Origin of the sequence: Xanthocytophaga flava (assembly GCF_030068545.1) — a bacterium.
GTDB classification, from domain to species: Bacteria; Bacteroidota; Bacteroidia; order Cytophagales; family 172606-1; genus Xanthocytophaga; species Xanthocytophaga flava.
This window is the reverse complement of sequence record NZ_JASJOR010000019.1, coordinates 1-57,671: the sequence shown is the minus strand read 5'-3', so window position 1 is coordinate 57,671 and position 57,671 is coordinate 1. Positions and strand designations below refer to the sequence as shown.

Genomic DNA, 57,671 nt, shown 5'->3' with positions numbered 1-57,671 from the left:
TATCGACACCTTGGTGAACTCTATGCAGTTCGTTCAGGACAAGTCATTGTCTCTTGTTGAAAAACTAGTCACAATAGGCCAAGAGGAGAAACATAATCTCTGTGACCCCATTCCCTGGAAACAGTTGCACTATCTGAAGAAACTTGAAAATCTGGATTTATCTGAGAGTCAAGTAGGTTTTTTACCACCTGAGATCGGGAAGTTGATTACCCTGAAAAAACTGTCTTTAGGTAAAAGTCAACTCAGTAGCCTTCCTGCTGAAATAGAAAATTTAACCAATCTGGAAGAACTGTGGTTGGTTAAAAATAAGCTTGCATCATTGCCTCCTGAACTTGGTAATCTTATCAATCTGAAAAAACTGGTTTTATCTAAAAATTACCTCAGTAGTATTCCATCAGAAATACAAAATCTACTCAATCTGGAAATCCTGTGGCTCTCTGAAAATCTCCTTAAGAGTATACCTGTTGAAATAGGCAATCTGACCAAGCTGAAAGAGTTGTCTTTATCTTCGAATCAACTCAGGAGTCTCCATCCTGAAATTGGTGAGTTGCTTAATCTGTTGTATTTGGATATATCTAAAAATCACCTCAGTAGTATTCCATCAGAAATACAAAATCTACTCAATCTGAAATATTTATATTTATCCGATAATCATCTCAGTAGTATACCGAATGAAATAAAAATGCTAACTAAGTTAACAGAGTTGAGTTTAGGTGAAAATCTACTGAAGAGTATTCCTTCTGAGATAGTGAATCTGACTACTCTGAACAAACTGTTTCTATATTCGAATCAACTCAGTAGTATTCCCGCTGAGATTGGAAAGTTGGCACAATTAATACAGTTAGATTTACATGAAAATCAACTTACTTCACTGCCTGTTGAGATGAGAGAGTTAACAAAGTTAGAATATTTGTTTCTACATAATAATCAACTGAATTGCTTGCCTCCTGAAATCGGTAATATGACAGAGTTGAAAACTTTGAATTTATCCAATAATTGGTTGAGTAAAATGCCGGAAGAGATCAAAAACTTATCAAAGCTTGTAGAATTAAATCTTGAAAATAATCCTCTTCCTGACTCCGAAAAAGAACGAATCAAATCATTGCTGCCCAATCGTAAAATAACTTTTTAATCTATAAATGGAAACTCAACCCACAGAAAAAGAAAACATCATCCGCCTGTTATTATCCGGTCAGGAGAATAATATCACACTTGGATTACAATTAGCAGAGTCACAGAAAATAGATTTAACTGATTTTACAGAAGATATCGACACCTTGGTGAACTCTATGCAGTTCGTTCAGGACAAGTCATTGTCTCTTGTTGAAAAACTAGTCACAATAGGCCAAGAGGAGAAACATAATCTCTGTGACCCCATTCCCTGGAAACAGTTGCATTACTTAACCAATACAGAAGGCTTAGATTTAAATTCCAGGCAACTGATTAGCCTTCCAACTGAAATTTGAGAGTTGATTAATCTGAAATGGCTGGATATATATGGTAATTTAAATAGCTTGTCAGTTGAAATCGGAAATTTAATTCAGTTAGAAAGGCTTTCCATAAGACAAAACCAACTTACTTCCCTTCCAGTTGAGATTGGTAATTTGACTAATCTGGAAACAATGGATTTAAGCAATAATCAAATCAGTAGTTTGCCTGCTGAAATTTGGAAACTAACCAATCTACAAAACGTAGATTTATCCTGTAATGAACTCAGTAGTATTCCTGAAGGAATTGGTAATTTGACACAATTAACGATATTGAATTTAGCTGAAAATCAACTCCATAGCCTTCCATCCGAGATTGGAAAGTTAACTAATTTATTCACTCTGAATTTATCCTCTAACAGACTCAGTAACTTACCGCCTGAAACTGGAAAGCTGAAAGATTTAAGACGTTTGTATTTATCTAAGAATCATCTCACTATTATTCCATCCGAAATAAAAAATCTATATTCTTTAGAAGAATTAGATTTATCTCATAATCAATTGAGCCTTTTGCCTGCTAAAATGGGGAATATGAATTGGCTATGGCATCTGAATCTATCCAACAATCAACTGAAGCGTTTGTTTCCTGAGATCGGCAATATGGAACAGCTCAGCACGCTAGCTCTATCAAATAATCAGTTGAGCAGGTTGCCAACTAAAATAGAAAATTTAACTAACCTTGAAGGACTGAATCTATCCAATAATCCACTTTCTGATTCAGAAAAGGAGAGAATTATAGATTTATTACCTGACTGTGATATAACCTTTTGATTTTTTATGTCTTCTCAATCCTCTGAAAAAGAAAATATCATTCGCTTGCTTTTATCCGGTCAGGAAGTAAATATTCGATTGGGTTTACAATTGATGGAATCCTTACAGATTGATTTTTCTGACTTCAAAGAAGATATAGATGTATTGGCTAAGGCATTGAAGTGCTCCTCTTTGTCTTTTTCAAGGAAAATAATCAAAATACTCCGATTGAAAAAATGTGGTTTCAAAGATGCTGTGCCCTGGAAACAGTTACACTATCTGACAAATATAGAAACCCTAAGTATGAATGGCAATTTTCAACAAAGTAGTTTGTCGGCTGAAATAGGTAGCTTGACTAATCTGAAAAAAATGTCTTTATCTTACAGTAATGTGAACAGCTTACCCAAAGAAATCGGAAACCTGATACAGTTAGAAACACTGAATATGCATGGAAATCAACTTACTGCACTACCTGTTGAAATTGGAAATTTAACTAAATTGAAAGAACTTAATTTACATTACAATTACCTGAGTAGTCTTCCTGCTGAGATTGGAAAACTGACTAATCTAACCGAACTGGACTTGCACTACAATAACTTGAGTAGTTTACCTGTCGAAATTGGGAACCTGACTCAATTAAAAACATTGAATTTAGTAGATAATCAGATTACTGCATTACCTGCTGAAATCAGTAATCTCACAAATCTATATAGATTGGAGTTAGACAATAATCAACTTACCAGCTTTCCCTCCGAAATTTGTGATCTGATTAATCTAAGAACTCTTTCCCTGGACAATACCAACTTGAAACGCCTGCCATCCAAAATCAGTTTATTGAAGAATCTCACTAGCCTACGCCTTCAGCACAATCCTTTTTCTACCTCCGAAAGAGTACGAATCAAATCCCTGTTACCTGACTGTATAATAGAATTTTATTGATGCACTCTACTGAGAAAGAAAACATCATGCGCCTGTTATTATCCGGGCAGGAGGAAAGTATTGTACTTGGCTTGCAATTAGCCGAGTCTCAGAATATAAGTATGACTGAATTCAAGAAAGCGATTGAACATTTGTACACATGGATGTACAAATACGAATCTGATCCGGAGGATTCTGATTGGGTAATCAGATTTCTGTTGAAAATCCATACAATTACAGAGATAAAACGCATAAAGGTTTCACTTCAAGAAATTCCAGACTGTATCTTCCTTTGTCGGAATCTGCAATATCTTACCCTGCCAGAGAATAAAATTAGTGGGATTCCAGCTACGATAGGCTGTTTAAGAGAATTAAGAAAAGTGAATCTTTTTAAAAATCAAATTACCCGTTTACCTGTAGAAATCGGTAAGCTAACAAATTTGGAATCTCTGACCTTGACCTTAAATCAGTTAAAGGAACTACCTGCTGAAATCTCAAACCTTGACAAATTGCAGCATCTATATCTTGCAGGAAATCAACTGACCACTCTTCCCAACAAAATAGGTTGTTTGGTACAATTGAGAGTGCTGGGCTTGAAAGGGAATCAACTAACAAGGTTGCCTTCTGAAGTTGGCTCCTTGTCTGAGTTAAAAGAGCTTACTCTATCTGATAATCAATTGACTCAACTTCCAGATGAGATCCGCAATCTGAATAAACTTCAAACAATAGAACTTAAAAACAATCCTATTCCTGATTCAGAGCAGGAGAGGATTAAATCCTTATTACCAAACTGTACAATAGCATTTTAATTTTCAGATGCATACCAATAAAGAAAACATACTTCGCCTGTTGTTATCGGGACGGCAGGAAACTATTATTCTTGGGTTGCAGTTGACGCAGTCACTTACTATTGATATCTCTGACTTTTTAGACGATGTAGATATTCTCTGTGAATGGTGGTTGGGAAATTGTCAACGATATGGAGTATATGACAAGTTAGTGAAAATTAGTCTGGTTAAAGAAATCATCAGGCCCAACGCACAGATTTCATGTATTCCATCTCAGATCAAGTACATGAGTAATCTCAAAGAGTTGGTTCTCTATAAAAACCAACTTCACACATTGCCTTGTGAAATAGGAGACCTACAAAACCTATCCTGGCTGGATATAAGTGAAAATCAATTGAGTCATATCCCTGAAACAATAGGAAAATTAAGAAATCTGGAAGAACTGAATTTATCAACTAATAGGCTCCAAACTTTACCAGATATAATGATAAATCTAAACAACCTTCAAAGTCTGGATCTAAAAAGCAATCCTCTTCCTGACTCAGAAAAAAAACGAATTCAGACCTTATTACCCAACTGTAAAATAAGCTTTTAACTGATGCAATCGACTGAAAAAGAAAACATCATTCGTCTGTTGCTATCCGGACAAGAGAAGAATATTGTACTTGGTTTACAATTAGCAGAATCACAAAGGATAGATATCGCAGACTTCTTACAGGATATAGACATTCTCTGTGAATGGCTTTTGGGAAAAGATAAAATAAATGAGATTACAGACAAATTAGTGCAGATAGTTGGGGTAGAAGAAATTGCCAAAGGAAATGCGGGATTTGATCGTATACCACCACAAATTAAATACATGATAAATTTGAAAGAACTCAGTTTACCCTACAATGAAATCCGAGCTTTACCTAACGAAATTGGCACTCTGAGAAAGTTGGTACGTTTGTCATTAGGTCATTCTAAATTGAGTTCTCTCCCTTCAGAAATTGGTTGTCTGGCTCAACTGAGAGAATTAAATCTGACATATAGTCAACTCCATTTCATTCCGCCAGAAATCGGGCACCTTAAAAAATTACTAAAACTATTCCTATATGAGAATCATCTCACTACATTGCCCTGTGAAATAGGGCAATGTAGTGAACTAAAAGAACTTCTGTTATCCTATAATAAGCTCAACACCTTACCACCAGAGATTGGCAATTTGTTTCAGTTAGAGAGTCTTGATTTATCTCACAATCAACTTCAGTCTCTTCCCGTAACAATTGGCAACCTCTCACAACTTCAAAGACTTGATTTGTCCAACAATCAACTGTATTCCTTGCCAGCAGAAATCAGTAATCTAAGAAAGTTAAAACGACTCTCTTTACGCCAAAATCAATTTGTATCTCTTTTGAGAGAAATCGGGCAGTTGGAAAGTATAGAAGAATTAATCTTGGGTGATAATCAACTGTGTTCACTTCCTCAGGAAATTAGCAAACTTAATCAACTAACTCAGTTAATCATATACTATAATCAGCTTCGAACACTCCCAGATGAAATTGGAAATTTAACTCAACTGAGACGGTTACATTTAAAGAATAACCAAATAGAGGTATTGCCAGAAGAAATAAGTCGATTAATCAATCTTGCGTATCTCGATCTTGGCAAAAATCCCATTTCCGATTCAGAGAAGGTGAAGATTAAATCCTTATTACCCAATTGTGAAATATATTTTTAACTTTTATATGAATGCGCAATCGACTGAAAAAGAAAACATTATTCGTCTGTTGTTATCCGGGCAAGAAGAGAACATTACCTTAGGGTTGCAGATAGCCGAAGCACTACAGATTGATATTTCTGATCTAAAACAGGATATTGAATATGTATACAACTGGTGGCAAGGCGAAGATGGCTCCCTGTTTACAGATAAGCTTTTGAAAGTAACTACCCTCAAACGACTTTATGTATCCAGGCGTACGTTAGTTAGTCTTCCTCCTCAAATCAAGTATTTTATCAGCCTTCAGGATATAGACCTGCCTTACAATGAGTTAAAGACCTTACCCTCTGAAATAGGAGAACTGACTCAACTAAATCGCCTGATACTAAGTTATAACCAACTGACTTCACTGCCAGTAGAAATTACCAAACTGACAAGGCTGGAAGCATTATTTGTAGCAGAGAATCAACTGGATTCTTTTCCCGTACTGATTAAGCAGATTACTTCACTCCGTTTTCTGCATCTGGGAAGTAATTCGTTGCAAAGTATCGGTTCTGAAATAGGCAACCTCACTAACTTAGAGGAACTGTACCTAAATTATAATACCCTAACTTCATTGCCGGTGGCAATCGGCAACCTTCATAACTTACGGAAACTGAATATAGATCATAATGCGCTAACCTCACTACCAACGGAAATCGGCAAACTCAAAAAGTTAGAAACAGTAGAGTTAATAGACAATCAATTAACGGAACTCCCCTCAGAAATAAGTAATCTCAACCAATTACAAAAACTTCTTTTAAAAAAGAATCCATTCTTAAACGAAGAGAAAAGAAGAATACGGAAGCTATTGCCTCATTGCAAACAAATCAGTTTTTCCCAAAAAACTATGAAGATACAAAAACATCATTAAAATACGATCAATCTAAAAACTGCCGACTGTAAAGTCAGCAGTTTTTAGGGGGTAACAGCCTAGTTAGTGTTGAACCAGCAATTGTTTGGTAATTATTTCATTTTCTTTCTTGATTCTAACTAAATAAAGCGCTGTACCAGGGTAAGTAAAATCTACATTAAGTTGATGCGCACCTGCTTCAAATTTTTTCGAGGCTACTTTTTTCAGAATACGTCCGTTGGTTGTCACTAAATCAATGCTTATATATTGCTCTTTTTCATTGTAAAACTCAATAGTAACATTACCATTGCTAACCGGGTTAGGATATATGTTTAACAAATTGCTCTCAGTAGGAGTGTCAGCAAATTTCTCTTGTACAGAAGAAGTGCGAGCTGCCGTATTGGCAAACTCTATGTAGCCATTACAGTGCATCATTTGGCTACTCCCTCCCCCACCACATCTTCCATTTGAGTAAAGAGCTGTATTGACAGCTTGATTTTCAGCTTGTAGGATGGTGCCATTAATTTGAAGATAATCGACTTCTACATCCCAGGTACCATTATCCGTTGTTACTTCCAACCGAACAGTTCCAGTTGCTGTAGAAGAGGCCGTATAGTTAGCAAATGCCGTAGTTAGGTTGAATGTAGAAATAACATTGCCATTGATACGTAATTGTAATTGAGCTCCAGCAGCCGTGCCACGAGCTCTGACAACAAAACTGCGATTTGTACCAGGACAACTGGCAAAAGGGGCTGGCGCTGGACAACAAGCCAATGTAGGTTGTCCGGAGAAATAGGATTTCAACCAGGTCATAGCGGGTCTATCGTTTCCATTGGCATAAATTATACCAGAGTCAGTACCTCCCGCACCTGCTTGTCCATTTCCATTGATCCAGGTAGAGCCTTGAATATATCCCCACAAGGTAATACCAGCTACATGAGGATGTTCCCAGGCCACAGGAATCAATCTGGAATATACATCTCTCTGTTTTGTTTCATTCGGATTCGCCGTTTGATCAAACTCTGTTATGTGAATGCTAACTCCAGTACTATTCCAGATTTCATCAATACATGCCTTAAAGTTAGCCGCAGTTAAATTGTCTACACCATGTGATTGCAAACCTACTCCATCAATCAGGTTTTTACGGCCATCTGTTAAGTTAGGTGCATTCTTCACAGCATTCACCATGGCAATATAAGGAGCACGGCAATTATTCCAATTCATTTCTACATTGTACTCATTTATCAATAATGTAGAATTTGGAAAATATTTTCTGGCTAACTGGAAACACCAAATCACCCAGCCATATTGATTATTCAAATCACCAGCATTGGCAGGTTCAGCTTTGTATCCAGCAGTAAGGGCTGCTTTTAAGTTACCCGGCATAGGAGTATTTACTGGCTCATTCAGAACATCAATCATTTTAATTCCTCCCAGTGGATTATAGTGATCAGCGCAAGCTTTAATATATGCTTGTACAGAAGCTGTCAGTGTAGCCGTACTCGCACTTGCTACCCAACCTGGCGTTTGACCTCCCCAAACCAGGGTGTGATATTTAAACAACCCGCCATTATTTTTTGCCCAGTTATAAGCCAAGTCAGAAGAAGTCCAATTGTATACACCTTTTGTCCCCTCTACTGAACCCCACTTTGAACCATTTTCACTTGTGGCTTGATTCCAGAATGTATTGTAATTAGACGGAACACTATATTGTAAAATATTACCAAAATATTTGCCTTTACACTTTGCGAGTTGGGCTTTAGCCGAATGGCCAGAAAGAACGGAAAAGAAGGCTATCAGTAAAATATAGCAAACAGGTAAAGTTAAATTTGTTTTCATAAATAGATTTTTTTAGTCGTTAGTGAAAAAAGTTTGAAAACATCTAAGTACTTATTCAGGATAAGGAAGGACAGTTGGTTAAAGCGATAAAATGAAAACCAATGGTATCAAATGCTCACACATTTTGTTTCATCCCACAAGTCATATACTACTAGCAAAACTTTGCAGCCTGATACCAGTTGCATTGGAAAGAGAACATAAAGAGTTGCGCATCAATGTATGACCCTCCCGCTGCAATCATACGATAGATGCAGTTGGAAGAGATGGTAACTTATGGTCAGATTCTTTGTATCAGAAACTAGTCTTCAGTGGTAAAAAATGAATGAACCACATTACTTTGGATGATCTTAAGCAGATTAGTGCTTCGTTTGGTCACAAGCCATAACAATACGATACATTTTTTCATCGTATCTCTACTCAAAACAGTTTTTGTAAGGACGTTTTTTGAATAAGATCGCCCAAACTAACTTTCCTTTTGAGCGTTTTTTATTTTAGAGAATTTTTCTGTAGTAAAGTTGAAAAAATACGGATTATGGTTAAAAATTTTGCATTAAACCTAGATCATAAGGAATTCGTATGTACGAACTATAATTACCGTTTACTACCCCTTGCATGAAAATTTCGCAACGGTCGATATTATTTATTTCCATTAACTGGTTACTCCCCGAACGTAAAATTTCCCCGTGTGAAACTTGATCTGTCCAATGTCCATTTCTTTCAGTTAGATTGGACTTTGCAGCCCAGGTTTCTGATACCTTCGTCCAGGTTCCATTTAAGTTACTTGCAGTCCATAGTTCAAAATACCTCCCTATATCTTCTACCATCATATAATATTTTCCATCTGCTTTGTTTTTGTATACATGAGGCGCTTCAAAGGTATCAGTAGCTACTACAGTAGGCGATTCCCAACCATTCGGAAAGTTAGCTATGGTAGTTCTTCTTCTTTTAATGGTCTTCGAGCCATCTTGTGCAGAATAAAAACAGTAAACATAGCTATTATCAGCGATACACCAGAAATCAATACCATCATTAAAGCCCATTCCTTTTCCAGCTGCCCAACCACCGTAATTAGAAACACTTGTGTTGGTAGAATAAGTAGCTCCTAAACCAGATTGGTAGATCAGAAACCACTTGCCTTTTGCTGGAAAATTAAAAACTTGTGGAGCACAAAAATACCCTCCACCATTTAAAGAATTCATAAACCTGCGAGGTTCAGACTTCATATCAAACAAAGAAGGTGAATTGACATAGCCCATTTTCCATTGATTTCCGTCTGTGCCGGTATAGAAAACATGCCACCGCCCCCCATCATAGACCAATGAGGGATCTTTTACGGCTACAGACTCGAACGAACCTGCCGCTCCTTGTTCAAATAGTTTACCTGTTACACTCCACCGGGGATTGGCTATAGCACTCGTGGTTACGGATGGAGAAGAGTCTAAGTCTGTTGACTTATCAGATAGCTTTATTTCTTGTTTGGTACAACTAGTAAGCATACTCAAAAGTGTCAGTACACCTATACCTGAGGGCAATAAAATGTTTCTTTTCATACATTTTTTGTCTAAGATTAAAAAAATACTAAAAATGATGTATGTAACTATTGCTCATATTTCATAACTATACCTATTATAAGTATAATTATTTAATGCTAAAATCAAATTTAAGTTAAATTTTCGATAATGTGTCAATATGACATAATATTTTTTATTTATTTTTTTTCTAGTCAACCTCAGATTTTACATGTTGAATCTGTGGTTTTTGTACAGAGGGGCTGCCTCTTCATATTTAGTTTTACTCAAATAGAAAAACCAATCGAGTAATAAAAGAGATTGCCTACATTAGGTTGTAAGTCGCAGATGTAAATGAAGTAATTTTGTACCTGTATATACTTTGTAACACCTCTGTGTAATGCAATAAAAAGGCGGGCATGTATCTTTGACTTATCTAAAATCAGGCTTAATGCAGTTTTCTTTAAAGAATAATTTTCACAAATGCGAACCCCTCATTGTGTGAAAAGAGACACAATGCAATCTATAATTACTGGAATAGTTTATTACCATGCTTTTATCTAGTCCCGACAAAGAAAACATTATTCGATTATTGCTATCAGGTCAGGAGGAAAATATCACACTTGGCTTGCAATTAGCCGAGTCTCGGAAAATAGATCTAACTGATTTTACAGAAGATATCAATATATTGACGAAAGCAGTCAGATGTAGTTCATTTTCATTCTCACAAAAGCTATTAAAAATAGTTCAGTTGGAAGATTGTAACTTGTCTAATCCTATTCCTCTTTCTCTGCTCCCTTATCTTGTCAGTATGAAAAAACTTGGCTTGGTATTTAACCAACTGAAAACTATTCCCACAGAGATACTAAACCTGATTCAACTCACTCATTTAAATTTAGAGAAGAATCAACTTAGTAAGTTGCCAGTTGAAATTGGAAAGTTGAGTAATTTGAAAGAATTAAATCTGAGGGAAAACCCATTGACTTCATTACCAGAAGAATTTGGGAATCTAACTCAGTTAAAAACATTAAATCTGGGAAAAAATCAATTAAGTGAATTGCCTCCATATATCTGGAAACTGAGGCAGCTAAAGACACTGGAGTTATTTCAAAACCAATTACTTGAAGTACCTGACGAGATCGGAAGCCTGGCACAATTAGATACACTTCGTTTAGAATCAAACAAGCTAACTTCTTTGCCACCAGCAGTCTGGACTTTAACCCAGTTGACTTTTCTGGGATTAACAGGGAACAAACTCAAGGCATTACCACCAGAAATTGGAAATCTAAAAAAGTTAAGAACATTGTATGTCGATAGTATTCAATTGACTAGTCTGCCAACAGAGCTATGGAATCTTACTCAGCTACAAATTTTAAGTCTTGGCAGAAATAAACTGGACAACCTGCCTGCTGAGATTGCCAAGCTCACCCGACTGGTTGATCTAGACTTACAACGAAATAAAATCAGCACACTTCCTGAAGAAATAAGCCAATTACCTATTCTTTCCAAAGTCAATCTTTGTAATAATCCTATTTCTGAATCAGAAAAAGAGCGAATTAAAATGTTGCTACCACACTGTAAACTATATTTTTAATCTTTTTATGCTGGCTGATACTACTGAAAAAGAAAACGTCATTCGCTTACTACTTTCCGGAGTGGAAGACAACATTACTCTAGGCTTGCAGATAGCTAAATCGGTGAAGATAGATCTTTCAGACTTAGAGAATGATCTTACTATTTTATTTGACTGGATAGGTAAGTATAAAGCTTATTCCTTTGGACGGAAGTTGCGACAACTTCACCAGATCACTACACTTTATAGTACCGAAAAAAGAGCAACCGATATTCCTTCACAGATTCAGTATCTGGTTAATTTGTCCATACTGGACTTGCCTTCCCCATTGAGTTCTTTGCCCGCAGAAATCGGTAACTTATCAAAGTTAGATCAACTCTATTGTTCATTTAACCAACTGAGCTCTCTTCCTCCTGAGATTGGAAAACTCACCCAATTGTCGGTTCTTCATTTACAGGCAAATGGGTTAACATCTATTCCTGCAACTATTGGCAATCTGTGTAATGTGGAGAAACTACGACTGGAAGGAAATAAGTTGACTTATCTACCTACAGAAATGGGTAAACTGGCACAACTAAAAGAATTGACACTACAGCGCAATCAATTAACCACCTTACCCATCGAAATCGGCAATCTGAACAGGCTAGAAGACCTGGAACTATGGCAAAATAAAATTACAGATTTACCAAATGAAATAGGCAATCTGACTAGTTTACGAATCCTTCAATTGTCTCAAAATTTACTAACAAGAGTACCAGCACAGCTAGGTAACTTGTTGAATTTGGGCGATCTTAGTCTGAAAGATAACCGGTTAACCTCCCTGCCAGCAGAAATAGGGGGCCTCACCCGATTGAAGAGCCTCAATTTAGGAAAGAATCAGTTGAGTGCTCTTCCTCCAAAAATAAGTAAACTTGCAAAACTATCGCATCTAAGTTTGGAATACAATCAGTTAACTTCTCTGCCCAGGGAAATAGGTAAGATGACACAATTGGAATTTTTGTGTTTATCGGTGAACCAACTGACCCACCTTCCGGACGAAATAGGGAATCTGAGCAATCTCCAAACGTTGGTTTTGGTAAACAATCCCTTACCTGATTCGGAAAAAGAAAGAATCACATCTATGTTGCCACATTGCCAGATACATTACTAAGTGATGGACAAAGAGAAAATGTCAACTAATTTTTTCCTGAACACCCAATTAACAGCGTTGATTGAGAAAGGCTTTTCCTGTATAGAATCTCATCCCTGTCACCATCTGGAATCAGGAATCCGTGAAGCTATCTATCTTGCATTAGGGGCACATCATGATCCCATTGCACATAAACGACGGAGGTTATTGGCAGAGCAGGCAATAAACAAGGTAGTTCCACTATGGTATAAAACCTGGCCTCAGGATACATTGCTTATGCCTCTGTTGGATCGTTTTATCCGATACAAAGAAAGAAGAGTAGTTGAAAAAAATGAGTTCTTACACACTCAGCTTGATGAAGATTGGGAACGTATGTCTGCCTTTGCTGATGAAACCTGGATTCAGGACCCTTTACATCGCAAGCATCGTTTTGCAGAGTCAATGGTGGGCCTGGCAGTAGTTCTTACTACCGAGCTAGTCTTGTTTGATTCTTTTGTGACTAGTGAAGAGTCAGTTCTACCCCAGAAAGATGAAGAGATTGACCTGATGGAGAATGAACTGCACTTCTATGCTGCTTTTGCATATGCCGGAGGACCTCCTTTTCCAATGCACTATTTTGATACAGGATCTCCTGAGAAATACAAGGATTACTGGACATGGTGGCTCCAGGAAGCATTGCCTTATGCCTGGAAAGAAGGAATGAATAAATAAGACTTTCTATATTTAGACAACTAAAACTAATAACCTCTTTCTCTGAATATTCTTATAACAATCATTCTCCAATGAGACGAAAACGCTCGCATAGCTGGTGGGATAGCTTAAGCAAGGAGTGGAAACACCATCTTCTTGACAATTGTGGGTATTCTGAGAAATCTGTAACTGAAGAAAACTTGTCATCAGTTATTAATCAGGTTCTTTGTATCACTCACCTACATATCGGTGGCAACTATACAAGTGCTTATATTGATACCCTGGAGCCATTACGTAGGTTAACATATCTGGAAGACTTGGATTGTTCGTTTCAGGAGTTTTCTTCTTTTGAGCCATTATCGCAGTTACAATACCTGAAAACTATTGAGGCTAGTGATATTCACGCAAATGATTACAAGTATTTATCCAGGCTAAATAATCTGAAAACCTTTTCTGTGGCTTGTTATAGACCGGCTTCTATAGCACCTCTGGCTCAGCTTCCTCAACTACAGCAGTTGACCTGCGAATTGAATACTCTTTTGCATGAACCTGGAAAAGGAATGGAAGAACTGGCACTATTTACCCAACTACAGAAACTTTCTTGCGGATACAACAAAGTTGTAACCTCACTACATTTTCTAAGGGAATATACCCAATTACAACAACTGAGTATACGATTGTCATTGATAGAAAAGCTCTCAGGAATTGAAGTATTGAACGGGACACTAGAACATTTGGATGCTGCGAATTCACGCTTACAAACGTTAGAAGGTATTCAAGAGTTGAAAACCTTGAAAAAACTCAATCTGAAACAATCACCTATAACATCCCTTGAACCACTTGTTCACTTGCCCCAACTAACACACCTGGATCTGGATGAAGTCAAACCGATTTCCTTTGCCTTTCTGAAAGAACTGTCCCAATTGCAAGAAGTAACACTTACTCTAATGCAGGATGTAGAACTACCGGATCTGGGGCATTTGTCTTGTCTGAAATCATTGTCTATTGATACCAAAGAGGATATAGAATTATCCTGGCTTAGGAAATTGACCCAACTGGAGTATTTGTCACTACCCGAAGCCTTGGTGGAAAAGTATTTTTCAGTAATTCGGGAGATGAAAACCCTCCGGAAAGTGCGATTAGGATGGGTAATCCCTTCTGGTGAAATCGAGAAGAGACTTCAGGAGGCGTTGCCTCTGTACAGCGTAGTTTAACAACTCACTAAAAGATGTCTTTCACAGTTATGAAAAGTGAATTTACAAGTATGTTGATTGAGTTTGACCTGCTTTATCAGCAGGTTGTTCCACTCAGATATGCTCGATTGTCATCGGGAATAGATCGTGTTATTATTGAATCTACACTTAAATCCTTTGGAATATTAGCTATTCCTGAAGATTTTTTCGCACTATATGGATGGAAAAATGGATTCGAAACAATGCTAGAGTGGTGGAAAGATGAATATGGGGAAGGATACTATGAAATGATTCCGCTTGATGATTGTTATCACTGGATGAATATGGCAAATATAGAGATGACTTTAGAAATATGGCATGAACATATTAAAAATGCCAAAAGAACTAATCAACTCTGTTATTGGAAACATGGTTTTATTCCATTTCTGCAAATGCAGAGTTCTGGTTTGATGGTAATCGATACAATTGGCTACTGGAATGGTATTCCAGGACAAATTGCTGCCTTTGACTATAAATGTTCAGGTGGATACCAAGTTGTACATCAAGATTTAAGCAAATGGCTGGAAACTCAATTGGAATTGCTTAAAAATGGAATTTTCTTTAGTCCGGATACCTTGCTGGAAATGGAAGAGAGTATAGCTATCATTGCCGAAATCAATGATAGCTATACTTCCCGGTTTCCCATAAGTATTCCTTTAGACGCCATTTAGTCAATTTGTTATTGCTATGTTTTTACAATCAGTCACACCTTTACTACCACTTCGTCCTTTTATTGATTCCTTCTGGGTTTTTGAGAGTGACTTTGGCGTTCCCTTTACCAGCAGCAGAGTAATTGTGCCAAATGGCAAACCCAAAATCATTATCCCTTATCTGAATGGATTACTTGCACAGGATAGATCGGGTAGTCAGGAGAGAAAGGAAGGCGAAATTCATTTTGTGGGAAACTGGGATCAATCTGTTGTCATAAGTTCCAATACCCGTAAAACAGGAACCATCATCATTGAACTTACTCCTGCCGGAGCTTATCGATTTGCTAAAATAGCTATGCAGGAGGTATCTAATCAGATCATTGGTTTTTCAGATTTGTATGGCACACTGGGTAAAAACCTTCAGGAACAAATTGGTAATATAGATTACTTGTCAGAAAAGATTCGAAAGATTCAACAGTTCCTCTTGTCACAACTGTTGGTGCTAAATCAGCATCAGGGAATTGTCGACTTTGTGACAAATTCTATTTATAAATCTCAGGGACGCATTGAAATTAAAGAACTGGAACAGAAAACAGGGTACTCCAAACGCTATCTAAGCCTGTTATTTAATGAATACATTGGCATATCACCCAAAACGCTGGCTGCTATTGTTCGCTTTCAGCGATTTTATCACCTATGGGCCAATGCTCCTTCACCCTCTTTCTACAAAGATGATCTGTACCAATTTTATTATGACCAATCACACTTTATCAAAGAGTTCAAACGATTTACGGGATATTCTCCTGTGAGGTATGCAGAAACAGATAATGAGTTTGGTCGGATATTTTACAAAGAATAAATTGGGTTAGTACTCTGAAGATCTACTACCTGTCCATTTCCCTTTTTTACAATACTACACGCTTTATTGTTTTCATCTTTGTAGCAGACTTACTTCTGAATCTGGCTATATCACATTTGGTATTGACGATAACAGAATACAATTGGTCTTCTACCTGACTAAACCGACAAACTTGTTTATTCTTTATCCAACTATCCTTACTCAATGAAATCCAAACTATTACTCCGTATCTCTGCAGGACTAAGCTGTTTCTTTGCCATTGGACATACTATTGGACATTTTACCCGGAAAGATACCACTGATCCAGTTAAAAAATCTATTCTGCAACAAATGGATGAGCACGCCTTCGATTATGGCGGTTCCTTACGAAGTCTGAGTGATAATTACGAAGGAATGAGTTTGTTTCTAATTACCACATTGGTACTTCTGACTATATTATTGTGGCAGATTTCTTCCAAAATTGAAGAAAACAAGTCTCTTTATATTCCTCTGTTAATTCCCATTATGGGATGTTTCTATGTATTTGCTGTTTTAAGTACTATTTATTTTTTTATGGTGCCTGCTATTACATGTTTTCTAACTGCAATTTTGATTAGTTTCATATGTATTCGCTATTATAGACAGCAAAAGATAACTCATCTCTCCATTTTCTAAATAAGTCCGGCCTGTGTATCGATAGGCTGGATTTGTTATAGTGATAATTGATACAGAATATTTTGCTAAGGTCATCATTACATCCAGTTTCTGTCATAGCTGATATTCTGGATTAGTAGCAATAACATACCTGATAGCAAAGAGGTCACTTCATGGTTTTAGATATAATGGCGACTACCCTATCACCTCTGATATCCAAAGAAATTCGGTTTCCCTCCTTCTATACTTAAACCTAAGTATTTCTTATGTGTATATACTTTGTAACGCTCTTTTTTTGATCCTTTTTTATCTAAAAGATACTTTTATTCCCCAACTTCCAGAATATGCATTCAATTTCTATTGGAAGATCATAATTCTGAGTGACAGCAGTCATCTACAGGAAATCAGCGATCAATTAATTTTGACAGAGTAACAAACTATACATATTCTCTACACCAACTTTTACTATGTATAAAACTATCTTATCCTTGTTTTTTTTACTCCTGAGCTTTCAGGGGTGCCGGTCTATTGATGAGCCGGGTACACTGGTTCCGCCCACAACAGATCAGGACCCGGCATTGTCCCAAATCAGTGTAAATGTAGCCGGTCATACCCGAAGTCTGCATTGCTTTACCTATGGAGATCCTCAGAACCCTCCTTTGTTTGTGTTACATGGTAGCTATGATGAAATTCGGAGCTACCGGGTGCTTCAAATACTGTCCGATAAGTATTATGTAGTGATGTGGAGCCAGCGTGGATGTGGTTTGTCTGAACGAATCACTGAATCAGAATTTACATTTGATTCACAGGTGGAGGAAGTGGAACAAGTCAAAGCATTGTTTGCACCCGATAGACCTATCACGCTCTATGCTCATTCCATGGGAGGAGGCACTGCTGCTATGTTTACAGCCCGTCACCCAGACCAGGTGCGTCAGTTAATTCTGGGAGAGCCGCTTGTTTTACAGGGATCGGCAATGGACAAAATCTGGAAAGATCTGGTTGAATTTGATTACACCAACACTGGATGGAACGAAATGGCCCAACTCAATGATGCCCTTCCAGCCAAAACGCATGAGGAGTTGGATTATAGAGCTTTGATGATGCTTAAATCCAATATGACCAAGTATTTCTGTGATCGCAATAATCCTCCAGATTGGCCGGTGTGGCGCATTGGTGGATTTGTGGAGATGGTTCGAAACAAACGTATCGGTAATGCACAAAGTGGATTTTCCTATGACTTTTCCATTGGGTTGAAAGACTATCCCAATCAGGTGCTGATTATGGGAGGCACTTGTAGCGGATTAGGGTTTGCGAACCAGACAACATATAATCAACCCTTATTTGCCAATGCAAAAGTGATAAAAATTGAAAATGCCGGACATCGTTATCTGGCCGAACAGTTTGAACAGACTATTCAGGCAATGAAAGGTTATTTGTATGAATACCAGTAACAGTCATTCATGAGTCTGCTTTTCATTCAGTAAACTTTATCAACTTACCACAGAGGTCTTTCACTATGTTATACAAGATAAACTACTTATACTATTTTCTGATCTTTTCATCCTGCCTGCTTTCTGCAAACGGATATAGCCAGGTATACCAGATGCCCGAATCTGTAAAAAGTCATTGGGCAGGTATTCAGGTGGGCGCGGCACCTGCACTCAAAACAGGTTTCACCGGAGGATGGCAGTTACCTGCCATAGGCAAACATACTCCACTTTTAACGGCAAGTGTTGCTACGCCAGTCTTTCTTCTCAAAAAGCCAGACACTTTTGAAGGAAAGGTAGGACTAGCGGATTATTTGTCTTTCTATCAACAGTGGGGTGTAACCATTGGTATATCTGCTACTGTGGCAACTACTAAAAATACGAATGGAAGAATTACTACTGCCGGTACTGCGCTCACACTTATTCCCGGATATCGCACGCATCACTGGTATGCTGGTGCCTGGATCAACTGGCAGTATAACTATGCAGCACATCTTCGACATTCAGATTATGTACAAGACTCATTTGATGATAGATATGAATCAGGTGAAACAGAATCTGCTCCTTATCAGGGGTGGGTATCAATGAATACCTCTATCCTACAACTGGGAGCGGCAGCAGGGTATTCAGTCAAAGCCTATTCTATTCACCTGAATGCCGGGTATCAGACTGTTCCAGGTCCATTACATATAAACTCCCTGCCAGATGTAGGTATACTTCCTTTTGGTGGAAGTGTGAGTCTGCTGTATCACTGGTAAAATCCGGAATGTTGCAGAAAACGGAGTGACTCAACAATGTCGTTTTGGATGAGGGTGCTTTGTGCATAAAAGTTGTACTCAGTGGAGTTCTCAGGATAATCGCTCATATTGGTTACACTCAACGCCATACGTTCTTCCATGTATTCAATCTGTTTGGCTAGCATTTGTAAGCCTGCTTGTTTGGTTTCGGATGCTGCCGGAAGGTTGGATGGAGGTTTTTCTCCAGTTTTGAGAAAGTGTACATTCCATAGATTGCATATAACAGACTGAAAAATCATCACTCTTAACTGTTCTTCTGAAGAAAGAGGTTGCTGTTTTTCCTTCAGGGAAGTAATAAGTTCTTCCAGAAAGCGAATTTGATTTTTGATAGGTTGGGCATATGTTGTCATTGAGAATAGGAAAGAGAGTAGAATAGAGAAGACCATAAGAAAATTAACGTACATAGTTTAAACCTGAAAGGGCAAGGATAATTATTGTTACTGCTATACCCAGACCCAGAAAAATACCCCATCCGATTACTTTCCTGCGTTTGCGGATACACCAAATTCCAACACTGATTAATATAATCAGAAAAGGTAGAATCATCCATTCTATATAGAACTTGAAAAAAAGTAGAAAACAGGTAATCAATGCAACAATAGTTAGAAAAGCCGAGACTAAAAGTTTTCTGATTTGGCGAAAGAAAGAGATCTTGGGTTGTTCCATTAAAAATCAACTATCTGAATGCAAAATATACTGGCTGCAAGTTAGAATAAGTAAGAGAGATCCTGTTGTCTGTTTAACCTGTTTTTTGAGGTTGTATATACTTTGTATACGGTGCTTTTTATAGAATAAATAGTAGTTAGCTTACCTTGCAGACATTTCTGACAGACTTCTACCTATTGATTTTCTACTTCCTGAAAAAAGTAATTACTATGCGCAAGTCAGAATTGGAGGATATTCACAGATTGCAGTTAATACAGATCCGTACATCTCTGGAAAGAGCAGGGTGGGAAGGACGTAAAACCAATCTCTTGTTTGAAGAGGGCGGATGGGTGCCATATGAAGCTGTTTTTGATTACTATGGTTCTACGTCTTTTCTAATCGTTCTGTATAAGGCAGAGGAAGAAGCTATTGAGCTGTTGATAGAGGACCCAGTAGGAAGGTTGAACTTTCTTTTGTTTCCTGGTAAAGCATTTGAATGTGTATTGACCACTCTGATTGCCCATCAAAACACATTAACTTGTAACCATTACAAGGATTTCATTAGCATTATGTTATCCCTCATTCCAAATGGGGTATTTGTGTTTCAGAATGAACAGCAATTACAGCTTGTTGCTCATTCATGATTCTTGTTTCAAAATCAACCAACTAGTTTTTAAGCTCATATAATTTAGCACCCATACAAACAAACTATCTACCTCAAATGAAAAGAATACTTTTAACGAACTGGATTTTGCTGATTACAATCTCCTGTATAGCACAATCCAACAAGTCGCTGATTACTTTCAAACATATTGACAGCCTGATTACTCAGAAAGATTTTTTTGTAGCACGCAATGTATATCACACAAAAAAAGTAATACTATCCAAAGAACATCAACTTGTTCTGGAAGCAAACCTGGATCATGTCTTTAACCGACTTACATCCTCCAACCAGAAGATCAACCAACTTTTTCAACAATTCAACAAAACATTGCCTGATTCGGTAAAGTGCAAGTTGCTTGTGATAAAGCAGAATAACCATGGAAAACTATTTGAATACAAAGAAGCTTTTACTACCCTGAATCAAGTTATGAATCAGTACAATAGATTCTTATCTAAAGCAGAGCAGGAAGATTTTGCCAATACCCGCCTTATCTGGAAGTCGCTTTCCGGACAGCCTAAGCAACAGGTTCATATTTCCACAACCACAACACTGAAAATCAAAAGAGACAAAGCGGGGCTGGCAAATATACATGTGAGCTATTCCGGAACAGGTACAGCAAAGAAAGATAGTGTTGATTTTGTTTTTGATACAGGTGCCAATATTTCAACTGTGACTGAATCAATGGCAAAAAAGTGTGGAATGCAGTTTATGGAAGGAATGATTGATGTGATTGCGATAACAGGTAAGACTGTAAAATCACAGATAGCTGTATGTCCGCAGTTGAACTTAGGACATATTCAGGTACAAGATGCGGTTTTTCTAGTATTTCCTGACTCAGCCCTGGCAGTACCTTCTATTCAGTATCAAATACAGGGTATCCTTGGTTTTCCAGTAATTGAAGCACTGAAAGAAATACAGATTACACGATCAGAAGAACTCATTGTTCCGTTACAACCTGGCCATTTTCCCAATCAGAATCTGACACTTGATTTTTTAACTCCAATCATTGAGTTAGATGGAGACAACTATACATTTGATACTGGTGCAAATAGTACTTTACTCTATAAAACCTATTTTGAGAAGCACAGAAATGAAATTGAGAAAAACTACAAGGAGAAAGAGCTTCAGTTTGGAGGAGCTGGGGGCAACATTCGTAAACAGGGGTATCTGATTAACTTTGTTCCTTCTATCAATAACAAACCTGTTAAAATAGAAAATGTTCAAGTCTACAAAGAACCCATCAGAACGGATGAAGGACATCTTGCAGGAAACATTGGGCAGGACCTAATTCGTAAATTTGATAAGATGGTTATCAGTTTTGCTTCTATGTCGGTTCATTTTGAATAACTGTTGTCTTTTCCAGGATTTCTCATATTACACCAAAACCAGACTTACATGTCATACAAGTATATCTTCTCACTGTTTTTTTCTCTTGTATTCCAAGCTGCTATAGCTTCTCAACCTACAGCAAGCCCCAAATTTGAAGTAACGTATTATAAACCTGTAAGTGCATCTACAGAAAAACTGATTGTAGTTACTCCTTTAGAAGGGCTGGACTTTTTTATGCTGGAAGAGAATCAACAAGTAGATTTACTACAAATAGACGAGGATGTGCCTATAAAAAATCAGAAAGTGAAGCTTTTGGACTCTACATTTACTGAGTTATCCTGGAAAAGTCCGGTTCGCATGCAATCTGGTATTACCATTTACAATACGCTGACTTTATACAAAAAGGATAAAACAATGATTACCTTTCAGCGAACCGAACCTTCCAAAACGTTTTCTATTCCGGGAAATGCCTATTCGTATGGCAATGATACACTACATGGCTATATCTCCTTTAAAAAGATAGATCCGATACATTTTGAATTTACTACGGACATGAAAACAGGACGTGAAGATAATCTGGGCTGCAACACATCTGGTACAATAACCTACAAGAAGGGGATTGGTTACTTTGAGGATATACTTTTTGATGGGTCTTTAGGATCTTGCAAGGCAATCTTCTGGTTTGGAGAGAAGCAAATGCAGGTATTCATGCTTACGGACTCTTACTTCTGTGCCTGTCCTCCTGAAACTTCTATCAGTGGGGTATATACAAAAGAATAGCAAATGAGTCATACTGAATTTTGGATTTGAATAAAACCCAAGCCTATTCCTTTCATAAGTGTGGGCTTGGGAGAGCTGTTTCTTCCTTCATTTCTTTAACATCCCTTTCATTGTTCTTCCTGTGGCTTCTTCCTTTTTTGCTTTATTCTTCCCAAGTTAGTTTAAAGTTCAGAACATAACTCTTCTTATCGCTGTGTCACTTTTTTGCTTGCCCAAAAGAGGGGTGCCAAATGAGAATTTGGTGAGCCAGATTTGTGTGCTAGCAAAAAATTCCAAAGCTTCGCCCCTCAGGGCCAACGCTAAGCCCGCGGAATTTTTATCCCTACGCACCTACACCACCACACGCGATTGAAGTTATCACAACTCTCTTTGTGACATTTATTATCTTTTCTTAATGGCATTTTTTCACAAAATGACTCATGTTTGACTGTTTGTCAACTTTGTTGTTTGGGATACATTTTCGCTGAATCAGTGGAAAAATAGCTTGTACACCAAGAAATATCTTTTCGCCAGGAAGAAGCAATAGGTAACCGGATTTTTATTGACCCAATCCGGTTCTTAGAGCTGTTCTTGTCTATATATAGTATAAAAGACCGAATTTTAGTATCTGATTATCAATTTATTTCCACTTTCTCTTTCTTATACATCTGCTAAAAAGGATCAATAAAACCTAAAATTGCCCATTTTGCGTCATTATTTCCCATCCAGGCTCTAACAGGTCATTTCTCCACCTGTTTTTCTTACATAGGTCAGGTGCACTACTAAAACACAATGCACTACTAGCCAGTGTGTTATATTTTTGTATCATACTCTAAAGCAAAATACTCACAATATAACACTAGCACAATGAAACAATCTATACAAATTACTCCTACAATCCGTCATGCAATGGCTGTTATGGACTACTGGAATCAGAATTATTTTGAAGGAAGATACAAAACCGAACAAACTCTCAGAGCAGAGATGGTTTTAAAAGAAGCTGGTATTGATCCTTCTCAAATTGGAATTACTCCTAAGGAAAAATCGGGCAGAAAATAGATGTAAGAAGGAATCACTTTCCGGAAAGATCAGATAGTGATTCCTAAACTCCAGATTCGAGCTGTAACTTGGCAAAATTTCTACTTACTGCTATTTTTGACCGCTCTGCTCGGGGTAGACTGCTGTAAAAATAACAATCCATCAAATTCTGTAAGCAGACTGTGTCTGGTAAAATCGTCATTGAATGATTCGGCTCCCACATCTCTGAATAATAACCGCTGGTGAAGCCACTGATTCTCTTTTACCAGAGGGACTTTATGCAACGGCAGATAAAACAAAGGAACCTGTGTTGTCTTAAAATAAGATTCAAAGCTTCCTGCCACGCTTGTTTGTGCTGTAGCTGCCTGAAGGCTGTCTTTGTAAATACCACGGAACGTTCCCTGATCAAAGGTAAAACCTATAGCCTGATAGGAATCACCCAATTGATTCTTCAGCCAGTATCCCATAGGAAAATCGAAACCAACTTTAGCTACATGGTTATTGTGTGCCCATACCAGTATTCTGGCATCGGGAATAGAAGTAAATGTACGATACAGATTTTCTGCCATGCAGGCGTCTCTGAACTTGTTAGCCTCTCCAACTAGGCGTAGTTCTATAACCTGTTCGATCTGACGGAAATATTGTTCAATGACGGCTTTCTGACTGAGTGAATGTTTAGCAACCCGAATCAGAAATGTGGTTTTAACCTCTCTCAGAGCTTGCAGTGCAGCCACAATACTGGTATCTGTAGCAGGGACAAATCGGCGGATGGCCACCACTCTCTCCATCCTCTTTTTCAGTGAGTGCCAGGTAAGGGTATCTTTAGCCGGCAAATATTCCTTTAAAGAAGCCAGAGCCTTCCAGGGAGACTGCATATCAAACCCTTTAAATTGGACCATTTGTTTGGGATGAGCCATATTGTATTGCCGCATCCAGGTAATCAATGCTAAAATCTCCTCTACATTCCATGTCCAGAAGCCTAACTCTTTCAACACCTTCTGTGCATCTGACTTTCCGTTGAGTACATACTCATTCACGGCTTCGGAAGCTGCCATGTCTGCCTCAAAAGCAATCACGTTGTATCCTTTTTGTTCGACCAGCCAGCGAATCAGGCGGTGCTTCATCTGAAAAGTCTCATGTGAACCGTGTGTGTTTTCTCCCAGTCCAATAATTTTAGCTTTGCCTATTCTTTCATTCAGAGCTAGCAGATCTGTCAGGGGTTCGGAAGGTGAAGTGGACTTAAGCGGAATAATAGCTTTTTTTAACCAGGACGTTTCTGCTAATGTTGGAGGGGATGGAGGTATCTCTGAAGAGATTTTTTTTCCATCAATCGTAATTAGTATATTATCCAGCCAGAATATAGAACTATCTGGTGTAACGATACCAATGCTGGCGTACCTGACAAAGGTGTTGCTTGGAATAGGTGTCTCAAAATAAAATTCCTGCCATTCTTTTTCTGAATTAGAAGAGAATACCTGTTGGATAGGAAATTCTTTGTATTCGTACAGTTCCCAATAATTATTAAAACGTTTATCTTCGGTGAAAAATGATATATACATTGAAGGGATTTTGAAAGAAGAATTTTTTACTGTACCTTTTATAGAAATCGTTTTTCCCCATAAAGTATCCAGAGAGATTGCCTGAAGCAGAACAGAGTTAGCAGGCTGAATTTTTTGTACCTTTAGACTTTTCCTATCCCGATTAGTATTTATTGAATCTGCCTGAATGTTAATTTGTTTGAGCAGTCTGCGATTCTTATCACTGTTCTCAAAAGAAAGATCTGGTTCATAAAAAGACAGGGAGGAATCATGAATTATTTCACTGCCTGGAAAAGGAATATCTTGATACTCTTTATCCTGGCTAATTATTTGACAATGATCTATCCATACTTTACCTTTTCCCATAAACCCAATGGATATGCTTAACTTTTCTGCCTGAGCTGAAAATGGTAGATCCAATTGCACTTTTTTCCAGCTAAATCCAATAGTGCTATCTTCTTTCACTACATGACTAAAGAAACTGCTTTGGTTATTGCTTGAAGTTGCAGTTAGATAAACATATCCATTGAATTCATTACTTCTCGCCCAAAAAGATATGGAAATAATATTATTTTTAAATGTTTTTGTAATGAAGGCATTTGTCCATAGTGAACCGTGATTAACTGGTTTTTCTGCATTTAGCAAAAGACTTCCTTTCCCTGTATATTTTATAACAGTGTCATATTGTAAGGAAACATCTTTCAGATTGTCCCATAATGGTAATAGTAAATGATTCTGAGAATAAGGTTCAAACTCCAAGTTCAGACTAAATTGGGCAAAAAGTGGAGAGAAGATGAAAAAAACAGATACAGATAAAAAAAGATACAGTTTTCCTCTGACAAAGAGAAGCATGGTAGTTAGTTTTGGTGTGTATAATGTATAGAATACAATGGCATACCAGTAAAACCCTATTCAGCACAACATAAGTAACGCACAAAAATCAAAGTTATTACACCGGCATCAACTCTTTTACTCTATATTCCAGAAGATAAGGCTTTTACTGTAACTTCTTTAGTTCCTCCAATGCCTTATTGTCAGAACCATTGTATTTTTTCAGTGATGTCTGATAGCTATTTATTGCACCTTTCTTGTCTCCTGCTATTAGCTGAGCCTTTGCGAGTACATTTTAATTTTCAAAATAAGCTGTATTTTAAATGTAAGGATGTGCACATCCTCTTTTGATACTCTTTTTGATCAATTTGCTTTATTTTGCCCTGGCAAACAAAGCTACCTATGGATATATCCTCATTCTATTTTACCTGTGCTCCTATTGATGAGTCCCTACGTGAACAGGAAAAGACGCTGTTATATGCCAATAGTATAGAAACCCGCTCTGGGCGAGGAATCAGACTGTTTGAAGAAGGAACCTATCCCAAAGGAGTATTTATCCTAAAAAAAGGAAGAGTAAAAATTTCGCAGAGTGATGCAGACGGATGGGAGCAAATCATTGCCATTCATGGAGCGGGAGAACTCTTTGGCTATCGTCCATTATTATCTGGTGAAACATATCCTGTTAGTGGAACCACACTGGAGCCTTGTACGATTGTGTTTGTTCCTAAAAAGGATTTTCAGAGAGTACTTGAGTCATCAGCAGTGTTATCCAATGTATTGCTAAAATACCTAAGCCATGAATTTACAGTTTGGGTTAACACAATTTCTATCATGGCCAAAACTACTGTCAGAGAGAGGCTCTTGTTGACTATTTTAATTCTGGCTAAAAAATACAGTCATGTAGCTGATAACCGATTGACCTGGCCTATCCGGATTGGCTTATCAAAAGCAGATCTGGCTTGTTTGATTGGCACATCCAGCGAAACGCTGGCCAGAACACTAAAGGTTATCAAACAGGAAAGGCTTATTACTAGCAGAGGCAGAAGTCTTGAAATTAGTGGACATGAACAACTAGCAAGTATTGAGAAACATGTCTCTGTTTTTATTTAGTCTCTACCTGTCGTAAAATCAGCAGTATAGGTTCTTTAGTACTAAGTGCTTACCACTTTATTTAGGTGTATTTGACATAAGTCAATTTTAACTATCGGATTAGGATTTACTTTTCCAGCTTCAACAATCAACCGGATAGTAACGTAATCAGATACACAAAATGTCAGACACAACAAAACCACACACTAGTGGCAACATTCTCTCTCCATTAAATTCTTCTTCTCATACAGATACTTCAGTAAATACACATTCAACAAGCGTCAAACGGATTCTTTTTATTACAGGTCTGGCCTTTATCAACGCCATCATCGTGGGAGGAATCTCAAAGGTACTTGTCATGCTTATCGGACTATTTACCAATTTGTTTTTCTTCGGACATATTTCGTTTCATGAATCCTCTCCTGCCGAAAATACGCTTGGCTATGGTGTCATTTTTATTCCTGTACTTGGGGGATTAATTGTAGGGGTAATGGCCCGATTCGGATCACGTGCTATTCGTGGACATGGCATTCCGGAAGCGATGGAAAAGATTGTGGCAGGAGAAAGTAAAATACATCCGCTGATTACGATTCTCAAACCCCTATCGGCAGCCATTTCAATCGGTACTGGAGGACCGTTTGGAGCAGAAGGTCCGATCATTTCAACAGGGGGTGCACTAGGTTCTTTCTGTGGTCAGACTCTGCATATTACTACCCAGGAACGGAAAATACTATTAGCTTCTGGAGCAAGTGCAGGTATGACTGCCATTTTTGGTACCCCATTCGCAGCTATTTTACTGGCTATTGAATTGTTGCTGTTTGAGTTTTCTGCGAAAAGCTTTCTGCCAGTAATGATTGCCTGTATTACAGGAGCCTGCATGCACTTTGTTTTGTTTTCGTCTCTTCCTGTGTTTGGTATGACACAAGTACCAGCAGTCACTACAACGGCAATTATTGCCTATGCAGCCATTGGGATTGTGGTTGGATTAGCGTCTGTGTTTGTAACCAAAGCCGTATACTGGATAGAAGACCTTTTTGAAAAGCTGCCTATTCACTGGATGTGGTGGCCTGCCATTGGAGGTATTGCTGTAGGTATAGTTGGCTATATTGCCCCCCGAACTCTTGGTGTAGGATATAACAATATTACGGATGCTCTTTCAGGTAGCCTTCCACTTTCTATTTTGATTTCACTTTGTTTCTGGAAGTTCATTTCATGGGCTATTGCATTAGGCAGTGGTACATCTGGGGGAACATTAGCGCCATTGCTGACAATGGGAAGCGCACTAGGTTGCTTACTAGGCACATGCATTCAACAATTGTTTCCTCAAGTTGCTATTTTCATTCCACTGGCAGCACTGGTGGGTATGGCAGCGTTGTTCGCAGGAGCTTCACGAGCTATCCTTACTTCTATTGTATTTGCTGTAGAAACTACTATGCAGGAAAGCACATTGTTACCACTGATTGCAGCTTGCTCAACAGCCTATCTAGTTTCGTTTATCCTGATGAGAACTACGATAATGACCGAAAAGATCAAAAGAAGAGGCATTCCTTTGCCTGAGAATTATCGTCCAGATGTATTGGAGCTAAGTACAGTCGCCACTATAGTCCGTCCTGTAGAAGAAAGGTTTTTAACTGCCTCAATCAATGAAAGAATAGCAGATCTTCTCAAAGCTGATAAACAATCAGGTAGCAATAAAGACCAAAAATGGATACTAGTACAGCAGGATAGATCTCTAGTAGGTATGATTGACAAACACATGTTAGACAAGGTGGAGGATAGCGATCAAGAGGTTAGTTCGGTAATGGAACAGAATATGGCTACAGCCTATTTGGAGGATTCCCTTGAAACAGCCCTCGAACGAATGCTTGTATCAAACCAAAGTATTTTGCCTGTTGTAGAAAGAGATACAAAAGATTTACTGGGAGTAATTACCGAATGGGATATCTTGAAGGTGTTTGAGAAGCGATTTATTGAGGACAAACATATTCATCAACACATTTCTATCCGAAATAAGGCACTCAGACTTGTCAGAAAGCAGCAACCCGCATAAATTGAATATTAATTTTGAAAGGGCAGGGTGCTTGTCCTACTCTTTCATTTTCCGAAAGGATTGGTAATATATTCTGCTCTGTAAATTGGACTTGCGGTCTTCAATGTCCAGACAGGTATTCCTGTGAGATCTGTTTTAAGCAGTTTACCAGTCATCGCACTAGCAGACAGCACGTTCCCATCCGGGAGCAAGCCGGTACTTCCCATGATAACAGAATAGGCATCATTGGGTAGTGTCAGGTTGATTTTAGTAGTTGCCTCCAATGTCGATTCATTGAGTGTAAAAGAAAGGATACGGGTATGAGGCCTTGCAGCTGCCCCATTGTCAAACAGCATAATGTCATCGCTGGCATTACGATGAGCAAAATGTTGGAACATAAACTGACTGCCCTCTGGCATTTTTACAGTCCCGTTTTTGCCCAACTTCCACATCACTTTTCCTGTAGTAGCATTAATCTTCCAAACCTGAGAAAGGGCACGGAAAGAAACAATGTAATTATGATCCTTATCAATCACCAGTGAATTTCCCCATGGTTGGGCATAGGTAGCAGGGTCAATCTGGGTCAGTTCACTAAAGGTTGACCATTCCCATATTTTTTGTCCCTGGCTATTAAGCACCAGAATTCCATCTCCAGGAAATCCATTCTGCATTTCATTGGTAATTGCGATGATATTTCCGTTTTCATCCATCTGGATATCGTGATGAACAGATTTATCAAATCCTTTTTCACCCATCCGGAAATAAGATAATGTATCTCCTGCCAGCGTTGTTTCCAGTAAAACATTACCATCAGCCATTGGATTGGAATTCTCATCAATCAGAATCAGCAGTGATCCTTTTGGCGTGAATCGGGCAGTTTTCACCATAGTATTGGATGGAGGTGACCAACACCAGGCAATCTTTCCTGTCTTATCTACCAGAAACAAGCCATTGGGTTTGCTGGCAGGTACAAATAGGTAATAACCTGGCAAATTCTCCTGCAAAACATTCTGATCCTGTGTGTAATAAGTTGCCAGCCATGCAGGCAGGGTACCACTGGTAAAATGCTGAATCTGTCCAGCGTCTGTTTCTGTCCCGTTTTCAGAAACATGTATCACTTTGTAATGGTAAGCGGTCTTTTCCTTAAGTTCAAAAACAGAAAAGGTATGATTTCTTTTTACATCCGAAATGGCTGATACAATGGCCCCTGCTTCATTCTCTGTAGCTGGCCAGTACTTTATTCTGGCACTGGCAGATTGGGTAAAGCTGCACTTTATGTGCACTGAAAGAGGTAAATTTTCATGGGTAAGAACATGGGTTGATTCCAGTTTACTAGCTGGGTCGGTATCGTCCCTGGTACAACCGGTGAAGGTTATACCAAGAACAAAAGTCAATAAGATATGAAAGGAGAAAGCAAATACAGATCGCATAGATGCGGCAAACAAATTAGGTAATTAAAGTATGGTCAACAGTTTGTTGGATGATTATTCTTCCTTATCCCACCATACCCTTTTTAACCAGTCATCCTGTCCGCCCAGGCGACCAACCGCATCTGTATAGTTGGTAGGGTTCTGTACGGCCTCGGATTCGGGATAAAAGAAGCGGCGAGGCATTACACCATTTGTACCACTGGTATACCAGTCTACAGAGGTAAAAGGAACCAGCTTGGGGTAGCCTGTCCGACGATAGTTGGCATAGGCTTCTGTGCCATTGAGAAAGAAATTCACCCACATTTGTCCATGAATGGCCTCCATCTGGTCGTCAAATGTTGTTGGAAAAGGTGTAAAGCTTCCTTTTAACTCATCAATAGAAGCTTGTGAAATGGTTGGGGCGTTCGGATAACTGCTCATACTTTCACAGGCAGCCTGAACAGCTTTCATAAAATGTCCTTCTGCGTCTGTCTGTCCGCCCCAGCCTCTGGCAGCAGCTTCAGCAAGCAATAATTCTACCTCTGCATACGTAAGATGGAAGAAAGGAGCATTCAATGCAGCTACATATTTGCTTGGCTGCATTCTGCGATACGCCGTTGGTACCACTACCTTATCCCCAGAGGCCAGTGTAATAGTTTGATCTGGCATCCATACATTCCAGGACATAGCGCCATAAGCAAGACCTTCCTGTAAATAAGGCGTTATATCCAGGTTATTACTATTATCAATCGCTTCGCTTCCGTTCACAGGCAGATAGGTGCCACCATAGATAGTTAATCTTGGATCTTTTGTAGCCTTCATATAGTCTACGAGCGTATTGGTCAGACGAAAACCGGAAGAAGAAACATCTGCCTGAAATACCTGCGAACGTCCGTTACCGCGATTATCGCCTATCGTAAAATTGATCGACTCATGGCGCATCACACATGAATACGTATTACTACCCATTACCCCTCCGGCAATCGCCGCTTCTACCTGCTGACGAGCCAGTTCAGGTTTGATTTTAGTAAGACGAAATCCAAGCCGCAACCGTAGTGAGTTACCAAACTTAATCCATTTGTCGACATTGCCATCATAGAACACATCCCCTTGTACATTTCCTTTGGCAGGGTCCATCGCTTTCACAGCCTCATCTAACTCTTTAAAGAAATTGGTGTAAATCTCTTCCTGACTATCATATTTAGGAAGGAATATTTTTTCAGTATACCCTTTAATTGCCTGTGAGTAAGGAATATCACCATATACATCTGTCAAACGGGAGTAGATATATACCCGCATAATACGGGCTGCCGAATTAATATTGACAAGGGCTGGATCGCCTGTTGTCCGCTCAACCAGATCCTGAACGTTTTTCAGATCGCGTGGATAGGTAGTCTCCCAAAGAGTATACCATTGTCCTTTATCCAGAATACGGTATTGCCCGCCATGCTGCGTCCACCACGAACCAGCCAGGTGCTGAATCAACGGAGAACTGATTGCCAGATCATAGCGCCACACATCTTCCCGGTTTCCAGATAAATCCGCCTGGATTTTGGTTAGCTGCACACCTGGAGAAATGGTTGGGAATCCTGCTGGATTTTTGTTGAGGTCTTCGAAATGATCGGTACAGGCTGCCAGAAATAAAACAGGCACCAGTAAAGCACACAAACGCAAAAAACGTCTGGGTATAATAAGTGGAGTATAATATATTGATTTCATAATGGAATCTTTCTTTAAAAACCTTCGGATAACGTTAAAACTTCACAATCAGATTGAATCCGTACCGTCTGCGTCCAGGTAGTGAACCGTATTCAAATCCCTGTCCGTTTCCATTGTTGTAATTGGATTCAGGATCAATGTTTGGCGTATTTTTATGGATAATCCATAGGTTACGTCCAATTACTCCCAGCGTGACGGTTTTAAAAGGAGTCTTTTTAAGCAGATTGCTTGAGAAAGTATAGTTCAAACCCAGATCCCGAAGCTTGATATAGCTCGCATCGTAAATAAATGGCTCAGGAATGTTGTTACCAATACTCTGCCAGTAAGCAGCCGGACTGATAGCAATGTTATTTACATCACCTTCCTGGTTCACTCCTACCCCAATATATCCTCTGTTGGCACGATCCACATAATAAGGACTGGTTGGATCGTCCACATTCGCTTCCTGTCCAGCTTGTTGCGCAGCACGCTGTGCCGCCTGTCTTTCCTGCTGGTATTCATTCCATGAATCACGACCCGCCTCTGTGTTGGCATGAGAACCATTCATGTGCATAGTCATATTACTCATAGAGAAAATATCTCCTCCCATACGGATATCGATAGCGGCTTTGATCTGAAATCCTTTGTAGGATACTGATGTAATCACTCCTCCAGTCCAGTTAGGCAGTGTATTACCTAATGAGATTGGTTGAGTAGTAGGTAATGGTTCTCCATTGCTGCTGTTAAAGACACGGTTTCCATTCTCATCCCGTAAAAAGCCATTGCCTTTGATCGTACCAAAAGGCTTGCCTTTCTCAGCAATGATCGTAGCCCCTGCCCAGCGAGCTTCTGCCACTGTAAAGGTTTCCAGCAGATCACTCAATTCCACCACTTTATTGACGTTTTTCGCAAAGTTTAGAGACAGATCCCATTGGAAACCATTATCCAAACGTATAGGTGTAGTGGTCAGCAATAATTCAACACCACGGTTTCTAAGTTTGGCAGCATTCAGGGAAGCGGTGTTAAAACCTGTTGTTTCAGGAACTGTAATATCCAGCAGTACATCATTGGTCACTTCATCGTAATAGGTTAGATCAATTCCAATGCGGTCTTGAAATAAACGAACATCGGCACCAACCTCAAAGGAAGTCTTGATCTGAGGTTTTAGCTGGGCATTGGGAATAGAACCTCCCAAAATTTCTCCCATTGGATAACCTCGTATGGTACGACCTGTTAAACTATAAGCGAAGGTTGTCTTATACGGATCAAAATCACTTCCTACTTGTCCAAGCGAAGTTCTCAGCTTAGCAAAAGATAAGATAGGTGAATTTAATTGAAAGGCATCAGAAAGCACAAAGCTAACATCAACCGAAGGATAGAAGAATGAATTGTTCTGGGGTGGTAATGTTGAAGCCCAGTCATTCCTTCCCTGTAAGTTCAAAAATAGAAACTCTTTGTAACTCAATTGAGCACTGGCAAAGACCGATTGGATTTCTTTCCGGTTATCAAAAGGCTGAATAAGTTTCTCTGAGAAATTCACTAAATTGGCTGTACCTGGTTCGATGATCTGAGTACCTGAAATGTTATTGCCCTTACTACGGTATTTCATCAGGTTGGCTCCAAGCATAGCAGAAAGCTTCAGAGTTGAACTCAGATCCTTGTTAAAATTCAGTAACCCCTGAAAATTGGTTTCTTTGGTATTCATTGAAAGTTGATTCAATGCCCCGCCATCATAAGCAGGGGTATACTTGTCATAGAAGTTTTCGTGAGTAAATGAGAAGAAGTCCGTTCCGGCCTGCAGATTCAAACTAAACAGCTGGTTGAGTTTATATGTAAGATTAATATACCCTCCGGTTCTTTCTTTCGAACTACGGTTAAACGTTTTGTTCAGCGTCCAGTAAGGATTGGCACGATAGATATTGCCTGTATAGTTTTTGTAGGTACCATCTGGATTCATATAATCCTGGAGCCAGGCCTGATCAAAGTTGGCAGCCAGCCCCAGCAAGCCATTGCCAATATTGGTTACCTCATCCGTTAGAGCCGGTCGGTTACGTACCTGTTCAAGAGTATAATTGATCTTTGTATCTACCGAAAGTTTTTCTGTGATCTTGGAAGTAGCCCGGATAGCAAAAATGTTTTTATCATATCCGCTTTTGGGTACAATATCTTCATTAGTAATATTGGAGTAGGACAACCGAACAGTATTGCCATCTTTTCCGCCAGAGACAGCAAGTGTATTCATAAAGGTCTTACCTGTCCGAAAGAATCCCTGGATGTTATCATCCATGTACCGATAAGGTCTTACTGTACCATCGGCTTGAGTGATGGTTTCAAAATCTTTAAAACTTGGTCCCCAGTTGCTGGTGATGTTACGTGCCTGTAAAGGATCTGTCGGAAAGATACCATCATTGCCCTGCCCATAGGTTTTCTGACGGGCATCCATACGGGTGGAAATCTGATCCAATGTAAACGAGCTATTAAATTCAACTCCAATACCTTTGTTAGCTTTTCCGTTTTTGGTGGTAATCAGAATAACTCCATTCAGTGCCCGGCTTCCATATAGTGCAGCCGCGGCAGAACCTTTCAATACAGAAATAGATTCAATATCATTTGGATTTATATCCGAAAGTCCGTCTCCCAGATCGAATCCTCCCCATTGGCTGGCACTTCCTATGTTTCCGTTTACAGCAGGTACTCCATCAATCACATATAAAGGTTGATTGCTTCCCTGCAACTCCCTAATACCCCGTATCACTACCCGGCTTGAACCTGTAGGACCAGCTGTGGTAGATGAAATATTTACACCTGCTACTTTTCCAGCAATGGAAGCAATTGGATTAGTCTCACCATTATTGGCAATATTTTCACTGCCGACATCCGAAACAGCATATCCCAGAGCCTTTTTCTCACGCTTAATCCCCAGGGCCGTAACTGTTACCTCTGACAGAAGTTGCTCATCGGTAGAAAGTGAGATGTCAATGGTAGTCTGATTGGCAATTGTAACCTCTTTTGAGCTATAGCCAATAAAGGAGAATACAAGAATAGCTCCTTTGGTTACCTCAATAGAATAGCGACCTTCTGTGTCCGAAGTAGTGCCCTGATTGGTTCCTTTTAGAAGGACAGACACACCCGGCAAGGGTTCATTGCTTTTTCCCTCAGTAACTTTTCCCTGAATGGAGAATGTCTGGGAAGTGCTTTGTGCTTGTACAAATGGTATGGATATACACAAAGCAAGTAACATGACGCAGAAAAGCGTAAAATTTCTCTTCATAAAGAATTGGTGGTATAAAATTTCGCATCACACTTTATTACTAAAAGATAGTTTCACATATATCTATATAGTAATGCTTTTATTTGGCTGGCTGTTTATGCAAAACTAACTGGAAGACGCATTGAGGATGGTATGCAAATGTTACACAATAGGTATCCAAATGTTACATGGAATTATATCTACAAAACTGTGAAGGATTTTGAAAGTACAACCATCATTTTAGCATAGGGCAACTGCAGAAGGAGTTACAGGAAAATCTTGTTGAGGCTTAGATAGGGGAATAAACTCTGACTGGAAGTCCGGTCATTTTCCTAATCAATGGCAAAGTGATTGTAAAAATGTTCAGCGGAAAAAGTGACCATTGTTCAAATCAGTTTACAAAATGGCCAAAACGATGTTCAGTTTTGGGTTTGACCATATTTCTGTTCGCTTTTAGTTTTGACTGGAAGTACATTCTACAGAATGACCGAACTTACAGTCATTTTTGTCAGTGATTGGTATTCTGTTCAAAATCGACAACTATTCGAATACCAGTCAATCTATTCACAGACCACAATCACAATGCAAAAAATAACAAGATGAGTTTTCACTTTCCGCTATCCATTCACAAGACTTCGCTTACGTGTCAGATAGGCAGAAGGTAACTCTCCAAAATGTTGCCTGAAGTATTTGGCAAAGTATTTTGGGTTGTTGAATCCTACCTGATAGGCAATCTCTGCAATGGTCAACTGGCTTTCTTCCAGCAGCTGACGGGATCTTTCCAGACGAATCACCCGAATGAAATCAAGAGGAGATCTTTCGGTTATTGCCTGTAGTTTACGATACAGATGGATGCGGCTCATCCCTAACTCCAGACTCAGCGTTTCCACAGAAAAGTCCGGGTTTGACATATTCTTCTCTACGATTCCAATGGCTTTTCGGATTAGCTTTTCATCCAGTGGAGTAATTGGTATGTCTTTGCCCTGAATACGAATCTGCTGAGTAAAGGCATTGCGTGCGGCTTGCTGCTGACTAAGCAGACTTTTGATCTTTGATTCAAGAATTCCAAAATGAAAGGGTTTTTCTGTATAATCCTGTGCCCCTGTCTGATATCCTTCCAGTTGTTGCTCTTCCTCACTCCGGGCAGAAAGCAATAAAACAGGAATGTGGGCTGTTTTTACATCCGATTTTATTTGCCGGCACAACTCAAGTCCATTCATCTGTGGCATCATAATATCGGAAATAATCAGATCTGGTAATTCACTTAAGGCTTTCTGCCAACCCTCTTCCCCATTTTTCGCCTCTACAATCCGGTATCTGTCACACAGACTCTCTTTCAGATACTCACGAAACTCTTCATGATCCTCTACCAGCAAAATTGTAGCCTTTTCATCACTGGTTGTGCTTTCGCAATGGATTGTAGCATCCAGCACAGTATCGGTTGGTATTTTACGATTTGGTGCAGATTTACTCTCAGAGACAGGTGTTGAAAGTAACTGCATATCTTCAAAAGCTACAGTTCCTTTTTTTGAAATCTCTTTGGGTAGATTGTCATGTTGATCTGTTTTAGTTTCTCTTCTTATGGGTAAACAAACAGTGAAACAGCTTCCTTGCTGAGGGCTACTCTGTACAGAAATTTTACCACCATGCAGATTCACAAACTCTTTGGTAATAGAAAGACCTATTCCACTCCCCTGATTGATCATACTGGTAGGAATTTCATTTTGTACAAAGCGGTCAAAGATCTTCTCTTCCATTCCTGGGTCAATACCTATGCCAGAATCCTGAACATCAATCTGCAGAAGAGGAACAGCATCTTTATAGTTAATCGTCGTATAGACTGATACCCTTCCACCTTCAGGTGTAAATTTGAAAGCATTGGATAAAAGGTTAAAAAGAATCTTTTCCAGCTTATCAGCATCATAATCCATATACAGTTCCTCTACTTCTGAATGAAAAGAGAGGCTCAACCGCTTTTTCTCAGACAGATCTGAAAAAGCCAGGGTTGTATCACGAATAAAACCAATCACCTCTCCTCTACTGGGAGCAAGCTTAATCTTTTCCAGTTCGATTTTTCGCAGGTCCAGCAACTGATTGACAAGATTCAATAATCGTTTAGCATTTCGATCAATCAAACGCAACTGGTTATACAGCCCCGACACTTCATATGGATGTGGATCAGTCGAGTGTTGTAACAATCGTTCAAGAGGTGAAAGGATCAAAGTCAGAGGTGTACGAAACTCATGGCTGACATTGGTAAAGAACTGAATTTTAAGCTGATCCAGCTCATGCATCCGAAGTGCTTCTTTTCGCTGTTGTTCATATTCAAACCGGATTCGCTGTCGTTGCTCTACCAGTCGTTTGGATAGATACAATAGTAGAAGAAACAAAAAGCCATATATACATAAGGCGGTTTTGGTAAGCCAGAGAGGAGGTAAAACGGTAATTGTTAACTGGGTAACGCCTGAAGCCCACTCCCCTACCTCATTACAAGCCTGCACTTTGAATACATACGATCCAGCGTTCAGATTGGTATAAGTTGCCTTACGTGAAAGGTCCGAATATGTCCACTGCCTGTCAAAACCCTCTAACTTATACCGATAACGATTTTTTCCCGGATGAAAGAAATCCATAGCTGCAAATTCAATAGCAAACACATTCTGAGAATAATCCAGTGTAATTTCCCTGGTTTTATCAAGTGGCAGAGGAAGAATGATACCACTGTCAAATGTCTCTCCTATTCCTACCTTTTTATTGAACAGATAAAAATCGGAAAGTACAACCACTGGTGCCTGGGCAGAAGTTACAATCTGCTCGGGATAAAATTGGTTATAACCTCTGGCCCCCCCAAAGAGAAGCTCTCCCGACCGGGTTCTCAATGCAGCATTTTCGTTAAACTCTTTTCCTTGCAAACCATCTGATTCATCATAGTTAGCAAAAGTCAGGATAAGGCCTTTTGTAGAATAGGCATTCCCTTTTGCACCTGTCTTAACAATGCGGGCACAGGTTATACCAGCAGGTGTACCAAACCAGAGATTACCTGCCTTATCTTCTCCAAGGGATAGAATGGTATTATTTGCCAATCCCTCTTCTTTTCGAAAGACACGAAAACTATTAGTGTGTTCATCTAAGACACAAAGGCCTTCATGTGTACCTATCCAAAGTAATCCACGACTGTCTTTGTAAAGTGCATGAATGAGATTATTACTTAGAGCTGTAGTATTTTGAGCATTGCTCAGGTAATGGGTAAACCGATTTGTAGTATAATCATACTTTTCCAGTCCATATGAAGTACCCACCCAGATAAACCCATGTCGATCCTCAACGATTTCACTTACATAGCTGGCATGGATAGAGTGAGGTGCACCACTGGCATAGTGAGTAAATTTTCCTGTCTTAGGATCTAATCGCTCCAATCCTCCATCCAGGGTACCAATCCAGATTTGACCTTTGGAATCTTCAAACAATTCCCAGATACTATCATCCGAAATACTGTTTTTATCGGTAGCCTGATGACGATAGGTTATAAACTTTTTTCCATCAAAACAGCTTAATCCTCCATAATATGTTCCTATCCACAGCTTTTTTTCTGTATCAATCAGCAAGCTCACCACTACATTGCTGCCAATGCTGCCAGGCCCGCTATGGTAGGAAGTATAGGAATTGAGATTCCGATCAAAATAAATCAGTCCTCCTCCATTGGCTCCCATCCAGAGGTTTCCTTTTTCGTCTTCCACAAAACGGTTGAAGTCATTGTAGGGTAGCCCTTTGGGCATGGCACGGTTGGTCTGATAGAGTGGAAAGCGAAAGATATTCTCGTGGTAGTAATTCACGCCATCCTTATAGGTTCCAGCCCAGATGATACCTGCCTGGTCTTTATACAGGCTGTTGATTGTATTCTGACTCAAACTTTTATTGTTATCGGGATCATGGAGCAGATAACTCATCTGCCAGTTTTGTTTATTGACCAAGTTAATCCCACCATGATCGGTTCCAATCCAGATCAGTCCTTGATTATCTTCTACAATCCCCTGAATAATATTTGATTTGAGTCTGATATGTGGAGAATCTTTATCTGCTTTCAGAAATGTTCTGCTTTTTGTGTTGAAATAAAACGCTCCCAGATTAGCCCGCAGTACATACAGCCACAGATCGCCGTCACGATCAGCTATCAGGTTAAAATTTTGACCATTCTGTAGGGCATGAGCCTTATAATCATCTCGTAAAGAAGTATTCTGATATAGGATTCGATAAGAAATCGGATCAAGCTGACATAACACCCCACTCTTATAGACAATCCAGACCCTACCCTGTTTATCCTCCACAAATGAAGATATTTGTTGGTCAGGAGGGAGAGTAGCCTTGGGGATTAAAGACTTGTCCGGAGAAGAGGAAAGGTCGAGGTGACTAACTTTCTTATCTTCTTTTGCCTGATAGACATACAACCCGGTGGTGGTGTGTATAAACCAATAGTTACCCTTACTATCTTTTACAATATCCCTCACAGCTCCGTCCGGAAGGGAAAACTGAGCAGCATATTGTCTTGTGTTGCGAATAAAATTCTCTTTGTCAGGGTCATAAATACATACACCTTCAATAGTAGTTACCCAAATCTTTCCGAGCGGATCTTCAAAAAGTTTGATAATATGGCTATTGAGCAAAGAGGTACTGTCACGAATCTGATGACGAAATACTTTGATAGTATGCCCATCAAACCGATTGAGCCCGGAAATAGTCCCGAACCATAAGTAACCTTTACTATCCTTAAGAAAACAGATAACCTGATTATTGGACAACCCATTGGTAGCGTCCAGCTTCATAAACCGATAGTGAGAAGAGGCATTCTTGACAGACGAAACAGAGGGTGGCTCAATAGCAATCTGGGAGAAACCGGAAATGATCCTGAAAGAGAAAAGCAGTAGTAAGATACAAATCTTCTTTTGCATCGGGTTTGTCTTGTAAATAGAAAGGTATACCAGGCTAATAGGATCCAATATACTATTTATTCATCAGATATGATACCCTATTTACAGAAATGGATCAAAACAGGGTTGGAAAGGCTACTATTTTTATCCTAAAATCGTGAGAATAGGTATTCTCAACACAGATGTAATAGAACTGCAGAAAAAGAAAAATCCATAACCCAACAAATGCTTTCTTTTGTACTATACTGATTACGAACCTTTTCAGATCCAGATTCTTGTAAGTTAGCCAGTTTGGATTCTGAAAGCGTTTACCTCAGTCACACCGATCTAAACCAACACTATAGTATGGGTACCTACAGGTATTTGCCAGTATTCAAACGACTGGCTTTTGTTTCTTCGTTGTTGCTTATGCCTGCAGGCTTGTCTGCCCAGAATGGTGCATCAGGCCAGGCATTGTTTCAGTTTCTGGGATCTTATTCCAGTCAGGGAGTACCTAACTATCTGGAAGCTCAGAAGGATGTGATAGATAGCCTGCAACTTAGGGATATTGCTGTGGCACTACCAGAAAGTAAACCTGTACCCCAATTCCATCCGGAATATATCGCAGTACAATCTGAAACAGAGCTCAAACTGACAAAAGAGGCAGACGTCTGGGTCACATTTGTCGGTGAGATGGCAGGATTCAGAAATGTACTGGGATTTTATACTTATGATCTAAACAATCCTCCGGCAACGGCTGATCAGATTATTGGCAAAACCGTTATTTTCCCCAATGTCTCCACCGCTGGAAGCGGAGGAGGATTAGCCATCGGAAGCAAGGTAAAAATAGGACACTTTAAAGCTAACACAGGGATAGGATGGTTTCTGATAGCGGATGGATGGAAAGAAAATGGAGTAGGAAGTGGTAATTACATTCTGTATTCCAATCCTGCCTTTAATCCCGAATCCACCACGACAGATAAACCACATACAGTTTTGTTACACGACAAAGGGCGAAACAAGCTGGTTCTGGGATTTGAAGATCTTCGGCGTGATCAGGGCAGTGACCAGGACTTTAACGATGTACTCTTTTCTATTTCAGCAAGTCCCTTTGAGGCTATTCAGAAAAACAATGTTATTTCTATTGCCAGTTCTGTTGTGTCGCCCATAAGTCTACCATCTAATCCCGTATCCGGATCAACGGCTAATACAAACATTAATGATAGCTACAATACTAGTACAAATAATACTTCCAACTCTGTTAACAACCAGAATACTACTATAAGTAATCCCAACTCCAATAATACAACCCATACAACAAATACGAATTCCAACAACACAACAACAAACACCAATTCAAATAATACCAATGTAGTCAACAATACTACAACAATTGTAAACAATAACACAACCATTGTCACTACAGGTGGTAATATGAATGGAAGCAATGTAAATGGAAGTGGAGCTAGTAACAATACATCAACCAATAATTCATCGGATAATAAGCCAGCTCCGAGTCGGAATACTCCAGCGAATCCCACAAGACCGGGAAGATATGAGCCTGTGGCTTCAGGAAAGCCAAACACTACGTTTCCTGAAGCCAATACCTCTGAATCTGTAGCTCTGCCATCTGGTATGTGTTCTCTGTATGGTTTTAATGAGGCTGATTTTAAGAAAACGTATAATCTGATACGTAGCAAACCTGTGGAAGATGTACGAGTGTCTACGCTCAGACAAGCAGCTAAAGGACGATACCTGACAATCGATCAGTCAGTCCAGTTATTACGCCTGCTCACTGTGGGAGAGCACCGTCTGGAGACAGCTAAGTATTTATATGACTATAGTTGTGAGAGACACAATTATTTTATGGTAAGTCAGGTACTGACAACAGCGAACCATGAAAGAGAATTCAATGCCTTTCTGGAAAAGAAGAACCCATCTGTTGCACAAAGCCGTCCGGTCCCTCCTGTCAGACAAAGTGGAAGACCCAGAGGGTATTCATCGTCTGCCAGCAGTGCTGTACCTCAACCACTTCCTGGTTATACTTCGGATGCCTATGCACCCAATGCCTTTACTGATGCCGAGTTTGAAGTTTTAAAAAGTAATGTACAGCAACAAAGCTTTTCTGATACAAAACTTACCATTATTCAGCAAGCTGTGAAAAACCGTACCCTGAGCACTGCCCAGGACATTGAATTGATGAATCTGATGTCGTTTGAACAGGATAAGCTCAAATTAGCCAAATGGCTGTATGACTTTACCTATGATCAGCAAAATTACTATAAGGTAAATGCTGCGTTTTCATTTTCAAGTACGGTGGATGAGTTAAATAGATTCCTGAACAGCAAATAAGAAGCATTAACCATCCATTCTTCATGTAGTAACAAGTGGTGAATCGCATACGATAGCCAAGGCCAAATCGTTCAACCTGGCCTTGGCTATTTGTATTTCCAAGAAGTGAAGTAGAATATAACCCACAAATAATGTCTTATCTGAGTATATCAAAGACAGATAGTGTGTTGCAGTTATCTATGGTCTTATTGGCATTGGTAGTATAGGTATCAAAATTGACTACCACCAACTGATTCCCTATCACAGCCAAATCACAGGGACAATCCAGTTCTGCCCCACAAGCAGCATCTTTATTTGACCATAACATCACCAACTTCTTCTCGGTCAAACTATACTGTAGAATGCTATTTTCCAGAAAATTAGCAATCAGCAACGAATTTGATTTTTTGTCAAAGAAAATACCATCACATCCTACCAGATCAGCTTGTTTGAGAACAGGTGTAATAGCAGGCATCTGAGAGTTTTTGTCAAAACTGATTTTGATTAATTTGCCATCACTGAAATTTCCTACATACAGATTTCCATTCTGATCAAAATCCATCCCATCAACTCCTACTCCATCGGTAGTAGCATCATCGAGTTGCATTTCATAAACCAGATAACGGGCTCTATTCTGTGGATTGAGTAGTATAGGTTGCTTTGCAAGCTCACTAATGGGGAAGCGATAAATTCCACTTTTTCGGGCGTAATCCGTCCAGGCATCCGTTATATAAATATATCCGTTATAAAATCTTAGACCATTGGCAACCTGCAATCCGGATACAACCGTTTCAATTTTTTGAATAGTCCCCTTCTCAAGCTTGGCACGAAGGACTCTGGATGCCTGTTTGCCAGAGGCAAAGTTTTGATTGTCTGCAATGTATAAATAACCGTCTGACCCGATAGCCATACCCATTGGGTGTACTTTACCTGTGAGAGGATTTTTAGGCAGCGAAGTCCAGGTGTCCAGTATTTTCCCTTCCAGACTGAGCTTTATAATTTTGGCCCCAAACCGATCATAGGTAGTAGCATTGGTAACAGAGAGATAAAAATTACCTGATTCATCAAATGCCATAGCATCAGGAGTCATACAGGTGCTATCAAGCTGGACAAATACTCTGGGCTTACTTAGTTTCACGCCTGTCTGAGCCAGTATCTTACCGGCAATAAAGAGAAGTAAAAAGAAACCTGTCCATAGAAGTTTTCTTGAAAAAGTTATTGTCATGGTAGTTGTAGTAAATCGGATAGACAATCAAAAAACAAAACTTCAGTCCTGTTGGTAAAGAAAGAAATTGATTTACGCTCAGATTCTCAACACAATATGTCTGAAAGGTTAAATTAATTACCTGAAAGGCAGACTCTTGTGTGATAGCTATTAACTTCTCAGGATCATTTCACATAAATCAGTTACCAGTTCGGTCAGCAGCCATTCAGTGTGCTTTCTTATCTCCTGTTTTGTCAATACCCGGCTTGTTACCATCCATTTTATTGCTATCAGGTTTGGTATAGGTTATGCCTGTATCTTTGCTGTTTGAGTGCGTACCAATCCTGGCCTTGCTCATCCGTTCTATCTGAGTAATTGTTTTGTGCCTACCGTCTCTGTTAAAATCATTTCCACCGAGCTCTCCGGCAAGATCCTCCTCTGTAAGAGTGCTATTAACATACAGGGCCTGGGTAGGGAAAGCAAGACTACTACCACTTGCCCGAACAGTATCAATGATTTGCAAAAGCAAAGTTTCCTGATCTACAAGAAAGGCATTGTAATCCTTGGCAAGTACATACGCAAAAACTTCCAAATTCAGAGCCTGTGATCCGATACCTACAAAGCGAATACGAGCTGATTCTTTATCAATAGTTGGATAGGCCTTTAAGGCAGCATCCAGCTCTGTGAGTATATACCGGATCTGATCAGGGGTTGTTTGAAAATGCAGGGCTATTACCGGGTGAAACCAGAAGCGGTCCCGATGCGCATAGTTTTCAATTCGTTGTGAAGAAAATTCTCCATTAGGAATAGTTACAATTGTGCGGTCCAGTGTTCGGATACGGGTTGATCGCATCCCAATTTGTTCAACCGTACCTACAGTCTCTCCTACTTTGCAAAAATCCCCCACACGAATGGGTTGGTCTACAATAAGAGCTACGCTTCCTACAAAGTTTTCTACAGTTTTTTGTGCGCCTAATGCCAGTGCAATACCTCCAATACCCAGAGCAGCCAATCCAGTAGTTACGTCAAAACCGAGAGTATACAATATAGCGATCAACCCGAATGCTACAATAGCCGTTTTGGCTACGCGACTTAGAAACAATACGGCAGAAACCGCTGCCATATTGCCACGACGGGCGATACGCCTTTCGCTAAATTGAGTAAAAACAACTGTGACGCGCCAGAGCAACAATATCACAGCTACCATTCCGATGACTGTGGTGATTTCACCAAGGCGTTGCCGGATGATAATAGAGATATCTGCCATCTGGACAAGTGACCCAAAAAACCAGACTGCAATGAGAATCCGAAATGGTAACCCCAAGGCTTTGACCACACCTGCTGTAGGCTCCTGCCTGGCCTGAGTCCAGGCAAAAGGAAGCAGATAGATAATGACCCCTGTTAACAGCCAGGCCAGCAGATAGGCTATTACTGCCAACACCAGCAGAGCTAGCCAATAGCCAATGGGAACAGATGCCAGACTATGTTCTCTTAGGTAAGCCGGCAACCATCTGTCAACTAATGGAGAGGCCTGTTCAGGTTGGTAAGTAAGCAAAATTTTAGCAATGGTCTGGGTAGAAAGTAACCAGATTGGGGCACCATCTGGACCCTCTTCTTTTTCAAGCAGTAAATCAAAGGTTTTTCCTGCCACGGTAGCCTTTCCTACCCTTTCCAGATTAGGTGCCAGATTGTCGGTAAGTGAACCATCATATTCGTCACTGATCCATGAATAAGGCAGCAAGTTACCATTCGCATCCAGAATACGTTGTAGCCTCTGAGCTAATTCAACACTATCAATGCTAGCAGGAGCGTTAGCAGACTTAAGTACTTTGCCTTGTTTCCGTGTTGTCCGTGTTTTGACATTCGACATTTGGTCATCAGATAAGCCGAGGATTGCGTGGTCTATTTTCAAATAACGGGAAGCCCGGCTATAATTTTTTGCCCCAACCGCTTCCAGAAATCCTGCAACCGTACCACGGGGGTTGCGTCGGCCTAGCGAATCTTCTTCCCATTCTGGTTGTGTTTTCAAGCTGTCAGCCGTATCTGATCCTATTCCTGGTATCTGTGCTAACGTTGGGATAAAGCATACAGATGACAGGATTAGAAAGAACCAGAAAGAAGTTCCAAATAACCTATTTTGTAGCTTAGAAGGCTTTAGTTGTTTCCATGCCATCGGAAGTAAGCCGGTGAAGTCAGCAGTTTGCGAGTTCGGCTTTGGAGAAGTACATTTTTTCAGATCAGGTATTTTCATCAAAACAGACTTACAGATTAATATCACAGATTGTATGGTTACTACCAGATTGCTGTCTGGCAAACCTGTACAGGTAAGCCAGCTTGTTAACAGAGAACTGTTGATCAGGCAGGTAGTTATTGTGCATGTTTGGCTAAAAATTAATGCCACTCTGTTAATTAGATACCGTTGAGACTTGTTTTACCTACTTACTCTACAGTTGACACTGCTCTTCAATAATACTTGACTCACCTTTGGCCTTATTAAGACATTGGAATATAAGACCAAACACATGGATCAAATCAACCTATATAATGCTATTGAAATGTTAGAGCAATATGGTAATCTTATAGTAGAATTAGAGACAACCCAGTTATTTTAGGTTTTATTGAATCATTACTAATTGTTTTATATTTTTAATTAATCTTTCTATGAGTAGATACGACAGTACCCACAAAATTGTAGTTCGTGCTTTGCAAAAAGATGGTTGGAAGATTTTAAAGGAAAATTACAATTTGAAACCAACTAAAAAGGTCACATTTATAGTAGATATCCTTGCGGAAAAAGATACTAATACAAAAGAAGTTGAAGGCAATATATTTTTGTAGAAGTAAAGAAATTCGATGAACAAAGTTTTATACATTCGTATTCAAATACATTCGGACAGTATGATAGATATAAAAATGCACTGACGTTCAAAAATATGGATGTAAGAATCTTTTTAGCTGTGCCTGAAATGGTTTATAAGGAAAGATTTAATGATTCTTTTATTCAGTTTGATATAATTCAGAACCGGATGTCTATCATCACATATGATGTAGAAAGCGAAAGAATCATACACTATTTACCACGCTAAACTTGAACGAATATGATTAATATAAATGCAGTAAAAGACTTTTTAACCAGTTTGGAACAAGAGCCCGACGAGTGGCAGAACCTAAGAGTTTTTACTGTCTTTGATGATGGCAAAAAGCATTATCTGGTTGTTTCCGATGAAGAGGGAGAATATGAAATCGCTATAGCAGTTTCGATTAAAGATGATAAAGTTGAAATATTGAAAAACAATACCAACCTGGATTTGGAAAATCTTCTAAATGGTCCGGAGTTCTCAGTAGATATTCAGAAAAAAGCTATTTAATTAGTTAGCGACATAGAAAATAAGTACACCCATCAGGCGATGTATTTGGTATTAAATCAGGAATATCATTTTTTGAAATTTTCCTTTAATACGAATGCTCAGATAAATTCTTTTATTCCAATATCCACTCACTTCACTACGTCCCTTTCTGAATACACATAAACTTCCTCTGAAATTATTTTGTATAAATCATAGCTATAACTGTTTAAAAGTACCAAACAAAACAGCCTTACTTAGAAGGTCTAAGTAAGGCTGCTCATATATAAATAGATCAATTAACGTACAACCAGTTTTCCTTGTTGGGTATGTTTTCCATCTGTAATCAGGATTATATATAATCCTGCTGGAAGTGAACCTAAGGACAATGGCAATGCATTTTCTCCAAATATATGTGTTTGCTGCAGGAAAGTACGGCCAGTCATGTCTTGCACATAAATCTGGGTTTTCTTATCCTTGAATCTATCTGATGAGAGTAAAACAGACTGATTGGAAGAAACCGGATTTGGATAAATGCCCAGTTCTGTATTTACAACTGGTGTTTCAGCAGCTATTCTTGCTCCTGGACTTTGTGGGAACAACACTGTTTTAGGGATAATATAGGTTGCCAGTCCACTTCCATGTCCCGGATTGGAGGTACCTGCAATGCTGCTATATAATTCTACTCCACTATAATCGAAGCCTGTACTATGGAGCAATTCTATCGGATAATACCCTGCAGAAGGGAAGCTTACCCGTCCACTACGTGTCCCAAACGACCAGTTTTCTTCTTTAATCAACACTTGGGTGTTATTAACTGTAAGCGCCATAAAGCCTTGTGAACCGACAGCAAAATCGACTTCTATAGTAGAGTTGCCAGATTGTATGTCATGTTCAGGCTTGATTTGAATATACCCACTCAACCGCAGCGTAGAGGATTCAATTGCCTCTGCTGGTCCTCCTACGCCATCACTTCCTAACCACACGTTCCAGTTATCCATATTGGAAGGAGTTACACCTGCTGGATAATCAATGTTGGTTGCGGTAAAAGAGAATAGAGGAGTTTGCCCTGCAATGGCTGCACGTGCAGGACTTACTCCATACCCAAACTGAGTGAAAAACTCGCCTTTCAAACCTGTGCCAGTAGCAGATGCCGTACTAGTTTTTACAGACAAAGCGGTACTGGCAGCGGAAGTATTACCTACCGCATCCTTGGCTTTTACAGTCATCGAGTATGTTGTATTAGCCGTTAACCCTGTCACAGAAAAACTAGTGGTCGTGGATGTGCCAATCGAAGTGCCGTTTCTAAATATTTCGTAACTGGTCACTCCGACATTGTCTGTAGAAGCAGTCCAGGACAATGTAAAGCTGGCAGTTGTAATAGCTGATGCTGTTAAGTTGGTAGGTACACTTGGGGCTTGTGTGTCTGAAGCGGGTGAAGTCGTGACAGACAAAGCAGTGCTGGCAGCAGAAAGATTTCCAGCGGCATCCTTGGCTCTGACTGTAAAGCTATATGCCGTATTGGCCGTTAGACCAGTAACCGTAAACGAGGTAGTAGTAGAACTACCCGCAAGTGTAGAACCTCTGTAAATATTGTAACCAGTAACTCCTACGTTATCTGTGGAAGCTGTCCAACTCAGGTTGACACTGGTTTGTGTTTTACTTGGTGAAGTCAGGTTAGTTGGTGTGCTGGGCAGCTGAGTATCAGGAGCAGTAGCTGTTTTTACGGATAAAGCCGTGCTGGCAGCAGATACATTGTTTGCCGCATCCTTAGCCTTAACGGTCATTGAATAGGTTGTGTTGGCTGTCAGTCCTGTAACGTTAAAACTGGTAGTGGTAGATGTACCGATAGAAGTTCCATTGCGGAATATTTCATATCCCGTCACACCCACGTTATCAGTTGATGCCGTCCAGGACAGCGTAAAACTGGTAGTGGTAATTGCTGATGAAGCTAAATTAGTTGGAGCGCTCGGCGCTTGTGTATCGGATGCTGTACTAGTTTTTACAGACAAAGCAGTACTGGCAGCGGAAGTATTGCCTGCTGCATCCTTGGCTTTTACAGTCATCGAGTATGTTGTATTAGCCGTTAACCCTGTCACAGAAAAACTAGTGGTCGTGGATGTGCCAATCGAAGTGCCGTTTCTAAATATTTCGTAACTGGTCACTCCGACATTATCTGTAGAAGCTGTCCAATTTAATGTAAAACCAGTACTCGTAATGGTAGCAGCTGACAGATTGGATGGCGCGCTGGGTACTTGTGTATCCGGAGTGGCAGCGCCAGATTCATAAGCGCCTATATCTATTGCACCACCTATTGGACGGGTTTTGTATTCCAGATCAATGCTGGCGGCATTGCTGGCATTGCCTGCGTTAATAGCTGGGCTACCCGATGCCAATCCGAAATAGTTGCTAAACTGAGGATTAACCGTATTGATGGTGCCAATACTGGTTGTCGGATTAACAAATTTCACATATGTTTGGACATTTAACTGTTGTAGCTGATTGTCAGATGGTAATAATCCTTCTTGTGGAGTACCATCAACTACTTTCCCGGCAGGCCCGATAATTACATTGTTGTGAACATCCGCATCTGAAGGAACCAGCATAGCATATCCTCTCGCATTGGAATTGTTCATCACGATAATGTTATTGTAAACTTTAGACCCTGCACTCGCATCCATATTCAGATCTCCATTCCAGCCAAATGCATAGTATTTGGATAGTTCTGTATTATTGTGATAGAGGGTATTGTTGCGAACTGTAAGATTAGCGCTGTGATAAATATGAATGCCACGTCCCCCATTGTTGAAAGATAAATTATTTTCTACCAGACTTGGGTGAGTATAGCCACCAGTTTGTCCACCGCCCTGCTCATTTTCAAAATCATCTAATATAATACCATTGCCATCTACCGGAGTGTCGTACCCTGGCAGCGGATAGGTACAAATATTCTCAAAACAAATATTATTGCGTACAATAATCCCCCAATCACCAGTCACGTAGCCGGAAGTATACTTGGGGTGATAGATAGAAATACCACTACCATTGGGATTGCCTGTATTTTTGGCATTGTCACGGACAATGTTGTTTTCGATAACGAAATACTCTCCATTATTCAACTGGATACCAGAGGAGCCGATATCATGTACAAAGCAGTTTTTTACGGTTATATAATAGCTATCAACTGACAGTATACCAAAGTAATAACTGTTAGCTGGATTCTGAAAGGTTACTTCCAGCCCATCCAGCACAACCCCTTTGGAATTGTTCATAAAAATGGCACTACCTCCCGAAACACTTTGAATAATGGCTTTGTGTTTATTAATGGCACGGATTGTCAGGACATTGGTTTTAGAACCGTTTTTGTTATTGGCAAGGATTTCTCCTTCCACATAGATGCCATCATTTATGTTCACAACATCACCAGGTTGGGCAATTGCACAGGCTTTGGTTATAGTTCTGAAAGCCCCAGAGGCACTATTGGACGTACCTGTATTACTATCATTCCCATCAGTACGTACGTAATAATTAGTTGCCAACGAACTAGCTAAGCCCCAAAGAAATAAACTTAGGGTTGTTAAAAGTGTTTTCATGTGAAAAAGGTTGTAAAGATTGTAATACGTATAATCAATTTATACCGGAGGTGAAATGAAAAAATATCAGTCAGCTTTAATAAATGACTGGTGATGCATTATATATTTATCCTATCAAGGATATTTTTTAGAGAGGCAATTCGCAAGAGTATAAATGTTTCTGAAAGATAAACAGATAAAGGGTAAAACATTTGTGGCCAAACAATACCCAATCCTAATAAAGGAACAAAAGTAGTTGTATGCATAGTGAAAATACATTAAATGAAATACCAGAAGTGAACCGGGCTATTTTGGATCTGAAAATCGAAAAAATCTATGCCACACTTACTCAATTTTCTCCCCAGAAATACCAGATTACTAGCTATTTATATTAGTAAACTGGTAATAAAATATATTTGGACGCCACTCAAATTATCTGTAGAAAAGAGACATTATCCATAAATTCACAGGTTTTTTATCTAGAGTTACACAGCCTTTGCTAGGATTTGCGCTCAGTTTATACAACTGACTATGCGATATTTTTAAATCCTATAGTGATTCGTAGAGTAAACGTATGGGTAGAACTGACCTTAGTATATCTCATTGCCATTCACTTCACGAGTCAGTTTGGTAAAGCCAATCACTTTTCCATCTTCATCATGCAGAGCAGTTATAAGAATGCTGCCCCAAAAAATAGTGCCGTCTTTTTTAAGACGTCTACCAATATGACGAGCACGGCCTTCTTTCTGGGCTAATTCTATCAATTGTTCAGGCAAACCAGCTTGTCTGTCCTGAGGCATGTAAAATAATCTAAAATTCTGGCCAATGATTTCTTCTTCTTTATACCCTTTAATTTTTTCGGCTCCTTTGTTCCATGTTAAAATGGTTCCATCAGTATCCAGTAATATGATTGCATAATCCTGTATTTCTGCAATCATCTTTTTATGCAATAGCTCCAGTCGTTCTTTCTTTTCCATTTATTACTCGTATTTGATGTTTGACAATAGCCAAGTATTAAGATAAATATTTACAAATTAGTATAATAAATAAAATCTAAGGTATAATAAAGTTCAAAAGAGAACAAAAGTACTTTATTGTTTTTGGCTGGACTCAGCAACTCATTCCTGATAACATATACACTCTTTCGAACCAGAAAAGCCATTTCGTATCCTACCTGTTAATTTGTACTCTATCCAAAATCAGTTAAACAGATTTTTCAACAAACTTCAAATATAACATCTCGTCAAAAGGCTTTTAGATAAAAATTCACTTATTTGTACATACATTTTAGATGATTCAAAATAGAGCATCAACATATTTACAGATATAGGAATTTGAAAATTAGTTAACTAAATAAAATTTAGATGCCAATGTTTTTTATCTGATGACGGAACCGGGTCGGAGAACAATCTGACTGGTATTCGGATAGTTACTTATGGTGATAGAATACCAATCACTGGAGAAAGTGACTGAGAGTATGGTCATTCTCAAAATTGAACAAAGTTCCGGTCACCAACGAAAGTGAACATACTTCCAGTCAAAAATAAAAATGAACAGAGTTTGAATATTTCTACAACGCGACTGGTATTCCAGTCAAAACTAAAAGCAAACAGAAGTATGGTCACTTCTCTTGCTGAACATTTTTCCGCTCACTACGCCTTTGATTTTAAAAGTGACCATACTTCCGGTCAGTCACCCGTATTGACCATAGTTCGGATATTTTTTCAAATTGACTCTAATTCTGGTCACATATTGTTATGGATCAACAAGATAACAGAGCAAATAAACTATACATATAATATTATTTTTACATTGGTAAAATTCACCAATTAGTGAATTTTACCAATAACCAATGCTTCATAAAATCTGAATCATTGGCAATACCCTCTCCCCTTTTTAAACCCTTACCATCACATCCCAATTATAGAGGAATATTCATTCTGTCGGAAGTTACGTCAGAAAGTTCAGAGCATCTATCCTGAAGCATTAAGTGTATTATTCAATAGCGTATTTAACATACTTACTCCAATACCCATTTGAGTAAATTGCTATTGCTCCCATAAACCCACTTATAAGCCACGAAATATAGTAGATTAACTCCTTGCAGTGTAAAATATATGGATCGACTGGAGTGGCCTTAGAATCGATTTTAAGGTTATGAATATTTTGCATAGGCTCATTCTGCTGGCTGAAGTGTTGAGGCTTGCTTACTTGCAAAATAGTGTGGCTATGTGACTGAGTACCGTTTTTTAGGGGAGGGGGGTGGCAGAACCTGGGGAGGGGTTACTATAGCGGCTTCTAGAAAATCTTAGTTGTCTTCTTCGCTCTTCAAAAAATTTTCTTTCTTCTCCCTTGCTTGTTTATTTTTAAAAATCTCCTGCTCATTTAAAATTGAAAATCTTTCGCGCACGCGCTTTTTTTGTTTTTATTCTGTTATTGTATTGTTATTACTTTTGTTTTTATACTTGTTATTATTATTGTTACTATATATGTTATTATAGTGTGCATTTTGTTCACAGGCAAACTGCAAAGAATGTATACCCAACCTACCGTTTTGTTCATAGCCTATCAGCAAATTTTTCATAGGCATTGTGCATTTATTGCATAGGGGTTATGAAATTTGTTCATAGGTTGTTGTGCTAATGGGCATGCAAATTCTGCATAGAGAGTATGAACAGCTTGCATAGTATCGGAAGTTTTTTCATAGCTATTATGTAAATTCTGCATAGCCTCCTACACATTTTTTGCACTCTTCAGAATGTTGATTTGATTCTTCTTTGTTTTCATCATACATATCTGTTTGTTCCAGATTGCCCACTGGATTTCCCTACTGAATAGGATATATATCCCTTCATACTCCTAAGCATTTGGCTTGCTTCCTAACAAAGACAGTCATGTCTGCCAATCTCGCAACTTTATCTGTAAGGAAAAAATATATTATTTATGAGTACTATAGTTATAAATAATCATAGAGAAAGTTCAGACTGGGAAGTTTAGATGCTATAAGAAATAGCGAAAACGCAGCTAAGAAGAAATCAACTAAAGCGTATGCTGAACTTACTGGGCAAACAAAAAAGAAAAACGAATAGCATCATTTCAAAGATAAGCACTATGAAACTCCATCTACATATTTTACTTATTTGTGTAATTCATCTAAATAGTTGCCAATCACGGTTACTAAAATTATTTACCAGAATCGGTCAAAACAAGATCTACAAAATTACTTTTTACAGTAAAAACAACGATGTAGAAGCACAATTCCTTTCAGGTGAGTAATATTTTAGGAAAAGGAAAGAAAAGTACAGGTAGCTTGTTTTTCAGGATTTTTTTTCTGCCAAAGTATTTAGCTTGATAGAGTATAGAAAGGTGATATTTAACTGAGTGGGTCAACAAGTTAAATAGTTTACTTTGCTGAAATAAGACAATTTAATAATCCATTATATCTTTCTCCATTTACAGTTTTTTGATCATATTTATAGAGTCGAAAAGATTTTATTTTGCTTGTTTTTAGCATTGTTATTTCTTCGGAAGTTAATTTTATGGCAACTGAATATGTGTATTTCCCTTCGGAATATCCTTCTTCTATTCCTATCATAGGTCTGGTAATTCTCATACCAGTTTCAAGAACAATCACAGCACCTTTTTCTCTATAGTTTGGATTTTTACCAAGTACCTTTAAAATCATATAATAGTTTATGGAGTCTTTTTCAATACGTTTAGAAAACCATATGGGTTCTGAACGAGGGGTGTAATATCTGAGAATATCATTAGATTTCTCCAGTTCATGCATAATCTCTTTGCAATAAACTCCATTTTCTTCAGTTGAAGAGTCAGGAAATAATCCACCAAGAACTTCAAATGGAAATCTTTCACAAGGAGTTCTACTATTATATTTGTAATAGATAGTCCCTGTTTGAGCATTACTCAATTCCAGATAAGACAAATATTGCCATTGGTAACAAAGATTACCCTCTGTTACAGGGATAACAGCTTTGCATGTAAAGGTCTTACCAATTAAACTATCATATATAGAGAGTCCAAATGAATGTCCATTCCAGTAAACGGCATTTTGAGGATCTGTTTTAATATAAGACTCGCCTTCAACAATTCTTCTGGTAAAGCCAATATATGGGACCTTTTGTCGAGTTGAATCTATTCTCCTAACTTTAAGTTCTTTACCCATATATAGGTGAGAATCTTTACCTGCACAATTTTGATCCTGAGCAAAACAACTACTAAATTGTAGAATGATGCCAACCAGTAAAAATCCTTTTATCATACTTACTAGTTGAAACTTTCAGATTAATACTTGAGCTTTGAATAAAGTAATTTCCACCTTACCACTGAAAATGTAATAAAAAAGTCTGTCTATATGAGGTCCTCCCTATTGTTAGGACCAACAAGTAGGAATTCTTAGTTGAAAAAAGATTTTATCTTTACTTGATAAAATTATGAATCAGGTGTGCTTCGATCAATGCCTTGATGGTAGTTGTGATAATTGTATACATCAAAGAAGTCACTTAACCCTTTATACAATTGCCAGCCACTTTATAGATGATTTAAATAAAGGCACTCGTATCACGCCGATGGCTTGACTCTTTGCAACAAAGCCTTTTATGTTTTTCGGTATTCATTTCACCTAATAGCGTGACAAGTTTATGTCTCACGCTTCTAGACATCCTCATATCATCTCAAGGATTTCCACTTTGTTTTTAATGATCTTTCCTTGAGTTATCCTTGGCTTAATTGTTTGTAGAAGTTACTAGGTTCTTCAATAATTGTCCGCTCAAGCTTTGACTACTTCAAATCATTCAGGCTATTGATATTCTGGTATGTAATCAGTTTTGGTAATTTCCCACAGTGACTCTACATGATGAACTTTCAGTAATCTATGACTTGTATTAAGCTTGAAAGTGACATATCGCTTATGTTCAGGTAATACAAATGTTATAGTTAAGTGTTGCTTTTTAAAGGATCTAAAATTTATTTTAAATGATGTATCTGACCATCCTCTACCATAAATGTCTGATTGGACAAATGCCTTTAAATATAAAGAATCCTCAACTAAAACCACTAGTGAATCCTTAAACCCTTCTTTAAAGGATATAATTACTTCATGCTTTTTAATTGTTGTTATTTTTGTCCTTTCTTGTTCTTTTTTAACTCTATACTGATAAATTTTTAGAGGCTCTTGTATGAAATCATGTGTGATAAACTGATTTTGTGCCAATAAATTACAATTTGATAATATTAAGAAGAATAACATTATGCTTAAGTTATTATTTCTTATCATAAAAAACTTTAAGAGAAAATGATGCACAGTTGAGAAAACTACTATATCAATGCAGAGACATGGCTTCTTAAAACGGAACAAAATTGTAATTCCTTCGAGGCTATCAAGTTGGAGAAAAATTCTACTATAGTAGAGGAATCAGTCCATTCGTTACAAGATTTTGCCCAATTTTATAAGACAATTAAAGATGCAAAGACGGGTCTACATAAAAAAGCAGAATTATTACCTTATACTGAAAGGAGACATGAAAAAAAGCTAAAATGTTGCTAACATATCAACTTATCAATTAAGCAAAAAATGAAACATAGACAAATAAGTATATCTTTAGTATTACAGGTATTTCTAGTTCTAAGTTTGTTTTGTGGCTGTAACAATTCAGAGAACAATTCAATGCAACACTCTCTTATAGATCGTACAAAAAAGCGTTATTGTCCACTAGATGGTGGTCACTTTGCAAAAAGAGAACAACTATCTCCAGAATTAGTATTCTCTCATTCGAAAGCAGAAACGATTGTTAAACAAGTCAATACATAACAAATAGTGTATAATATTATAGAGGGGACTGTTACAAACTTTCTTGGAGAAAAAGGTGAAAAGTTTTATAATAAGCCTTCAAAAAAGTATTCCTATCGCTACGAACTTATGATTGAAAACCAGGAAGGAGAATTTATTATATACTCAGGATTAGATACCGCATTTGTGAAACCTGGTGATAAATTAAAAGGTCGGGTAGCAATAGGAGCAATCGAACCAGAAAACCAATATTGCAGGATTACGATAGATTATAGAGGCAGAGATAATAGTATATCGTTGGCTAATTGTTCCTTTATAAACTGCTCTTGCGAAATAAATGAAAAATGATATTCAGATAATATATCAAATCAATGTTATTGTCTATGGCAAATGATATAGTCAATAACATTGATTTGCCATTTTTACCGGCCCTCAATTTGGGTATAGGTCAATCTAAACAATCTTTAAGTATATAATGGCTTTATCAATTGGGTATTATTTTTAGTTTTTTGAATTTAGATTTACTAATTATACTAGAATGTATAACACTAATTAACATCTTCATATATTTCTGGTCTTCAAAGAAATGATTTAGAAAAAGATTTCCACATTTTAATCCTTTGAACTTAGTCTGGTATTTAATAATTGGTTCATTATCTATCAATTTATCGATACACTGCTCATTTTCCTGTGATCTTTTAAGTTTTGCATAACTCAACGTTATCATAGTGAGTTTACCACCACCTTGTAATACGTCTTTAGGCATACTAAATTCCAGTTCTAGCTCTTTTTTAGGAAGAATACAATAAAATAAACCTTGTTCATAGGTATTCACACAATGAGAATATTCCGATGGCAGATCCTTTTTTGAGAATATAATATATCCATTGTATGGATAATTGGTATGCGCCCGACCAAGTACATATTGAAATGCGGTAAAATAGGTTTTAGCTTTGAAACATGAATAGTTTAGAAGCCAAACGAGAAAAAATGCTGTCGCTGGTAGAAGCCTGGCGAAGTAGTGGTCAAACTCAAAAACAATTCTGCGCCAAGCATGGGCTCAAATTGGGAACCTTTACCTATTGGGTAACCCAAAGTCGGCTTCAACCAATCACAGGATTTGTAGCTATCCCCAATCCAGCTATTGAGGATAAAGTTAAAGGGTCTACTCAAAAAGGGTCTACTCAAAAAGGGTCTACTCAAAAAGGGTCTACTCAAGAGCTTGAAGTGATTTATCCTAATGGAGTCAGAGTAAGAATACAACCCAGTATAGAAGCAGATCTATCCTTACTCTCTCAAT

General features: G+C 38.6%; 46 protein-coding genes (1 of these 46 running past the window's edge). 31 read left to right on the top strand and 15 right to left on the bottom strand.

What is annotated here, in order from left to right; all coding sequences use genetic code 11:
* The 8 genes in view from QNI15_RS24595 to QNI15_RS24560 are tightly spaced (at most 26 nt apart) and all read left to right on the top strand, a layout consistent with a single transcriptional unit that may run on beyond the window.
* Positions 1 to 1,132: the 3' portion of a leucine-rich repeat domain-containing protein gene (locus tag QNI15_RS24595; protein WP_313994545.1), read on the top strand. It extends 128 nt beyond the left edge of the window; the window shows 1,132 of its 1,260 coding nt (coding positions 129-1,260); its start codon lies beyond the left edge, outside the window; it ends in the stop codon at positions 1,130 to 1,132.
* A 7-nt stretch (positions 1,133 to 1,139) separates the two neighbouring features.
* Complete coding sequence (locus QNI15_RS24590; protein WP_314034190.1) at positions 1,140 to 1,466, top strand: hypothetical protein; 327 nt, start codon at positions 1,140 to 1,142, stop codon at positions 1,464 to 1,466.
* 3 nt (positions 1,467 to 1,469) lie between these two features.
* Positions 1,470 to 2,258: a leucine-rich repeat domain-containing protein gene (locus QNI15_RS24585; protein ID WP_314034188.1), complete on the top strand. Its 789-nt coding sequence runs from the start codon at positions 1,470 to 1,472 to the stop codon at positions 2,256 to 2,258.
* 6 nt (positions 2,259 to 2,264) lie between these two features.
* Positions 2,265 to 3,176 carry a leucine-rich repeat domain-containing protein gene (locus QNI15_RS24580; protein WP_314034186.1) on the top strand — a complete coding sequence of 304 codons (912 nt, stop codon included), beginning with the start codon at positions 2,265 to 2,267 and terminating at the stop codon, positions 3,174 to 3,176.
* A gap of 26 nt (positions 3,177 to 3,202) precedes the next feature.
* Positions 3,203 to 3,964 (top strand): leucine-rich repeat domain-containing protein, encoded by a 762-nt coding sequence (locus QNI15_RS24575; RefSeq protein WP_314034185.1) that lies wholly within the window; start codon positions 3,203 to 3,205, stop codon positions 3,962 to 3,964.
* A 7-nt stretch (positions 3,965 to 3,971) separates the two neighbouring features.
* Positions 3,972 to 4,538: a leucine-rich repeat domain-containing protein gene (locus QNI15_RS24570; RefSeq protein WP_314034184.1), complete on the top strand. Its 567-nt coding sequence runs from the start codon at positions 3,972 to 3,974 to the stop codon at positions 4,536 to 4,538.
* A 3-nt stretch (positions 4,539 to 4,541) separates the two neighbouring features.
* Positions 4,542 to 5,663 carry a leucine-rich repeat domain-containing protein gene (locus QNI15_RS24565; protein ID WP_314034182.1) on the top strand — a complete coding sequence of 374 codons (1,122 nt, stop codon included), beginning with the start codon at positions 4,542 to 4,544 and terminating at the stop codon, positions 5,661 to 5,663.
* Between the two features lie 7 nt (positions 5,664 to 5,670).
* Positions 5,671 to 6,555 carry a leucine-rich repeat domain-containing protein gene (locus QNI15_RS24560; RefSeq protein WP_314034180.1) on the top strand — a complete coding sequence of 295 codons (885 nt, stop codon included), beginning with the start codon at positions 5,671 to 5,673 and terminating at the stop codon, positions 6,553 to 6,555.
* A 63-nt stretch (positions 6,556 to 6,618) separates the two neighbouring features.
* On the opposite strand, the gene QNI15_RS24555 is transcribed toward QNI15_RS24560, so the two are convergent.
* Complete coding sequence (locus QNI15_RS24555; protein ID WP_314034178.1) at positions 6,619 to 8,373, bottom strand: endo-1,4-beta-xylanase; 1,755 nt, start codon at positions 8,371 to 8,373, stop codon at positions 6,619 to 6,621.
* A gap of 536 nt (positions 8,374 to 8,909) precedes the next feature.
* Positions 8,910 to 9,923 (bottom strand): non-reducing end alpha-L-arabinofuranosidase family hydrolase, encoded by a 1,014-nt coding sequence (locus QNI15_RS24550; protein ID WP_314034176.1) that lies wholly within the window; start codon positions 9,921 to 9,923, stop codon positions 8,910 to 8,912.
* 508 nt (positions 9,924 to 10,431) lie between these two features.
* Here QNI15_RS24550 and QNI15_RS24545 point away from each other — a divergent pair.
* The 9 genes from QNI15_RS24545 to QNI15_RS24505 all read left to right on the top strand — a co-directional run bounded on the left by QNI15_RS24545 (position 10,432) and on the right by QNI15_RS24505 (position 18,892).
* Positions 10,432 to 11,475, top strand: coding sequence for a leucine-rich repeat domain-containing protein (locus QNI15_RS24545; RefSeq protein WP_314034174.1), 1,044 nt, complete (start codon positions 10,432 to 10,434; stop codon positions 11,473 to 11,475).
* Positions 11,476 to 11,482: 7 nt separating this feature from the next.
* Positions 11,483 to 12,604: a leucine-rich repeat domain-containing protein gene (locus QNI15_RS24540; protein WP_313994575.1), complete on the top strand. Its 1,122-nt coding sequence runs from the start codon at positions 11,483 to 11,485 to the stop codon at positions 12,602 to 12,604.
* 3 nt (positions 12,605 to 12,607) lie between these two features.
* Positions 12,608 to 13,294, top strand: coding sequence for an Imm5 family immunity protein (locus QNI15_RS24535; protein WP_314034172.1), 687 nt, complete (start codon positions 12,608 to 12,610; stop codon positions 13,292 to 13,294).
* A gap of 71 nt (positions 13,295 to 13,365) precedes the next feature.
* Positions 13,366 to 14,487, top strand: a complete 1,122-nt coding sequence (locus QNI15_RS24530) for a hypothetical protein (RefSeq protein ID WP_313994581.1) — start codon at positions 13,366 to 13,368, stop codon at positions 14,485 to 14,487.
* Between the two features lie 29 nt (positions 14,488 to 14,516).
* A complete protein-coding gene (locus tag QNI15_RS24525; protein ID WP_314034170.1) occupies positions 14,517 to 15,176 on the top strand; it encodes a hypothetical protein in 660 nt (219 codons plus the stop codon).
* A 16-nt stretch (positions 15,177 to 15,192) separates the two neighbouring features.
* Complete coding sequence (locus tag QNI15_RS24520; RefSeq protein ID WP_313994586.1) at positions 15,193 to 16,014, top strand: helix-turn-helix domain-containing protein; 822 nt, start codon at positions 15,193 to 15,195, stop codon at positions 16,012 to 16,014.
* A gap of 204 nt (positions 16,015 to 16,218) precedes the next feature.
* Positions 16,219 to 16,668 (top strand): LIC_13387 family protein, encoded by a 450-nt coding sequence (locus QNI15_RS24515; protein ID WP_313994589.1) that lies wholly within the window; start codon positions 16,219 to 16,221, stop codon positions 16,666 to 16,668.
* 446 nt (positions 16,669 to 17,114) lie between these two features.
* A complete protein-coding gene (locus QNI15_RS24510) occupies positions 17,115 to 18,098 on the top strand; it encodes an alpha/beta hydrolase (RefSeq protein ID WP_313994592.1) in 984 nt (327 codons plus the stop codon).
* A gap of 65 nt (positions 18,099 to 18,163) precedes the next feature.
* Complete coding sequence (locus QNI15_RS24505; RefSeq protein WP_313994595.1) at positions 18,164 to 18,892, top strand: hypothetical protein; 729 nt, start codon at positions 18,164 to 18,166, stop codon at positions 18,890 to 18,892.
* Here the strand turns inward: QNI15_RS24505 and QNI15_RS24500 are convergent.
* Positions 18,883 to 19,335 (bottom strand): hypothetical protein, encoded by a 453-nt coding sequence (locus tag QNI15_RS24500; protein WP_314034168.1) that lies wholly within the window; start codon positions 19,333 to 19,335, stop codon positions 18,883 to 18,885. The genes QNI15_RS24505 and QNI15_RS24500 overlap by 10 nt on opposite strands.
* Positions 19,336 to 19,806: 471 nt before the next feature.
* Between QNI15_RS24500 and QNI15_RS24495 the strand changes: the two genes are divergently transcribed.
* The 4 genes from QNI15_RS24495 (at position 19,807) to QNI15_RS24480 (ending at position 23,387) form a co-directional block, all read left to right on the top strand.
* Positions 19,807 to 20,220 (top strand): hypothetical protein, encoded by a 414-nt coding sequence (locus QNI15_RS24495; RefSeq protein ID WP_314034166.1) that lies wholly within the window; start codon positions 19,807 to 19,809, stop codon positions 20,218 to 20,220.
* 77 nt (positions 20,221 to 20,297) lie between these two features.
* On the top strand, positions 20,298 to 21,587 hold the full coding sequence (locus QNI15_RS24490; protein WP_314034164.1) for a retropepsin-like aspartic protease: 1,290 nt from the start codon (positions 20,298 to 20,300) through the stop codon (positions 21,585 to 21,587).
* A 48-nt stretch (positions 21,588 to 21,635) separates the two neighbouring features.
* Positions 21,636 to 22,349: a hypothetical protein gene (locus tag QNI15_RS24485; RefSeq protein WP_314034162.1), complete on the top strand. Its 714-nt coding sequence runs from the start codon at positions 21,636 to 21,638 to the stop codon at positions 22,347 to 22,349.
* Between the two features lie 846 nt (positions 22,350 to 23,195).
* Positions 23,196 to 23,387: a hypothetical protein gene (locus QNI15_RS24480; protein ID WP_313981947.1), complete on the top strand. Its 192-nt coding sequence runs from the start codon at positions 23,196 to 23,198 to the stop codon at positions 23,385 to 23,387.
* An 80-nt stretch (positions 23,388 to 23,467) separates the two neighbouring features.
* Here the strand turns inward: QNI15_RS24480 and QNI15_RS24475 are convergent, their stop codons facing one another.
* Entirely contained in the window at positions 23,468 to 25,756 is a 2,289-nt protein-coding gene (locus QNI15_RS24475) for an erythromycin esterase family protein (RefSeq protein ID WP_314034160.1), read from the bottom strand.
* Positions 25,757 to 26,137: 381 nt separating this feature from the next.
* On the opposite strand from QNI15_RS24475, the gene QNI15_RS24470 reads away from it, so the two are divergent.
* Together QNI15_RS24470 and QNI15_RS24465 are read left to right on the top strand one after the other, a co-directional pair.
* Positions 26,138 to 26,845, top strand: a complete 708-nt coding sequence (locus QNI15_RS24470; protein ID WP_314034158.1) for a Crp/Fnr family transcriptional regulator — start codon at positions 26,138 to 26,140, stop codon at positions 26,843 to 26,845.
* 160 nt (positions 26,846 to 27,005) lie between these two features.
* A complete protein-coding gene (locus tag QNI15_RS24465; protein ID WP_314034156.1) occupies positions 27,006 to 28,874 on the top strand; it encodes a chloride channel protein in 1,869 nt (622 codons plus the stop codon).
* 44 nt (positions 28,875 to 28,918) lie between these two features.
* On the opposite strand, the gene QNI15_RS24460 is transcribed toward QNI15_RS24465, so the two are convergent.
* The 4 genes from QNI15_RS24460 to QNI15_RS24445 all read right to left on the bottom strand — a co-directional run bounded on the left by QNI15_RS24460 (position 28,919) and on the right by QNI15_RS24445 (position 40,156).
* Positions 28,919 to 30,283 carry an aryl-sulfate sulfotransferase gene (locus QNI15_RS24460; protein ID WP_314034154.1) on the bottom strand — a complete coding sequence of 455 codons (1,365 nt, stop codon included), beginning with the start codon at positions 30,281 to 30,283 and terminating at the stop codon, positions 28,919 to 28,921.
* 54 nt (positions 30,284 to 30,337) lie between these two features.
* Positions 30,338 to 31,981, bottom strand: a complete 1,644-nt coding sequence (locus QNI15_RS24455) for a SusD/RagB family nutrient-binding outer membrane lipoprotein (RefSeq protein WP_314034152.1) — start codon at positions 31,979 to 31,981, stop codon at positions 30,338 to 30,340.
* A gap of 34 nt (positions 31,982 to 32,015) precedes the next feature.
* The gene (locus QNI15_RS24450) at positions 32,016 to 35,231 is read right to left on the bottom strand and encodes a SusC/RagA family TonB-linked outer membrane protein (RefSeq protein WP_314034150.1); all 3,216 of its coding nucleotides are present in this window, start codon (positions 35,229 to 35,231) and stop codon (positions 32,016 to 32,018) included.
* 596 nt (positions 35,232 to 35,827) lie between these two features.
* Positions 35,828 to 40,156, bottom strand: a complete 4,329-nt coding sequence (locus QNI15_RS24445) for a hybrid sensor histidine kinase/response regulator transcription factor (protein WP_314034148.1) — start codon at positions 40,154 to 40,156, stop codon at positions 35,828 to 35,830.
* 324 nt (positions 40,157 to 40,480) lie between these two features.
* Between QNI15_RS24445 and QNI15_RS24440 the strand changes: the two genes are divergently transcribed.
* Positions 40,481 to 42,466: a DUF4476 domain-containing protein gene (locus tag QNI15_RS24440; protein WP_314034143.1), complete on the top strand. Its 1,986-nt coding sequence runs from the start codon at positions 40,481 to 40,483 to the stop codon at positions 42,464 to 42,466.
* Between the two features lie 136 nt (positions 42,467 to 42,602).
* Here the strand turns inward: QNI15_RS24440 and QNI15_RS24435 are convergent, their stop codons facing one another.
* Together QNI15_RS24435 and QNI15_RS24430 are read right to left on the bottom strand one after the other, a co-directional pair.
* Positions 42,603 to 43,670, bottom strand: a complete 1,068-nt coding sequence (locus QNI15_RS24435) for a hypothetical protein (protein ID WP_314034142.1) — start codon at positions 43,668 to 43,670, stop codon at positions 42,603 to 42,605.
* Between the two features lie 205 nt (positions 43,671 to 43,875).
* Positions 43,876 to 46,050 carry a mechanosensitive ion channel family protein gene (locus QNI15_RS24430; RefSeq protein ID WP_314034139.1) on the bottom strand — a complete coding sequence of 725 codons (2,175 nt, stop codon included), beginning with the start codon at positions 46,048 to 46,050 and terminating at the stop codon, positions 43,876 to 43,878.
* A gap of 260 nt (positions 46,051 to 46,310) precedes the next feature.
* Here QNI15_RS24430 and QNI15_RS24425 point away from each other — a divergent pair, with 260 nt between their 5' ends.
* Genes QNI15_RS24425 through QNI15_RS24415 form a run of 3 tightly spaced genes read left to right on the top strand, consistent with a single transcriptional unit; the run spans position 46,311 to position 47,017 of the window.
* On the top strand, positions 46,311 to 46,487 hold the full coding sequence (locus QNI15_RS24425; protein WP_314034138.1) for an element excision factor XisH family protein: 177 nt from the start codon (positions 46,311 to 46,313) through the stop codon (positions 46,485 to 46,487).
* Positions 46,478 to 46,735, top strand: a complete 258-nt coding sequence (locus QNI15_RS24420; protein WP_314034337.1) for an element excision factor XisH family protein — start codon at positions 46,478 to 46,480, stop codon at positions 46,733 to 46,735. The genes QNI15_RS24425 and QNI15_RS24420 overlap by 10 nt, the downstream gene beginning before the upstream one ends.
* A gap of 12 nt (positions 46,736 to 46,747) precedes the next feature.
* Positions 46,748 to 47,017, top strand: coding sequence for an element excision factor XisI family protein (locus QNI15_RS24415; RefSeq protein ID WP_314034136.1), 270 nt, complete (start codon positions 46,748 to 46,750; stop codon positions 47,015 to 47,017).
* A gap of 275 nt (positions 47,018 to 47,292) precedes the next feature.
* On the opposite strand, the gene QNI15_RS24410 is transcribed toward QNI15_RS24415, so the two are convergent.
* Entirely contained in the window at positions 47,293 to 50,586 is a 3,294-nt protein-coding gene (locus QNI15_RS24410) for a fibronectin type III domain-containing protein (RefSeq protein WP_314034135.1), read from the bottom strand.
* A gap of 239 nt (positions 50,587 to 50,825) precedes the next feature.
* Here QNI15_RS24410 and QNI15_RS24405 point away from each other — a divergent pair, with 239 nt between their 5' ends.
* The gene (locus tag QNI15_RS24405) at positions 50,826 to 50,960 is read left to right on the top strand and encodes a hypothetical protein (protein WP_314034133.1); all 135 of its coding nucleotides are present in this window, start codon (positions 50,826 to 50,828) and stop codon (positions 50,958 to 50,960) included.
* A gap of 195 nt (positions 50,961 to 51,155) precedes the next feature.
* Here the strand turns inward: QNI15_RS24405 and QNI15_RS24400 are convergent, their stop codons facing one another.
* From QNI15_RS24400 to QNI15_RS24390, 3 genes are all read right to left on the bottom strand, one after another.
* Complete coding sequence (locus QNI15_RS24400) at positions 51,156 to 51,542, bottom strand: PAS domain-containing protein (protein WP_314034131.1); 387 nt, start codon at positions 51,540 to 51,542, stop codon at positions 51,156 to 51,158.
* Positions 51,543 to 53,968: 2,426 nt separating this feature from the next.
* Complete coding sequence (locus tag QNI15_RS24395) at positions 53,969 to 54,844, bottom strand: hypothetical protein (protein ID WP_314034129.1); 876 nt, start codon at positions 54,842 to 54,844, stop codon at positions 53,969 to 53,971.
* A gap of 537 nt (positions 54,845 to 55,381) precedes the next feature.
* Positions 55,382 to 55,831, bottom strand: coding sequence for a hypothetical protein (locus tag QNI15_RS24390; protein ID WP_314034128.1), 450 nt, complete (start codon positions 55,829 to 55,831; stop codon positions 55,382 to 55,384).
* Between the two features lie 417 nt (positions 55,832 to 56,248).
* Here QNI15_RS24390 and QNI15_RS24385 point away from each other — a divergent pair, with 417 nt between their 5' ends.
* Together QNI15_RS24385 and QNI15_RS24380 are read left to right on the top strand one after the other, a co-directional pair.
* On the top strand, positions 56,249 to 56,392 hold the full coding sequence (locus QNI15_RS24385) for a hypothetical protein (RefSeq protein ID WP_314034126.1): 144 nt from the start codon (positions 56,249 to 56,251) through the stop codon (positions 56,390 to 56,392).
* Between the two features lie 6 nt (positions 56,393 to 56,398).
* A complete protein-coding gene (locus tag QNI15_RS24380; protein ID WP_314034124.1) occupies positions 56,399 to 56,719 on the top strand; it encodes a hypothetical protein in 321 nt (106 codons plus the stop codon).
* A gap of 136 nt (positions 56,720 to 56,855) precedes the next feature.
* Here the strand turns inward: QNI15_RS24380 and QNI15_RS24375 are convergent, their stop codons facing one another.
* Positions 56,856 to 57,206, bottom strand: coding sequence for a hypothetical protein (locus tag QNI15_RS24375; protein ID WP_314034122.1), 351 nt, complete (start codon positions 57,204 to 57,206; stop codon positions 56,856 to 56,858).
* Between the two features lie 125 nt (positions 57,207 to 57,331).
* Here QNI15_RS24375 and tnpA point away from each other — a divergent pair.
* On the top strand, positions 57,332 to 57,671 hold a 340-nt coding region (gene tnpA, locus QNI15_RS24370; protein WP_314034120.1), incomplete at its 3' end, for an IS66 family insertion sequence element accessory protein TnpA.

Excerpts from the sequence above, each read along its gene's own strand:
- QNI15_RS24590 (WP_314034190.1), top strand. The coding sequence starts at position 1,140 with ATGGAAACTCAACCCACAGAAAAAGAAAACATCATCCGCCTGTTATTA.
- QNI15_RS24580 (WP_314034186.1), top strand. The coding sequence starts at position 2,265 with ATGTCTTCTCAATCCTCTGAAAAAGAAAATATCATTCGCTTGCTTTTA.
- QNI15_RS24575 (WP_314034185.1), top strand. The coding sequence starts at position 3,203 with ATGCGCCTGTTATTATCCGGGCAGGAGGAAAGTATTGTACTTGGCTTG.
- QNI15_RS24570 (WP_314034184.1), top strand. The coding sequence starts at position 3,972 with ATGCATACCAATAAAGAAAACATACTTCGCCTGTTGTTATCGGGACGG.
- QNI15_RS24565 (WP_314034182.1), top strand. The coding sequence starts at position 4,542 with ATGCAATCGACTGAAAAAGAAAACATCATTCGTCTGTTGCTATCCGGA.
- QNI15_RS24560 (WP_314034180.1), top strand. The coding sequence starts at position 5,671 with ATGAATGCGCAATCGACTGAAAAAGAAAACATTATTCGTCTGTTGTTA.
- QNI15_RS24555 (WP_314034178.1), bottom strand. The coding sequence starts at position 8,373 with ATGAAAACAAATTTAACTTTACCTGTTTGCTATATTTTACTGATAGCC.
- QNI15_RS24550 (WP_314034176.1), bottom strand. The coding sequence starts at position 9,923 with ATGAAAAGAAACATTTTATTGCCCTCAGGTATAGGTGTACTGACACTT.
- QNI15_RS24545 (WP_314034174.1), top strand. The coding sequence starts at position 10,432 with ATGCTTTTATCTAGTCCCGACAAAGAAAACATTATTCGATTATTGCTA.
- QNI15_RS24540 (WP_313994575.1), top strand. The coding sequence starts at position 11,483 with ATGCTGGCTGATACTACTGAAAAAGAAAACGTCATTCGCTTACTACTT.
- QNI15_RS24535 (WP_314034172.1), top strand. The coding sequence starts at position 12,608 with ATGGACAAAGAGAAAATGTCAACTAATTTTTTCCTGAACACCCAATTA.
- QNI15_RS24530 (WP_313994581.1), top strand. The coding sequence starts at position 13,366 with ATGAGACGAAAACGCTCGCATAGCTGGTGGGATAGCTTAAGCAAGGAG.
- QNI15_RS24525 (WP_314034170.1), top strand. The coding sequence starts at position 14,517 with ATGAAAAGTGAATTTACAAGTATGTTGATTGAGTTTGACCTGCTTTAT.
- QNI15_RS24520 (WP_313994586.1), top strand. The coding sequence starts at position 15,193 with ATGTTTTTACAATCAGTCACACCTTTACTACCACTTCGTCCTTTTATT.
- QNI15_RS24515 (WP_313994589.1), top strand. The coding sequence starts at position 16,219 with ATGAAATCCAAACTATTACTCCGTATCTCTGCAGGACTAAGCTGTTTC.
- QNI15_RS24510 (WP_313994592.1), top strand. The coding sequence starts at position 17,115 with ATGTATAAAACTATCTTATCCTTGTTTTTTTTACTCCTGAGCTTTCAG.
- QNI15_RS24505 (WP_313994595.1), top strand. The coding sequence starts at position 18,164 with ATGTTATACAAGATAAACTACTTATACTATTTTCTGATCTTTTCATCC.
- QNI15_RS24500 (WP_314034168.1), bottom strand. The coding sequence starts at position 19,335 with ATGTACGTTAATTTTCTTATGGTCTTCTCTATTCTACTCTCTTTCCTA.
- QNI15_RS24495 (WP_314034166.1), top strand. The coding sequence starts at position 19,807 with ATGCGCAAGTCAGAATTGGAGGATATTCACAGATTGCAGTTAATACAG.
- QNI15_RS24490 (WP_314034164.1), top strand. The coding sequence starts at position 20,298 with ATGAAAAGAATACTTTTAACGAACTGGATTTTGCTGATTACAATCTCC.
- QNI15_RS24485 (WP_314034162.1), top strand. The coding sequence starts at position 21,636 with ATGTCATACAAGTATATCTTCTCACTGTTTTTTTCTCTTGTATTCCAA.
- QNI15_RS24480 (WP_313981947.1), top strand. The coding sequence starts at position 23,196 with ATGAAACAATCTATACAAATTACTCCTACAATCCGTCATGCAATGGCT.
- QNI15_RS24475 (WP_314034160.1), bottom strand. The coding sequence starts at position 25,756 with ATGCTTCTCTTTGTCAGAGGAAAACTGTATCTTTTTTTATCTGTATCT.
- QNI15_RS24470 (WP_314034158.1), top strand. The coding sequence starts at position 26,138 with ATGGATATATCCTCATTCTATTTTACCTGTGCTCCTATTGATGAGTCC.
- QNI15_RS24465 (WP_314034156.1), top strand. The coding sequence starts at position 27,006 with ATGTCAGACACAACAAAACCACACACTAGTGGCAACATTCTCTCTCCA.
- QNI15_RS24460 (WP_314034154.1), bottom strand. The coding sequence starts at position 30,283 with ATGCGATCTGTATTTGCTTTCTCCTTTCATATCTTATTGACTTTTGTT.
- QNI15_RS24455 (WP_314034152.1), bottom strand. The coding sequence starts at position 31,981 with ATGAAATCAATATATTATACTCCACTTATTATACCCAGACGTTTTTTG.
- QNI15_RS24450 (WP_314034150.1), bottom strand. The coding sequence starts at position 35,231 with ATGAAGAGAAATTTTACGCTTTTCTGCGTCATGTTACTTGCTTTGTGT.
- QNI15_RS24445 (WP_314034148.1), bottom strand. The coding sequence starts at position 40,156 with ATGCAAAAGAAGATTTGTATCTTACTACTGCTTTTCTCTTTCAGGATC.
- QNI15_RS24440 (WP_314034143.1), top strand. The coding sequence starts at position 40,481 with ATGGGTACCTACAGGTATTTGCCAGTATTCAAACGACTGGCTTTTGTT.
- QNI15_RS24435 (WP_314034142.1), bottom strand. The coding sequence starts at position 43,670 with ATGACAATAACTTTTTCAAGAAAACTTCTATGGACAGGTTTCTTTTTA.
- QNI15_RS24425 (WP_314034138.1), top strand. The coding sequence starts at position 46,311 with ATGAGTAGATACGACAGTACCCACAAAATTGTAGTTCGTGCTTTGCAA.
- QNI15_RS24415 (WP_314034136.1), top strand. The coding sequence starts at position 46,748 with ATGATTAATATAAATGCAGTAAAAGACTTTTTAACCAGTTTGGAACAA.
- QNI15_RS24410 (WP_314034135.1), bottom strand. The coding sequence starts at position 50,586 with ATGAAAACACTTTTAACAACCCTAAGTTTATTTCTTTGGGGCTTAGCT.
- QNI15_RS24405 (WP_314034133.1), top strand. The coding sequence starts at position 50,826 with ATGCATAGTGAAAATACATTAAATGAAATACCAGAAGTGAACCGGGCT.
- QNI15_RS24400 (WP_314034131.1), bottom strand. The coding sequence starts at position 51,542 with ATGGAAAAGAAAGAACGACTGGAGCTATTGCATAAAAAGATGATTGCA.
- QNI15_RS24395 (WP_314034129.1), bottom strand. The coding sequence starts at position 54,844 with ATGATAAAAGGATTTTTACTGGTTGGCATCATTCTACAATTTAGTAGT.
- QNI15_RS24390 (WP_314034128.1), bottom strand. The coding sequence starts at position 55,831 with ATGTTATTCTTCTTAATATTATCAAATTGTAATTTATTGGCACAAAAT.
- QNI15_RS24385 (WP_314034126.1), top strand. The coding sequence starts at position 56,249 with ATGCAACACTCTCTTATAGATCGTACAAAAAAGCGTTATTGTCCACTA.